General features: G+C 72.0%; 54 protein-coding genes and 2 pseudogenes (1 of these 56 running past the window's edge). 31 read left to right on the top strand and 25 right to left on the bottom strand.

Translation table 11 applies throughout. The features are described from left to right. The 3 genes and pseudogenes from AC3CH1_RS21735 to AC3CH1_RS21745 all read right to left on the bottom strand — a co-directional run. Window positions 1-505 (bottom strand): annotated as a pseudogene (locus AC3CH1_RS21735) (ABC transporter permease); the annotation flags it as partial. Continuing rightward, entirely contained in the window at window positions 502-1,473 is a 972-nt protein-coding gene (locus AC3CH1_RS21740) for an ATP-binding cassette domain-containing protein (RefSeq protein WP_488464464.1), read from the bottom strand. The gene AC3CH1_RS21740 and the pseudogene AC3CH1_RS21735, both read right to left, overlap by 4 nt. A 103-nt stretch (window positions 1,474-1,576) precedes the next feature. After that, window positions 1,577-2,242, bottom strand: a complete 666-nt coding sequence (locus tag AC3CH1_RS21745) for a DUF4097 family beta strand repeat-containing protein (RefSeq protein WP_488464465.1) — start codon at window positions 2,240-2,242, stop codon at window positions 1,577-1,579. A gap of 223 nt (window positions 2,243-2,465) precedes the next feature. Between AC3CH1_RS21745 and AC3CH1_RS21750 the strand changes: the two genes are divergently transcribed. Then, window positions 2,466-3,275, top strand: a complete 810-nt coding sequence (locus tag AC3CH1_RS21750; RefSeq protein ID WP_488464466.1) for a helix-turn-helix domain-containing protein — start codon at window positions 2,466-2,468, stop codon at window positions 3,273-3,275. 69 nt (window positions 3,276-3,344) lie between these two features. On the opposite strand, the gene AC3CH1_RS21755 is transcribed toward AC3CH1_RS21750, so the two are convergent. Then, on the bottom strand, window positions 3,345-3,857 hold the full coding sequence (locus AC3CH1_RS21755; RefSeq protein ID WP_488464467.1) for an SsgA family sporulation/cell division regulator: 513 nt from the start codon (window positions 3,855-3,857) through the stop codon (window positions 3,345-3,347). 658 nt (window positions 3,858-4,515) lie between these two features. Between AC3CH1_RS21755 and AC3CH1_RS21760 the strand changes: the two genes are divergently transcribed. The 6 genes and pseudogenes from AC3CH1_RS21760 to hemC all read left to right on the top strand — a co-directional run bounded on the left by AC3CH1_RS21760 (window position 4,516) and on the right by hemC (window position 9,388). Further along, window positions 4,516-5,682, top strand: a complete 1,167-nt coding sequence (locus AC3CH1_RS21760; RefSeq protein ID WP_488466696.1) for a serine hydrolase domain-containing protein — start codon at window positions 4,516-4,518, stop codon at window positions 5,680-5,682. Further along, entirely contained in the window at window positions 5,679-6,485 is an 807-nt protein-coding gene (locus AC3CH1_RS21765; protein ID WP_488464468.1) for an SDR family NAD(P)-dependent oxidoreductase, read from the top strand. The genes AC3CH1_RS21760 and AC3CH1_RS21765 overlap by 4 nt, the downstream gene beginning before the upstream one ends. Window positions 6,486-6,546: 61 nt before the next feature. Beyond that, window positions 6,547-7,089, top strand: a complete 543-nt coding sequence (locus tag AC3CH1_RS21770) for a GNAT family N-acetyltransferase (RefSeq protein WP_488464469.1) — start codon at window positions 6,547-6,549, stop codon at window positions 7,087-7,089. Window positions 7,090-7,139: 50 nt separating this feature from the next. Further along, window positions 7,140-7,793 (top strand): annotated as a pseudogene (locus AC3CH1_RS21775) (hypothetical protein); the annotation flags it as partial. Between the two features lie 68 nt (window positions 7,794-7,861). After that, window positions 7,862-8,437, top strand: a complete 576-nt coding sequence (locus tag AC3CH1_RS21780; RefSeq protein ID WP_488464470.1) for an O-methyltransferase — start codon at window positions 7,862-7,864, stop codon at window positions 8,435-8,437. Window positions 8,438-8,455: 18 nt separating this feature from the next. Next, window positions 8,456-9,388, top strand: a complete 933-nt coding sequence (hemC, locus tag AC3CH1_RS21785; protein WP_488464471.1) for a hydroxymethylbilane synthase — start codon at window positions 8,456-8,458, stop codon at window positions 9,386-9,388. A 12-nt stretch (window positions 9,389-9,400) separates the two neighbouring features. Here hemC and AC3CH1_RS21790 read toward each other — a convergent pair whose 3' ends face one another. Then, entirely contained in the window at window positions 9,401-9,886 is a 486-nt protein-coding gene (locus tag AC3CH1_RS21790; protein ID WP_488464472.1) for a GNAT family N-acetyltransferase, read from the bottom strand. Between the two features lie 417 nt (window positions 9,887-10,303). Between AC3CH1_RS21790 and AC3CH1_RS21795 the strand changes: the two genes are divergently transcribed. Next, window positions 10,304-10,966, top strand: coding sequence for a DUF1345 domain-containing protein (locus AC3CH1_RS21795; RefSeq protein WP_488464473.1), 663 nt, complete (start codon window positions 10,304-10,306; stop codon window positions 10,964-10,966). Between the two features lie 111 nt (window positions 10,967-11,077). Here AC3CH1_RS21795 and AC3CH1_RS21800 read toward each other — a convergent pair whose 3' ends face one another. Further along, window positions 11,078-12,163 carry a hypothetical protein gene (locus tag AC3CH1_RS21800; RefSeq protein ID WP_488464474.1) on the bottom strand — a complete coding sequence of 362 codons (1,086 nt, stop codon included), beginning with the start codon at window positions 12,161-12,163 and terminating at the stop codon, window positions 11,078-11,080. 329 nt (window positions 12,164-12,492) lie between these two features. Next, entirely contained in the window at window positions 12,493-12,936 is a 444-nt protein-coding gene (locus tag AC3CH1_RS21805) for an ATP-binding protein (RefSeq protein WP_488464475.1), read from the bottom strand. Window positions 12,937-13,100: 164 nt separating this feature from the next. Here AC3CH1_RS21805 and AC3CH1_RS21810 point away from each other — a divergent pair, with 164 nt between their 5' ends. The 5 genes from AC3CH1_RS21810 to AC3CH1_RS21830 all read left to right on the top strand — a co-directional run bounded on the left by AC3CH1_RS21810 (window position 13,101) and on the right by AC3CH1_RS21830 (window position 17,392). Beyond that, window positions 13,101-13,979: a helix-turn-helix domain-containing protein gene (locus tag AC3CH1_RS21810; RefSeq protein ID WP_488464476.1), complete on the top strand. Its 879-nt coding sequence runs from the start codon at window positions 13,101-13,103 to the stop codon at window positions 13,977-13,979. Beyond that, the gene (locus tag AC3CH1_RS21815) at window positions 13,976-14,185 is read left to right on the top strand and encodes a DUF397 domain-containing protein (RefSeq protein ID WP_488464477.1); all 210 of its coding nucleotides are present in this window, start codon (window positions 13,976-13,978) and stop codon (window positions 14,183-14,185) included. The genes AC3CH1_RS21810 and AC3CH1_RS21815 overlap by 4 nt, the downstream gene beginning before the upstream one ends. A gap of 7 nt (window positions 14,186-14,192) precedes the next feature. Beyond that, window positions 14,193-14,411 (top strand): DUF397 domain-containing protein, encoded by a 219-nt coding sequence (locus AC3CH1_RS21820; RefSeq protein WP_488464478.1) that lies wholly within the window; start codon window positions 14,193-14,195, stop codon window positions 14,409-14,411. A 66-nt stretch (window positions 14,412-14,477) separates the two neighbouring features. After that, window positions 14,478-15,371: an alpha/beta fold hydrolase gene (locus AC3CH1_RS21825; RefSeq protein WP_488464479.1), complete on the top strand. Its 894-nt coding sequence runs from the start codon at window positions 14,478-14,480 to the stop codon at window positions 15,369-15,371. Window positions 15,372-15,859: 488 nt separating this feature from the next. Beyond that, complete coding sequence (locus AC3CH1_RS21830; RefSeq protein ID WP_488464480.1) at window positions 15,860-17,392, top strand: alanine/glycine:cation symporter family protein; 1,533 nt, start codon at window positions 15,860-15,862, stop codon at window positions 17,390-17,392. Window positions 17,393-17,456: 64 nt separating this feature from the next. On the opposite strand, the gene AC3CH1_RS21835 is transcribed toward AC3CH1_RS21830, so the two are convergent. The 3 genes from AC3CH1_RS21835 to AC3CH1_RS21845 all read right to left on the bottom strand — a co-directional run bounded on the left by AC3CH1_RS21835 (window position 17,457) and on the right by AC3CH1_RS21845 (window position 19,835). Next, window positions 17,457-18,308, bottom strand: a complete 852-nt coding sequence (locus tag AC3CH1_RS21835) for an EamA family transporter (RefSeq protein ID WP_488464481.1) — start codon at window positions 18,306-18,308, stop codon at window positions 17,457-17,459. Next, the gene (locus tag AC3CH1_RS21840; RefSeq protein WP_488464482.1) at window positions 18,305-18,823 is read right to left on the bottom strand and encodes a YbaK/EbsC family protein; all 519 of its coding nucleotides are present in this window, start codon (window positions 18,821-18,823) and stop codon (window positions 18,305-18,307) included. The genes AC3CH1_RS21835 and AC3CH1_RS21840 overlap by 4 nt, the downstream gene beginning before the upstream one ends. A 130-nt stretch (window positions 18,824-18,953) precedes the next feature. Continuing rightward, on the bottom strand, window positions 18,954-19,835 hold the full coding sequence (locus AC3CH1_RS21845; protein WP_488464483.1) for an AraC family transcriptional regulator: 882 nt from the start codon (window positions 19,833-19,835) through the stop codon (window positions 18,954-18,956). A 53-nt stretch (window positions 19,836-19,888) separates the two neighbouring features. On the opposite strand from AC3CH1_RS21845, the gene AC3CH1_RS21850 reads away from it, so the two are divergent. Continuing rightward, a complete protein-coding gene (locus AC3CH1_RS21850) occupies window positions 19,889-21,094 on the top strand; it encodes an MFS transporter (protein WP_488464484.1) in 1,206 nt (401 codons plus the stop codon). Between the two features lie 185 nt (window positions 21,095-21,279). Here AC3CH1_RS21850 and AC3CH1_RS21855 read toward each other — a convergent pair whose 3' ends face one another. Then, window positions 21,280-22,917: a penicillin-binding transpeptidase domain-containing protein gene (locus tag AC3CH1_RS21855; protein ID WP_488464485.1), complete on the bottom strand. Its 1,638-nt coding sequence runs from the start codon at window positions 22,915-22,917 to the stop codon at window positions 21,280-21,282. A 241-nt stretch (window positions 22,918-23,158) separates the two neighbouring features. Here AC3CH1_RS21855 and AC3CH1_RS21860 point away from each other — a divergent pair, with 241 nt between their 5' ends. Continuing rightward, window positions 23,159-24,556: a hypothetical protein gene (locus AC3CH1_RS21860; RefSeq protein ID WP_488464486.1), complete on the top strand. Its 1,398-nt coding sequence runs from the start codon at window positions 23,159-23,161 to the stop codon at window positions 24,554-24,556. 137 nt (window positions 24,557-24,693) lie between these two features. Here the strand turns inward: AC3CH1_RS21860 and AC3CH1_RS21865 are convergent, their stop codons facing one another. Next, entirely contained in the window at window positions 24,694-25,539 is an 846-nt protein-coding gene (locus AC3CH1_RS21865) for a hypothetical protein (protein ID WP_488464487.1), read from the bottom strand. Window positions 25,540-25,843: 304 nt separating this feature from the next. Between AC3CH1_RS21865 and AC3CH1_RS21870 the strand changes: the two genes are divergently transcribed. Both AC3CH1_RS21870 and AC3CH1_RS21875 read left to right on the top strand, forming a co-directional pair. Further along, window positions 25,844-26,248: a hypothetical protein gene (locus AC3CH1_RS21870; protein ID WP_488466697.1), complete on the top strand. Its 405-nt coding sequence runs from the start codon at window positions 25,844-25,846 to the stop codon at window positions 26,246-26,248. Window positions 26,249-26,417: 169 nt separating this feature from the next. Continuing rightward, window positions 26,418-26,573 carry a hypothetical protein gene (locus AC3CH1_RS21875; protein WP_397921004.1) on the top strand — a complete coding sequence of 52 codons (156 nt, stop codon included), beginning with the start codon at window positions 26,418-26,420 and terminating at the stop codon, window positions 26,571-26,573. 100 nt (window positions 26,574-26,673) lie between these two features. On the opposite strand, the gene AC3CH1_RS21880 is transcribed toward AC3CH1_RS21875, so the two are convergent. Next, window positions 26,674-28,443: a dolichyl-phosphate-mannose--protein mannosyltransferase gene (locus AC3CH1_RS21880; RefSeq protein WP_488464488.1), complete on the bottom strand. Its 1,770-nt coding sequence runs from the start codon at window positions 28,441-28,443 to the stop codon at window positions 26,674-26,676. A gap of 53 nt (window positions 28,444-28,496) precedes the next feature. Between AC3CH1_RS21880 and rsmI the strand changes: the two genes are divergently transcribed. After that, window positions 28,497-29,393, top strand: coding sequence for a 16S rRNA (cytidine(1402)-2'-O)-methyltransferase (gene rsmI, locus AC3CH1_RS21885; RefSeq protein ID WP_488464489.1), 897 nt, complete (start codon window positions 28,497-28,499; stop codon window positions 29,391-29,393). Window positions 29,394-29,439: 46 nt separating this feature from the next. Here rsmI and AC3CH1_RS21890 read toward each other — a convergent pair whose 3' ends face one another. From AC3CH1_RS21890 to AC3CH1_RS21910, 5 genes are read right to left on the bottom strand one after another with little or no spacing between them, the layout of a single operon-like run. Next, window positions 29,440-30,522: a serine hydrolase domain-containing protein gene (locus tag AC3CH1_RS21890; protein ID WP_488464490.1), complete on the bottom strand. Its 1,083-nt coding sequence runs from the start codon at window positions 30,520-30,522 to the stop codon at window positions 29,440-29,442. Continuing rightward, window positions 30,519-31,448: a DUF6895 family protein gene (locus AC3CH1_RS21895; protein WP_488464491.1), complete on the bottom strand. Its 930-nt coding sequence runs from the start codon at window positions 31,446-31,448 to the stop codon at window positions 30,519-30,521. The genes AC3CH1_RS21890 and AC3CH1_RS21895 overlap by 4 nt, the downstream gene beginning before the upstream one ends. Next, complete coding sequence (locus AC3CH1_RS21900) at window positions 31,445-32,521, bottom strand: DUF6895 family protein (protein WP_488464492.1); 1,077 nt, start codon at window positions 32,519-32,521, stop codon at window positions 31,445-31,447. Before AC3CH1_RS21900 ends, AC3CH1_RS21895 begins: the two co-directional genes overlap by 4 nt. Next, on the bottom strand, window positions 32,518-33,234 hold the full coding sequence (locus tag AC3CH1_RS21905; protein WP_488464493.1) for a hypothetical protein: 717 nt from the start codon (window positions 33,232-33,234) through the stop codon (window positions 32,518-32,520). The genes AC3CH1_RS21900 and AC3CH1_RS21905 overlap by 4 nt, the downstream gene beginning before the upstream one ends. Before the next feature lie 10 nt (window positions 33,235-33,244). Next, the gene (locus AC3CH1_RS21910; protein WP_488464494.1) at window positions 33,245-33,421 is read right to left on the bottom strand and encodes a hypothetical protein; all 177 of its coding nucleotides are present in this window, start codon (window positions 33,419-33,421) and stop codon (window positions 33,245-33,247) included. A gap of 451 nt (window positions 33,422-33,872) precedes the next feature. Between AC3CH1_RS21910 and AC3CH1_RS21915 the strand changes: the two genes are divergently transcribed. From AC3CH1_RS21915 to AC3CH1_RS21935, 5 genes are all read left to right on the top strand, one after another. Then, on the top strand, window positions 33,873-34,247 hold the full coding sequence (locus AC3CH1_RS21915) for a hypothetical protein (RefSeq protein ID WP_488464495.1): 375 nt from the start codon (window positions 33,873-33,875) through the stop codon (window positions 34,245-34,247). A gap of 202 nt (window positions 34,248-34,449) precedes the next feature. Continuing rightward, window positions 34,450-35,325 carry a TatD family hydrolase gene (locus AC3CH1_RS21920; RefSeq protein WP_488464496.1) on the top strand — a complete coding sequence of 292 codons (876 nt, stop codon included), beginning with the start codon at window positions 34,450-34,452 and terminating at the stop codon, window positions 35,323-35,325. Between the two features lie 135 nt (window positions 35,326-35,460). Then, window positions 35,461-36,333, top strand: coding sequence for a 16S rRNA (adenine(1518)-N(6)/adenine(1519)-N(6))-dimethyltransferase RsmA (gene rsmA, locus AC3CH1_RS21925; RefSeq protein WP_488464497.1), 873 nt, complete (start codon window positions 35,461-35,463; stop codon window positions 36,331-36,333). After that, on the top strand, window positions 36,330-37,259 hold the full coding sequence (locus AC3CH1_RS21930) for a 4-(cytidine 5'-diphospho)-2-C-methyl-D-erythritol kinase (RefSeq protein WP_488464498.1): 930 nt from the start codon (window positions 36,330-36,332) through the stop codon (window positions 37,257-37,259). Before rsmA ends, AC3CH1_RS21930 begins: the two co-directional genes overlap by 4 nt. An 82-nt stretch (window positions 37,260-37,341) precedes the next feature. After that, window positions 37,342-38,712 (top strand): acyltransferase family protein, encoded by a 1,371-nt coding sequence (locus tag AC3CH1_RS21935; RefSeq protein WP_488464499.1) that lies wholly within the window; start codon window positions 37,342-37,344, stop codon window positions 38,710-38,712. A 9-nt stretch (window positions 38,713-38,721) separates the two neighbouring features. Here AC3CH1_RS21935 and AC3CH1_RS21940 read toward each other — a convergent pair whose 3' ends face one another. The 5 genes from AC3CH1_RS21940 to AC3CH1_RS21960 form a co-directional block, all read right to left on the bottom strand. Beyond that, window positions 38,722-38,928, bottom strand: coding sequence for a Txe/YoeB family addiction module toxin (locus tag AC3CH1_RS21940; protein ID WP_488466698.1), 207 nt, complete (start codon window positions 38,926-38,928; stop codon window positions 38,722-38,724). Next, the gene (locus tag AC3CH1_RS21945; RefSeq protein ID WP_488464500.1) at window positions 38,838-39,083 is read right to left on the bottom strand and encodes a type II toxin-antitoxin system Phd/YefM family antitoxin; all 246 of its coding nucleotides are present in this window, start codon (window positions 39,081-39,083) and stop codon (window positions 38,838-38,840) included. Before AC3CH1_RS21945 ends, AC3CH1_RS21940 begins: the two co-directional genes overlap by 91 nt. Window positions 39,084-39,193: 110 nt before the next feature. Beyond that, window positions 39,194-40,279 (bottom strand): hypothetical protein, encoded by a 1,086-nt coding sequence (locus AC3CH1_RS21950; protein WP_488464501.1) that lies wholly within the window; start codon window positions 40,277-40,279, stop codon window positions 39,194-39,196. Then, entirely contained in the window at window positions 40,276-41,388 is a 1,113-nt protein-coding gene (locus AC3CH1_RS21955) for a hypothetical protein (RefSeq protein ID WP_488464502.1), read from the bottom strand. The genes AC3CH1_RS21950 and AC3CH1_RS21955 overlap by 4 nt, the downstream gene beginning before the upstream one ends. Before the next feature lie 94 nt (window positions 41,389-41,482). Further along, window positions 41,483-42,190, bottom strand: a complete 708-nt coding sequence (locus AC3CH1_RS21960; RefSeq protein WP_488464503.1) for a lipoprotein — start codon at window positions 42,188-42,190, stop codon at window positions 41,483-41,485. A 148-nt stretch (window positions 42,191-42,338) separates the two neighbouring features. Between AC3CH1_RS21960 and AC3CH1_RS21965 the strand changes: the two genes are divergently transcribed. From AC3CH1_RS21965 to AC3CH1_RS21985, 5 genes are all read left to right on the top strand, one after another. Then, a complete protein-coding gene (locus AC3CH1_RS21965; RefSeq protein WP_488464504.1) occupies window positions 42,339-44,156 on the top strand; it encodes an ABC-F family ATP-binding cassette domain-containing protein in 1,818 nt (605 codons plus the stop codon). 67 nt (window positions 44,157-44,223) lie between these two features. Continuing rightward, window positions 44,224-45,996: an outer membrane protein assembly factor BamB family protein gene (locus AC3CH1_RS21970; RefSeq protein ID WP_488464505.1), complete on the top strand. Its 1,773-nt coding sequence runs from the start codon at window positions 44,224-44,226 to the stop codon at window positions 45,994-45,996. A 236-nt stretch (window positions 45,997-46,232) separates the two neighbouring features. After that, window positions 46,233-48,191, top strand: a complete 1,959-nt coding sequence (locus AC3CH1_RS21975) for an outer membrane protein assembly factor BamB family protein (RefSeq protein ID WP_488464506.1) — start codon at window positions 46,233-46,235, stop codon at window positions 48,189-48,191. Window positions 48,192-48,276: 85 nt separating this feature from the next. Continuing rightward, window positions 48,277-50,052 (top strand): outer membrane protein assembly factor BamB family protein, encoded by a 1,776-nt coding sequence (locus AC3CH1_RS21980; protein ID WP_488464507.1) that lies wholly within the window; start codon window positions 48,277-48,279, stop codon window positions 50,050-50,052. Window positions 50,053-50,324: 272 nt separating this feature from the next. Beyond that, window positions 50,325-51,035 carry a helix-turn-helix transcriptional regulator gene (locus AC3CH1_RS21985; protein ID WP_488464508.1) on the top strand — a complete coding sequence of 237 codons (711 nt, stop codon included), beginning with the start codon at window positions 50,325-50,327 and terminating at the stop codon, window positions 51,033-51,035. Between the two features lie 34 nt (window positions 51,036-51,069). Here the strand turns inward: AC3CH1_RS21985 and AC3CH1_RS21990 are convergent, their stop codons facing one another. Beyond that, on the bottom strand, window positions 51,070-51,384 hold the full coding sequence (locus tag AC3CH1_RS21990) for a hypothetical protein (RefSeq protein WP_488464509.1): 315 nt from the start codon (window positions 51,382-51,384) through the stop codon (window positions 51,070-51,072). A gap of 15 nt (window positions 51,385-51,399) precedes the next feature. Continuing rightward, window positions 51,400-53,070 carry a sodium:solute symporter family protein gene (locus AC3CH1_RS21995; RefSeq protein WP_488464510.1) on the bottom strand — a complete coding sequence of 557 codons (1,671 nt, stop codon included), beginning with the start codon at window positions 53,068-53,070 and terminating at the stop codon, window positions 51,400-51,402. Between the two features lie 266 nt (window positions 53,071-53,336). On the opposite strand from AC3CH1_RS21995, the gene galT reads away from it, so the two are divergent. The 3 genes in view from galT to galK are tightly spaced (each overlapping or abutting the next) and all read left to right on the top strand, a layout consistent with a single transcriptional unit that may run on beyond the window. Continuing rightward, window positions 53,337-54,380, top strand: a complete 1,044-nt coding sequence (gene galT / locus AC3CH1_RS22000; RefSeq protein WP_488464511.1) for a galactose-1-phosphate uridylyltransferase — start codon at window positions 53,337-53,339, stop codon at window positions 54,378-54,380. Then, the gene (gene galE / locus AC3CH1_RS22005; protein ID WP_488464512.1) at window positions 54,377-55,375 is read left to right on the top strand and encodes a UDP-glucose 4-epimerase GalE; all 999 of its coding nucleotides are present in this window, start codon (window positions 54,377-54,379) and stop codon (window positions 55,373-55,375) included. The genes galT and galE overlap by 4 nt, the downstream gene beginning before the upstream one ends. Further along, window positions 55,372-55,376: the 5' end (the start) of a galactokinase gene (gene galK, locus AC3CH1_RS22010; protein ID WP_488464513.1), read on the top strand. Its footprint extends 1,234 nt past the window's final position; the window shows 5 of its 1,239 coding nt (coding positions 1-5); it begins with the start codon at window positions 55,372-55,374; its stop codon lies off the right edge, out of view. The genes galE and galK overlap by 4 nt, the downstream gene beginning before the upstream one ends.

Below are 55,376 nucleotides of genomic sequence, written 5' to 3' on the forward strand. Positions count from 1 at the left end.
ATGCCGACCGCGATCCAGGTGAGGGCCACGGCGAAGAGCGTGACCAGTCCGAAGGCGGCCAGCCACTCCAGGGCGGTGGCGTCGACGGAGCGGAAGCCGATGGCCACGGCCACGGCTCCGACAAGGACCAGGCTGGCGAGGATCTGGAGCACGCTGCCGACGACGTGCCCGATGATCACGGAGCCGCGGTGGATCGCCATGGTGCGGAAGCGGGCGATGATGCCCTCGGACATGTCCGTGGAGACGGACACCGCGGCCCCGATCACGGTGGAGCCGATGGTCAGCATCAGGATGCCCGGGACGATGTAGGCGATGTAGTCGGAGGGCCGTCTTCGCCGCCGATGCCCGCGCTCATCACGTCGCCGAAGATGTAGACGAAAAGCAGCAGGAGCATGACAGGTGTGAGGAGCAGGTTCAGGGTGAGCGAGGGATAGCGCCGGGCGTGCAGGAGGTTGCGGCGCAGCATGGTGTTGGTGTCGCGGACGGCGAGGGCGAGGGTGCTCATCGGAGGTTCTCCTTCGGCTGGTCGGCCTGTGCGGGCACGGTGGTGGAGACGGTGAGGGCGAAGAACACGTCGTCGAGGTCGGGGGTGTGGACGGTGAGTTCGTCGGCTTCGATGCCGGCCGAGTCCAGCCAGTCGAGGATGGAGCGCAGTTCGCGCTGGGTGCCGTCGCTGGGGATGGAGAGCGAGAGGGTCTCGTCGTGGGGGGCGGCCTGGGTGAGTGTGGCGGCGGCGGACCGGTAGGTGTGGGGGTCGGTGAAGCGGAGCTTGACGTGGCCGCCGGGGACGATGCGCTTGAGTTGTTCGGCGGTGCCCTCGGCGGCGATCTTGCCGTTGTTCAGAACGGCGATGCGGTCGGCGAGTTCGTCGGCTTCTTCGAGGTACTGGGTGGTGAGGAAGACGGTGACGCCGTCGGCGACCAGGCCGCGGATGATGCCCCACATGGTGTGGCGGGAGCGTGGGTCCAGGCCGGTGGTCGGTTCGTCGAGGAAGATGATGCGCGGGGAGCCGACCAGGGTCATGGCGATGTCGAGGCGTCGTTTCATGCCGCCGGAGTAGGTGGAGGCGGGCTTCTTCGCGGCTTCCGTCAGGTCGAAGCGGTCCAGGAGTTCGGCGGCGACGCGTCGCCCTTCGTGCTTGGGCAGGTGGTGGAGGTCGGCCATGAGGAGCATGTTCTCCTCGCCGGTGATCAGTCCGTCGACGGCGGAGAACTGGCCGGTGACGCCGATCGCGGCGCGGATGGCCTGGGCGTCGGTGGCGAGGTCGTGCCCGCCGACGCGGATCTCGCCGGAGTCTGCGCCGGGAGAGATGAGAGTGGAGAGAATCTTGACCGCGGTGGTCTTGCCGGCACCGTTGGGGCCGAGCAGAGCGAAGACCGTACCGGCCGGAACGGCCAGATCGATACCGTCCAGAACGGCCTTGCCGCCGTAGGACTTGCGCAGTCCGCTCGCCGCGATGGCCGGATGAGTCATGGTCGTTGCTCCTCGATGAGTGCGTTCAGGGCTGCGTTCAGGGGGCGTTCAGGGGGCGTTCGGGGGGCGTTCGGATGGTGCGTTCGGGGCGCGAAGAGTGCGGTCAGAGACTGCGGGCGGTGATGTCGCCGTGCGAGGTGGTGGCGCGGATGTCGAGCTCGGCGGTGCCGTCGTTCTTGAGGGCGTTGCTGACGCGGCCGTGGTCGGTGCCGGCGTCCAGGGAGGCCGAGACGCCGGCGGCGGCGGTGACCGAGATGTCGCCGGACCGGGTGCGGAGCACGACCCCGCCGCGCATGGCTTCGGCGATCCGGATGTCGCCACGAGTGGTGCTGATCTCCGAGGGGCCGCCCAGCCGGCCGACCTCGACGTCGCCCTCGATCGCGGTGAGGCGGAGGCTCGCCGCCTCGTCGATCTTGATCCGGCGGTAGGCGCCGTCGAAGGCGACATCGCCGAGGCGTCCGACACCGCGGAGTTCGGCGGCGCCCGAGCGCGCCTCGACGTGGGAGCCGGCGGGCAGTTGGACGGTCACCTCGACGGAACCCGAGTCGCCGAGGATCCGGTTCCCGGACGCCGGGACCGCGATGCGCAGGACGCCGTCGCCGTAGGCGACCTCGATCCGGTCGGCGGCCTTCACGTCCCGGCTCCTGGAGGCGTCGGCGGGCCGGACCTCGACGGTGGCGTCGCCTCGTTCGGCGGCGATGAACTGGACGCGTCCCGCGGGGATGTCGAGGACGGCGGTGACCGGGGCGGTGGTGTCGAACTTCTGCATCGTGCTCTCCTTGCGCTCGTCGTTTCCGATGAGGGAAAAGCTACGTTGCCTTTACGATTCTCTCAACAGGTTCGTTGCAAGGGATTCTTGTATTCGCAGGTCAAGGCCGTTTATTCGTTGCAATGTTCTTCGGGCTTAACGCAACGTCAGCAACCGGTGCGTTGCAATAGATTGGGGGTGAAAGCTATAGTGGGGACTTCGTGGACCACGAAGGAGAGCTGCGATGCCGGGAGGCAGACTCACTCAGCACGAACGTCAGCAGATCGCGCTGGGGCTGGCCGACAGCCTCGCCTACGCGGAGATCGCCAGACGCCTGGACCGTCCGACCTCGACCATCACGCGTGAGGTGATGCGCAACGGCGGCCCCACCGCCTATCGCGCCGATCTGGCTCACCGTGCCACCGAACACCGTGCGCACCGGCGGAAGCAGGCCGCCCCCCGGGAGCCGCAGGCGTCGGCGCAGCCCTACGGGCGCGATGCCGAGGCCGTGCGGGAGTACGAGGAGCAGTTCACCACCGTCATCATGGGTTCGGGCATGCCGCTGATGATGTCCAGGGTGCTGGCCTGCCTCACCCTCACCGACTCGGGCAGCCTCACCGCGCCCGAACTCGCCCAGCGCCTCCAGGTCAGCCCGGCGTCCATCTCCAAGGCGATCGCGTTCCTCGACAGCCAGGGCATGGTCCGCCGTGAGCGCGATGAGCGCCGCCGTGAGCGCTACATCGTCGACGACGACATCTGGTACCAGTCGATGATGGTCAGCGCCCGGGCCACCGCCCAGCTGGTCGACACGGCGCGGCAGGGTGTGGGCGTCCTCGGGCCCGGCACTCCGGCCGCCATCCGCATGGAGAACGTCGCCCGCTTCCTCGACTTCGTCTCCGAGGGCATAGCGCGCGCCGCCGAGCAGGCCCGCGACATTCTCCATGCGGCACCGGCCTCGGACCCGGATGCGGCGCGGGTGCCGGGTGCGGCACCGGGCGGGACGTCGGACGGGGTATCGGGCGGCCCCGCCGGGCCGGATTCAGGTCGCGGTTGAGCGGCCCTCCTGGCGCTCCTCCTGGCTGCCCACCCGGCGGCCCTGCCGGCCGGGCTGCCGGCGGGGCTTTCAGCTGCGGGCGGGCTGCGTGCCCCGCTCCGTCCGTGTACCCCGTTCCGCCTGCGCGCCGCGTTCTGCCTGCTCGCCGCGTTCCGCCTGCGCGCCCCGTTCCGGCTGTGTGCCTCGCTCGGGGCGGGCGGTGCGGGACGGGGGCTGCGGCTGGGATTGCCTGTCGGCGTCCGGCGCGGTGGCCGTTGTCTGTGCGTGGGTGCGGGCGAGGAAGCGGATCAGCGTCCGGATCTCGAACTGGAACACCTCGACCCCGTCGGTCGAGTGCAGCTCCACGATCAGCTGCGTACGGCCGCACGGCCAGACGCGGACGTCGCCGCGCTCGATCGGGGTCCGCAGGCCGCGCTCCAGAAGGTCGCGGCCGAACGACCAGTCGGTGCCGTCGGGCAGTCCTATGTGGACGGCGCGCCGCTCGTCGGCGGGGTCGTAGCGCAGGTTGACGGGGACCGGACGGGTCAGGGGGCCATCGGTGATGAGCCGGGCGCGCGCATGCACTTCGATCACAGGGGACATGGGCCGGCTCCTCCTATATGTATCGTTCTGCCCTCTAATGTCCCATATTTTACGGAAGTGGCGCGATGAGTTCGATCTGCTTGCCGGGCTTCCACCCCGGCGCACAGTTCGCAGGAGGGCACTGCTCTTGATGAGTCCATGACCCCGCCCGCAGGACCTGGTCAGCACGGGTGTGGAGAGCGTGCCGACCCCCAGGAGGCGGGGCCTCCCCTGCGTGTACCCGATGGTTTCAGCGATGCACCTGCCGACGTCACCGCGCTGACGGTCACCCATGACCTGCCGTACGCCCCTTGAGCTCTGGTTCCGTCGACGTAAACAGGTCGTGACAGCACGGTGGTGACGGCGACCCGCCCCCCGAACACCCTGCCGGGACGTGCACCATGGGGGGATGAGCGGGAGCGCGGGAGTGAGCACGACGGCGGGCGCGGAAGCGGAAGCGGAATCGGGATCGGGATCAGGCACGGGAGCGGAACCGGGCACAGGGGCTGAACCACGCACGGGGGCTGGACCCCGCACGGGATCGGGATCAGACACGGGAACCGAACCACACACGGGAGCGGACGTGACCGGGACCGAAGCCGGGTCCGAAGTCGGGACCGAAGTCGGGACCGAAGTCGGGACCGAAGTCGGGACCGAAACCGTGGCCCGAGCCGTCACCGTGGACGTACGGGGCACGGTCGCGCCTGGGTTCGAACCGGTTGCGGAAGCGTTCGTCCGCAACTTCGAGCAGCGCGGGGAGCGTGGCGCGGCCGTCGCCGTCTACCGCCACGGGCGCAAGGTCGTCGACCTGTGGGCCGGTACGCGCGACGTCGACGGCCGCGAACCGTGGGCCGTGGACACCGTCCAGATCGTCCGCTCGGCGGGCAAGGGCATCGCCGCCGCCGTCCCCCTCCTGCTCCACCAGCGCGGGCAGGTCGACCTGGACGCCCCGGTCTCCACCTACTGGCCGGAGTTCAAGGCGAACGGCAAAGAACGCGTCCTCGTCCGCGACCTCCTCGCCCACCGGGCCGGGGTCCCCGCCCTGGACACCGCCCTCACCCCCGCCGAGGCCGCCGACGGGGTCTCCGGGCCCGCCGCCGTCGCCGCCCAGCGCCCGCAGTGGGAGCCCGGCACCGACCACGGCTACCACGCCCAGACCTACAGCTGGTTGATCGGCGAACTGGTCCGCCGCGCCACCGGCCGCACCATCGGCCGCTGGATCGCCGAGGAGATCGCCCGCCCGCTCGGCCTCGACTTCTGGTTCGGGCTCCCGGCCGACGAGGCCCACCGCATCGGCCGCATCGGCCCGGTGGAGCCCCCGGCCGCCGCCGCGGCGTCGGGCGCTCTGCGCGTACGGGCCAAACGCTCCGTCGTCGAGGCCTACCGGGACCCGGACTCGCTCACCCGCCGGGCGTTCGGCGCGATCGACCCGTTCCCCGACGAGAACGACCCCGCCTACCGCGCGGCCGAACTCCCCGCGTCGGGCGGCATCGCGACCGCCCGGGGCCTGGCCCGCTGCTACGCCGCGATGATCGGCCCCGTCGACGGCCACCGCCGCCTGTTCGCCCCCGCCACGCTCACCCTGGCCCGTACGGAGGAGTCGGCGGGCCCGGACCGGGTGCTGGTCGTCAACAGCCGCTTCGGACTGGGCTACATGCTGCACGGCCCGGCGGCGCCGCTGCTGGGCCCCGGATCGTTCGGGCACCCGGGCCGGGGCGGCTCGCTGGGCTTCGCGGACCCGGAGTCGGGCATCGCGCTGGGCTATGTCACCAACGGCCTCCAGAAGGGAGTCACCGCGGACCCCCGTGCCCAGGCCTTGGTCAGGGCAGTACGGTCGGCGCTATGACACCCGCACCCGCCCAGACACCGGCCGCCCGCTTCGCCGGATACAGCGTCCTGATCACCGCCGCCGGCCAGGGCATCGGCGCGGCAACGGCCCGCCGCCTGGCGGCGGAAGGGGCCTCCGTCCTCGTCACCGACCTCGACGCGAAGCGCGCCGCCCACACGGCGGCGGCGATACGCGAGGCGGGCGGCACCGCCGAATCCCTCGTCTGCGACGTGGCCGACCGGGCGGCGGTCGAGGCGGCCGTGGCCCACGCGGTCGCCGCCTTCGGCAGGCTCGACGTCCTGGTCAACAACGCCTACGCGGCGGGCCAGGACACCCCGCTCTTCGAGGACGAGACGGACGAGGTCTGGGAACGCGACCTGGACATCACCCTCTCCGGCCCGTTCCGCTGCGCCCGCGCCGCGCTGCCGCACCTGGTCGCCTCGGGCCGGGGCGCGATCGTCACCATCGGCTCGGTCAACGGCGAACAGGACTTCGGCGGCCACGCGTACAGCGCCGCCAAGGCGGGTCTGACCAGCCTCACCCGTACGCTGGCGGGCCACGCCGGACCACGCGGCGTACGCGTCAACCTGGTCGCCCCCGGCACGATCCGCACCGATGCCTGGGCGGGCCGCGACGCCGAACTGGACCGGGCCGCCGCCCTCTACCCGCTGGGCCGCGTCGGCACCCCCGAGGACATCGCGTCCGCCGTCGCCTTCCTCGCCTCCAGCGACGCGGCCTGGATCACCGGGACGACGCTGCGTGTGGACGGCGGGATCCTCGCGGTGAACACGGGCTTCCGGCAGGCGATGGCGCAGCCGTAAGGAGGCAGCCGCAGCCGTGAACCCGTGGTCGAGCGTCGCCCGGGGAACCTACCCTGCGCGGATGATCGACCACGGACACACCGACAACAGGGGCCGCCCCGTCACCCTCCACGAGGTGGACGCGGACAACTGGCGGGCGGTCGCCGACAGCGCGCCCCGCGACGACCAGCGCGACTGGGTCCCGGCACTGGCCGCCCGCTATCTGGTGCTGAGCAGCCGCGAGGAGACCTGGACCTCGCTCGCCGTCCGCGCGGGCGACGAGGTGGCCGGACACCTCATGTGGGCCCGGGACGAGGACGGTTCGCACTGGATCGGCGGCATGCTGATCGACGCCGCCCACCAGGGCGCGGGCATCGGCCGGGCCGCCGTACGGACCCTGGCGTCCTGGCTCTCCACCCGCGAGGACGGCACGGGGGTGCGCCTCTCCCACGCCCCGGAGAACCAGGCCGCCGCACACCTGTACACCTCGCTCGGCTTCCGCCCGACGGGGGTGGAGGAGGACGGGGAGGTGGTGGCGGGAGCCGCGTGGCGAGGGGGGCGGGGAGGCTCCGGCTTCCGGCCGCTCCCCGGGAGAGTGCTCGCGTATTGCACGCGCTCCCTGTAGTGATTCCGCGCGCTCTATTTGCCGACAGGGTGTCGGTATCTACTGGGTGCATGACCACACTCACCGAACGACTGTCACCGGCCGCCGGCCCTGACGGCGTCAATCCCTCGCGTGCCCGGTCCGCCGTGCGCACCTTCTACGCCCGCCCCGCGCTCACCTCCGCAGACTTGAGTGCCCCGCTCCTCGCGCTCCCTGACGGGCACCCAGGAGCCGGAAGGCTCCCTGGGGCGGTGCAGCTTTCGGACGTACGGCGCACTGTGGCCCGCTGGAAGGGGCTCGGCATCGGGGGCGTCAAGGCATTCGCCCTTGGCCACGACCGGGACAAGGCCGGGTCAACAGCCATGTCCGCAGACAACCTCATGGTTCAGGTGGTTTCCGCGATCAGAGAAGCCACACCGGGCCTGGCCGTGACCACAGAAGTGTGCGGCTGCTCCTGGACCAGCAGTGGCGAGTGTGTGTTGCGCACCCCCACCGGAGGTATCGACCTTGACGCGACCTACCGGCTGATGGGTGAGATGGCAGTTCAGCACGCCGAGGCGGGAGCCGATGTCGTATCGCCCACCGCGATGCTCGACGGCTCGGTGCAAGCTGTCCGTGTCTCCTTGGACGACAGTGGGTTCCGTGACGTCGGCGTGAACCCCAACCTGGCGATTCACACGATGCTGTACGGGCCGTTCAAAGCCTTGATGGCCACAGACCCGGCCGCCGGTCACCGCGGACCACGTGCTGACGTTCGCCGCCGAGCAGGTGGCCACACACCTGGAGCGGAACCGTGGATGACCGCCCGTACTTCCGCCCGACTGCCCTCGACGCGATTTTCGCGGATGCGAACCGTCTCGGATTCGCCATGTCGTGCGAGGACCGGGCCGGGTCTCTCCTCGCCACGCTCGCCGCGTCCAAGCCCGGTGGGCACCTGGTCGAACTGGGAACGGGGGTCGGCGCCGGGGCGTCCTGGCTGCTCCACGGCATGCGCCCCGATGCCCGTCTGACCTCTGTCGAGATGGACCCCGAGCACCAGGCTGTTGCCGTCGACCACCTGGGCCAGGACGCCCGCGTCTCCTTCGTGACGGCAAACGCCGAGACTTGGCTCGACAGCTACGCCGGGCCGCCTCTCGCCCTCTCCTACGTCGACTGCCGCCCCGGAAAGTTCCATCGCCTGGACGACCTCATCGGACTACTGGAGCCTGGCGGCTTGTACGTCGTCGACGACCTGTTGCCGCAGCCCACCTGGCCTGGCGACCACCAGGCACGGGTCGACGAGTTCCTCGCACGCCTGCCCGAGCGGTCCAACATGCTTGGACCCACCGCAACATGGGCATCAGGTCTTCTCGTCGGAACTCGTATCTGACGGTCTATCGTGAGTCCCATGTCCGCCGATCTGATTCGCATCGTGTCCCGTGACTCACCCATGGCACTCGCCCAGGTGGAGCGCGTCCGCGCCGAACTGGCCGCCCTCCACCCCGACTCCCGGACAGAGGTCGTTCCGGTCAGGACGACGGGCGACAAGTGGATGGGTGACCTCAGTGCGGTTGAGGGCAAGGGCGCGTTCACCAAGGAGGTGGACGCGGCTCTCCTCGCCGGGGAGGCCGACCTCGCCGTGCACTGCGTCAAGGACATCCCGGCGGACCGGCCGCTGCCCGCCGGCACGGTTTTCGCCGCGTTCCTCCGGCGCGACGACATCCGTGACGCGCTGATCCACCCCGGCGGCCTGTACCTCGACGAGCTTCCCGCCGGGACGCGTATCGGTACGTCGTCCGTTCGCCGCGCCGCCCAGCTCGCCGCATCGCACCCGCACCTCCGCTGTGTACCGATGCGCGGCAACGCCAACCGGCGGCTGGACAAGCTTGCCGCAGGTGACGCCGATGCGCTGCTCCTTGCGGCCTCCGGGCTGGAGCGCATCGGCCGCCCCGACGTCATCACCGAGATCCTGTCGCCCGAGGTGATGTGCCCGCCGATCGGTGCGGGGGTCCTCGCCCTACAGTGCCGTGAGGGCGACAGCGACCTCATCGACGCCGCGAGCGGGCTCGGGGACCCGGCGGCACACCGCGAGACGACCGCCGAGCGGATGTTCCTGCATGTGCTGCAGGGGCACTGCAACAGCCCCATCGCCGGGTACGCCCAAGTGGAGCGGAACGGCGACCTGTCGCTCCGGGCCAAGGTCTTCACCCCCGATGGCAAGACCGTCCTCAACGCCCACGAATGGGCCGGAGCGCTGGACCCGGCAACCCTGGGAACGTCCGTCGCGGTCAGCCTGTTGCGCCAGGGGGCGAGGGAACTGATCGACGGCATCGCCCATTGACCGCCTGCCCACCTACTCTTCAGCGCTCAGGGCCATCAGCATCGTGGGGTCGGCCACGGGGACGAACCCGACCTTGGCGTACAGCTCGTGGGCGTCGAGCGTGGCGAGGAGAATCCGCTTGAGGTCGTACGGTGCGAGGTGGTCGCGCACGGCGGTCGCCAGCCGTACGCCCAGGCCACGGCCGCGATGGGCCGGGTCCACGTAGACGTCGCAGAGCCAGGCGAAGGTCGCCCGGTCCGTGACGACCCGGGCGTAGGCGACCTGGGCCCCGTCGGGGCCGTAGACACCGAAGTTGAGCGAGCCGCGCATGGACCGCTCGACGAGGTCACGGCTGCGGCCGAGTGCCCAGAAGGCGTCGGTGGAGAGCCAGTGGTGCACCAGGCCGATGTCGATGCGGTCCGGGTCGGTGTCGACCTCGTACCGGTCGGCGCCCTGGATGCCGTTCTCGTTCCTGTTCCCGTTTCCGTTCTCGTCTTCGCTACGCGTCATGGAGGTCATGGGCAGGGATCGTAGTCTCGGCCCGCAGCCCTCGGGCACCGGTGGCACGTGCACTGGAGGGGATGGCCGGACCGTACGACGAGGCGGTCCGGCTGATGGCCCGCCTGGAAGCGGCGCTGTCCCAACGCGGCGAGCGACACGCCTGAACACCTCGGGGGCAATCAACCGGCGCGGCCGTCCGCTGCGCGCCAACGCGGCAGAGGCGCGTAGCGCCACGACCTCAAGGCCCGCCCGCCCCCGCCCGTCGTGGGCCCCTCATCCTGAGGCGTGATGCGACACGTCAGCGGCCGTCCGTGGGCCGTTCGGGGGACCGTACGCAGCAGCTCGTGGACGCCGCGAGAGCCCACGGTCCCCGTGGGAGCCGACTCGTCTAGCGTCGCCGGCATCCGCACCGCGCATGCCCGGAGGAGCCCGTCCGTGAATTCCTGGCTGCCCGAACGACGCCGCTCGCTCGTGTGCCTGCTCATCGCGGTGAGCGCGGCCCTGGTGCTGCCCCTCGACAGTGTCGTGCGGATCTCGGCCTACGACGTCGGCGTGCTGGTGCTCTTCGCCTACCTGGTCCCGTACCTGGCCCTCACCCTGACCGCCTTCCTGAGCGCATCGCCGGAGCAGATCCGTACCTGGGCGGACCGCGAAGCCCGAGGCACGTTCCTCCAGCGGTACGTCCTGGGCACCGCGCCCGGACCCGGGGCGTCCATCCTCATCGCGGCAGCCGCGTTGGCCGTGGCTGTCGTGTGGCTGCCCGGCCACCTCAGCACCACCTTCGCCGAGGGGCCGCGCGCCCTGATGGCGCTGTCGCTCGTCGTCATCGCCTGGACCTGTGTCGTCGTCGCGTTCGCCGTCGCCTTCCAGGCCGACAATCTGGTGGAGAACGAAGCGGCGCTCGACTTCCCCGGAGCGGGGGCGGCGGCCTGGGCCGACTACGTCTACTTCGCCGTGGCCGTCATGACGACCTTCGGCACCACCGACGTCAACGTGACCTCCCGCGCCATGCGGCGGACCATCTCGGCGAACGCGGTCATCGCCTTCGTCTTCAACACGGTCACCGTCGCCAGCCTGGTCTCCGCGCTCCAGGACTAGGTTCCAGCCGCCCGACGCCGATCAGCCGACTGTGTCGGATGGTCCGACGACTGCCTCGACCGTGGACCGTGACACCCCTCGCGCTGCCATCAGCACCGTGGAGCGAGGCCCTCACGCGGCGGTGCGCATGTCTTCGCTTCGGTCTGCTTGGTGCGCCTGGTGCGCGCGGTGTGTGCGGTCTTCCCGGCAGTCGCGGCAGTGGCCGGGGGTGGGGGAGCGGAAGGCCCGGTCGCAGTCGTCGCAGGTCTGGAAGGGGGTGACGGTGATGCGAGGGCGGGCGAGTGCGGCGAGGTCGTGGGCGCCCGGGGGCGGTGGTGGGAGCAGTTCGGTGAGCCGGTATTTGAGGAGTTTGGCGGGGTGCTTGAGGGGGTGGGGCGGGTCGTCGGTGAGGGCGTGGCGCATCGCGTCGGGGCGGGCCCCGCGTTCGAGCCAGGCCGCGACGCCGGGGACCAGGCGTCGGACGTCGTTCTCGGAGAGCGTGAACTGGGGCGCGTGGCGGTGCAGGTCGCTGAGGAACGCGGTGGCCGCGCGGTCGAGGTCCGGGGTGGGCTCGCCGGGGCAGGGGAGGGGGCGGGGCGGCGGCTTGGGCGCGGTCGGGGGCGGGACCAGCGGTACGAAGAGCGGGGCTGCCGGGGGCGTCACGAAGGAGGGCGGCGGCGGTGCGGGCGGAGCCGCGAACGTCTCGGGTGCGGGCGGCTCGGGCTGGTCGGGTGGCGTGGGCTGGTCGGGCCTCTCCGCCGGTGCGGGGGCCGGTGCCGGTGTTGGTGGCTGGGCGTGGTCCGGTGCCTGGGTGGGAGGCGGTGCGGCTGCCGGGCGACGGGGGCACACGAGAGCGGTCGGCTGGTTGCAGAACACCGTACGGGTGATGATCCGGCCGTTGGGCAGCCGTTCCCGGACCCGTTGCAGGTAGCCGAGGGCTTCCAGTTCGCGCAGGCCGGCCGCGATGCGTTTCTCGCCTTCCCGGCATCGGGCGGCTAGCGCCTTGATGCCGACTTCCACGCCTTGGGGCAGCGACTGGATGCGTACGGCGATGCCGACTGCGGTGCAGCTGAGGTCGGGGTGCTGGGCGAGGTGGTTGCCGACGATCGTGAAGCGGTCGGTGTGCGGGATGACGATGTGGATCACGCCGGAGGCGGGCAGCGGTCCGGGAACCTCTGCCAGGGCGCGCGTGAGCGCAGTATTCTGCTGGGTATCCATCGGGAAGGGGCTACTTCCTTGGTGGTCAGGCCCTCGGTTGGGATTGCACTCCCGGTCGGGGGCCGACGTATGTCCGGTGGGATGTTGCTGGCGTGAGCATATGCCGGACAACCCGCCCGAAAGCGAGCTGAGTTGGCAAACCTCACCCGTGTGGGTGACGAGCCCCTGGGATGCGTCAGGTGGTCGCCGGGGTGGGTTGGGTGGGGTTCTTTCCCTTGTTGCTTTAGGTAGTTGATGTCGCGCTTCACCGGGTCGCGGTCGAGAACGATCCGGTCGGGGGTCGACCGGGACGCACCGGGTCGCGGCAGCGCACGACCCGGCGGGAGCCGTCACCGTACGAGGTCGATCTCCGCCCATACGGTCTTACGGGGAACGGGCCCGGGGGTGATGCCCCAGTGGTCGGCCAACGCCTCCACGATGAGCAGGCCCCGCCCTGTCTCCGAGTCGTCGTCCTCGGGCGGCTTCACCGCTCCCGGCCCGGGCGGAATGCTGTCGCCGCGCGTGTCGGTGACCTCGATCCGCAGCGTGCCTCCGCTGACGGTGAGGCCGAGTTGGAAGTCCCGGCCCTTCACGCGCCCGTGCACCGTGGCGTTGGCCGCCAGCTCCGCGACGATGTGCGCCGCCGTCTCCGCCTCCGACGCGAGTCCCCACGCCCCGAGATGGGCTGCCGTGAGCAGTCGGGCCAGTCGGGCACCTCGGCGGGTGGGGGAGAACAGCACGGTGAACGCACGGTCGACGGGGAGGTGTTGCGTGTGGGTGGTTTCTCGATTCATGTCACTCAGCGTGGCCGCCTCTGCGTACGGTGCCCAGTGACCGAGCCCTTGCGTACGGTGAGTGTCCGGGGCTTGTCCGGTGTTGTCCCGGCTGTCCCCCGTGACGTGCGGGGCAGGGGCGCGGTTGGGAAAAGGACGACAGGCGCGTTGGAAACGGGGCTCGCATGAGTGTGGTCGGTGACGGTACGGAGCATGGCGACGGCGGGGTGGACGAGCCCGGCTGGGATGTCGATCCGGATGACGAGCCGGGTGCGGCGGTGGTCGCGGCGGTGGGCCGCCAGATCAAGGCCTGGCGCGAGGCGGCGGGCCTGCGGGCGTGCGAGCTGGGCTCCGCCATGGGGTACGGCGAGGACCTCGTCTACAAGGTGGAGGGCGGCCGACGCATCCCCCGCCCGGAGTTCATGGATGCGGTGGACCTCGCGGTGGGGGCGGGCGGGAAGCTCGCGGCGATGAAGTCCGACCTGGCGGAGGTGCGGTACCCGAAGAAGATCCGGGACTTGGCGAAGCTGGAAGCCAAGGCCGTCGAACTCGCCTCGTACGGCAGCCACAACCTCCACGGTCTTTTGCAGACGGAGGAGTACGCCAGGGCGCTGCTCGGTACGCGACGCCCTGTTCTGCCATCGGACGAGCTGGAACGCGCTCTAGCCGGGCGCATCGCCAGGCACTCCATCTTCGATCGGGCACCCGCTCCCGAACTCAGTTTCATCCAGGAAGAGGCCTCGCTGCGTCGTCCGATCGGCGGCTTGGCGGTCTGGCGGCGGCAACTGGAAAGGCTCCTCGTTCTTGGAGAGTTGCCCTTCGTAGATATCCAGGTGATGCCGACCTGCCGGTGGGACCACCCAGGAACGGGTGGGCGGATCCAAGTGCTGAAGTTTGCTGACGGCTCGGCTGTGGGGCGGGCGGATGACGAGTTCGCGGGCAGGCCTATCTCGCATCCCAAGCAACTCCGTATCCTTGAGCTGCGGTACGGCGTCATCGGGGCCCGGGCTCTTACGCCGGAGGAGTCCAGGGCCTTCATCGAGCAAGTGCTGGGAGAGACATGATCAGCGACACCTCTGCCGAGGGCGCGTCCGAGCTGCGCTGGTTCAAGAGCAGCTACAGCGACAGCAGCAACCCCAACGACTGCGTCGAGGTCGCCGCCGCCCCGGGCGCTGTCCACGTACGCGACTCCAAGAACGTGCGGGGTCCCCGTTTCGCCGTCGCCCCCGCCGCGTGGGCGGGCTTCGTCGCGTACGCCGCAGGGCGCTGACCTCTCCATGAGCGACGCGAATCAGGATCCCGCTGCGGTGACAGCGTCCGACCTGCGGTGGTCCAGGAGCAGTTACAGCGACAGCAGCAACAGCAACGAGTGTGTCGAGGTGGCGGCGGCCCTGGACGCTGTCCACGTACGCGACTCAAAGAATGTGCAGGTCCCCCGTCTGGCTGTCGCCCCCGCCGCGTGGGCAGGCTTCGTCGCGTACGCCGCAGCGCACTGACCTCACCGCCCCGATCGCGAGGTGCGCGCCCTCCGGTACCGATATCGCCCTTGACCAGGACGGCCCATGACTTCCGTGTACCGGAGCGAACAGGCGCGAGCGGAAGTGCGGCGCTGGTGTGTGAACCGGATCGATGGCTCGGGCCTGGCCCATGCCCGCCGTGAGGTGGTGACCTCGGCGGGGGTCACCGGAGTCGTGACCGCGGGGCCGGAGCCGCGCGGCGGGGAGCCGAGTGTCGTCCTGCTGCCGGGGACGAACATGAACGCCGCTCTCTGTCTGCCGGTGGCGGAGGCGATCGCCCGGGAGCGGCGGGTGGTCGTCCTCGACCTGCCCGGCCAGCCGGGGCTCAGCGCGGACCGACGGCCTCGTGCCAAGCGCTCGTCCTGGTACGGGAAGTGGCTGACCGAGGTTCTTGCGCGGGCGGTGCCGGGGCCGGTCGTCGTCGTGGGACATTCCCTGGGCGGCGCGGTCGCCCTCGCCTGCGACGCCCCGCAGATCGTCGGCCGGGTGCTGCTCTCCAGCGCCGGCATAGTCCGGCTGAGGGTGCCCGCCCCTCTCCTGGCCGCCACCGTCCCCTGGCTCCTGCGGCCCACGGTCGCCCGTTCGACAGCGCTGGTGCGTCACATGGCGGCTCCGGCGCAAGGGCGAGGGGAGGGGCATGTGGCCGACGAGCTGGGGGAGTGGATGGATCTGGTCGGGCGCTGCTGCCGTACCAGTCTCGCTCCGCCGCCCCTTCCGTCCGGTCTGCTCGAACTGCGGCGCTCTGTGCCCACGTTGGTAGTCACGGGGCGATTCGACCCCTTCCTTCCCCCGCGTCATCTGGGGCCGGCCGCCCGGCGTCGGCTCGGGGCGGAGTTCAGGGTGATCGAGGGGGCGGGGCACCTTCTGTTGGACGAGTCGCCGGAGGCGGTCCTCGTCGCGGTGCGGGAGCTCTGCGCGGCCGTCGCGACGGGAGGATGAGCCGCGCCGGTCTGTCTGCGCGCCGGTCTGTCTACGCGGTGCCCGGCGGGGTAAGCGAGGCGGGAAGATCCCTCTGACCGGAGGTACCCCCCCTCAGGTCAGAGACATCCCTCAGTCCGGAGGCGCGCCCTCCGACCTGCCGATAGGTGTCCGATAAACGTATCTGCGATCCCGCATAACGGTGATGTCACCCGCCTAGCATTTTCACGCGCACACGGCGCAAATGTGACCTGCATCACTAAAGATCGGGTAAACGGCGTGGTACAAATGCCCAACTTCGTAGGCGGAACCCTCGCCGAAGCGGAGCGCCGGGACCGCCCCGGTGGCAGGCCAGAGCGACCGTCGCCGTCGTCCACTCCATGGGACAAGCCGGATCGCCGACCGGACGACGACGTTCGCTCATCCCTCCAGAAACGTCCCCCCATCGCACACCGAACGGCGAAGACACCCCACCTGTCCGCCGTTCCCGCGTCATCGAGGTAGCCAACGTGTCACTCGAATCCATAACCGAGAACGTCGACGAAGCCGTCAGCGGGTTCTTCGAACCGATAGCCAAGTGGCTCGGCGAGATCGTCTTCTACGCCGTTCCCGTCGGCGGGACGGACCTCCCGCTCATCGTCGCCTGGCTCGTGGTGGCGGGCCTCGTCTTCACCGGCTGGTTCGGATTCGTCCAGGTACGCAAATTCCGTCTCGCCATCGACGTGGTGCGCGGCAAGTACGACGACAAGGACTCGGCGGGCGAGGTCAACCACTTCCAGGCCCTGACCGCCGCCGTCTCCGGCACGGTCGGCCTCGGCAATATCGCCGGTGTGGCCGTCGCCGTCTCCATCGGCGGGGCCGGGGCCACGTTCTGGATGATCCTCTGCGGTCTCCTCGGCATGGCCACCAAGTTCGTCGAGGTCACCCTCGGCGTGAAGTACCGCGAGGTCCACGCCGACGGCACCGTCTCCGGCGGACCGATGCACTACCTGCCCAAGGGGCTCGCCGAACGCTTCGGGAAGAACGGGAAGACCTTCGGCAAGGTCCTCGCCGTCCTCGCCTCGATCATGATCCTGTTCTTCGGGCTCTTCGGCGGCAACCTCTTCCAGGTCAACCAGTCCTACGCCCAGCTCGTCTCCGTCACCGGTGGCGAGAACGGCGCGATGGGCTCCTCCGCCGGCGCCCTCTTCTTCGGCATCCTCGTCGCCGCCCTCGTCGGCATCGTGCTCCTCGGCGGCATCCGCTCCATCGCCTCGGTCACCAGCCGGCTCATCCCCGCGATGGCCGGGATCTACATCGCCGCCTGCCTCGTCGTCATCCTCGTCAACGTCACCGCCGTGCCCGCCGCGATCGGCACGATCATCGAGGGCGCCTTCAACCCCGAAGGCGTCGCGGGCGGTGTGCTCGGCGCACTGATCATCGGCTTCCAGCGCGCCGCGTTCTCCAACGAGGCCGGCCTCGGCTCCGCGCCGATCGCCCACTCCGCGGTCAAGACCAGGCACCCGGCCACCGAGGGCCTGGTAGCCCTGCTGGAGCCGTTCATCGACACGGTCGTCATCTGCACCATGACCGCGCTGACCATCGTCATCGCCAACCCGGCGAGCTGGGGCGAGGCGCGCGACGGTGAGTCGATCGGCGGCGTGACGATCACCTCGGACGCCTTCGAGACCGTGCTGCCCTGGTTCCCGTACGTCCTGACCGTCGCCGTGCTGCTCTTCGCGATCTCCACGGTGCTCACCTGGGGCTACTACGGCCTCAAGGCCTGGACCTACCTCTTCGGCCGCAGCCGCACCAGCGAGACCGTCTTCAAGTCCCTCTACACCCTGCTCGCCGTCTCCGGGTCCCTGCTCACCCTGCAAACCCTCATCGACCTGGCCGACGCGGTGCTCTTCTCCCTGGCCGTCGTCAACATCATCGGCCTCTACCTCCTCGCGCCCGTCGTCAAGCGCGAGCTGAACACCTTCCTCGAATACGTCCGTACCCGGAAGACCGGCGGAACGGACGAGGACAGCAACGACGAGCCGTCCAAGGCCAGCGTCTGAGGCCAGCCCCTCACGATCGGTGATCGATGCCCCTCGCCCCTGCCGGTACGCAGGGCGGGGGGCATCAACTCGTGTGCAGCATCAGGCCGATGCCCACCACCATCAGCCCCGCCGCCGCGATCCTCGGGGCCCCGAAACGCTCCTTGAAGAACAGCGTGCCGATCGCCGCGCCCACGATGATCGACGACTCGCGCAGCGCCGCGATCGGGGCGAGCGGGGCCTTCGTCTGGGCCCAGAGGACCAGCCCGTACGCGGCCACCGAGAGGGCCGCGCCGAGCAGGCCGCGTACGGCGAACGGCCTGAGCTGCGTCAGCAGTTCGGCGCGGCGGCGGTAGTACGCGTACGCCGGGATCGCCAGGCCCTCCAGGACCATCAGCCAGGCGACGTAACCCAGCGGGGTGCCCGAGGCGCGCACGCCGACGCCGTCGACCGTGGTGTACCCGGCGATGGCCAGGCCGGTGCCGAGGGCCGCCACGATCGCCGGCCAGTGCGGGCGCTTGCCGGAGCCCCGGATGCCCCACAGCGCCAGCCCGACCAGCCCGGCCGAGGCCACCGCGACGCCCGCCGTGGCCCAGCCGTCCGGACGCTCGCCGACGAACACCGCCGCCAGGACCGTCACCACCAGCGGGGCGGTGCCCCGGGCGATCGGGTACATCTGGCCGAAGTCGCCGAGTGTGAACGAGCGCATCAGCAGCATCATGTACAGCACGTGCAGGGCGGCCGACGCCACCAGGTACGGCCAGGCCTCCGCCGCCGGGAACGGGGCGAAGAGGGCCATTGCCACGCCGATCAGCAGACCGCCGCCGGAGATCAGCGTGAACGAGAGCAGCTGATCCTTGATCGCGTGCGCGATGGCGTTCCAACTCGCGTGCGTGACGGCGGCTATGAGGACCGCGAGAGCGACCAGAGGGGTCACTTGGCGGGCTCGCGCACATCCGCGAGCGTCGCGCCCGCGTGGGCGACCAGCGTTTTCGGGTCGAGCGGGAACACCGTGTGCGGGGTGCCCGCCGCCGCCCACACCACCGCGTGGTCCAGGAGGCGCCGGTCGGCCAGGACACGGGTCCTGGTGGCGTGGCCGAAGGGCGGTACGCCGCCGATCGCGTACCCGGTCGTCTCCCGGACCAGGTCCGCGTCCGCCCGCTTGACCTTCTGCGCGCCCAGTTCACGCCGCACCAGCTCGACGTCCACCCGCGAGGAGCCGTCCATCAGGACCAGCACCGGGGCACCGTCCGCCGTGAAGACCAGGGACTTGACGATCTCGCCCAGCGAGCAGCCGATCGCGGCAGCGGCCTCCGCCGCCGTACGGGTCGCGTCGGGGAAGCGGCGCACCTCGACCTGGAGGCCCAGCTCGGCCAGCGCCTCGGCGAACCGGGGGTGGGCGTGGGAGACGGGGGCGGCGGGAGTGGTTTCGAGGGGTTCGGGAGTGCTCATGGCTGCACGCTAGCGGTCGGTGCAGTATGCATGCGAGGGGTTCCGGACGCATGCGAGGGGTTCCGGGTGGTGGGCGCGAGGCGGTCGCGCCCTGCCGCGTACGCCGTTCCCCTCGGACGGGCGGACGCCCTCACTCCGCCCGGTGGGAGCCCGGGGTGTGGCCGAACGTGCGGCGGAACACCTCGATGAAGGCGCTGGTGGACGACCAGCCGCACTGGTGCGCCACCGCGGTCACCGGCGTCCGCTCGGTCAGGAGGATCAGGGCGTGGTGGAGACGGAGCTGCGTGCGCCACTGCGGGAAGGTCATGCCGAGGTCGCTGCGGAACAGCCGGGACAGGGTCCGGTCGCTCGCCCCGACCCGGCGGCCGAGTTCGGCGAGCGTACGGCTGTCGCCCGGGTCGGCCCGGAGGATGTCGCACAGGGCGCGCAGCAGCGGGGCGGCGGGCGTCGGCAGGTGCAACGGCTGCTGGGCGGAGGCCCGCAGCTGGTCGAGGAGCACGGCGCGCAGGCGGGCCCGCTCGGGGCGGTCGTCGCTCTCGGCGCGGGTGTAGGCGATGAGCAGCTCGCGCAGCAGCGGGCTGACGGCCAGCACGGTCGGTGTGTCCAGGCCGAGCGGATTCTCGGTGACGGGCAGCCCCACCAGGTGCAGATCGAGTTCGCCGTAGGCCCGGTGCGCGTGCACGGTGCCGGCGGGCACCCAGATCGCGCGCGTGGCCGGGGCGACCCAGGAGCCCGCGCTCGTCGTGACGGTCAGCACCCCGCGGCCCGCGTAGACGATCTGGTGGTCGTCGTGCCGGTGGGCGTCGATCGAGCCGCCGGGAGCCAGCCGCCGGGTACGGGTCGGAGCCACCGGATCGTGCCGGACGGCGGCCTGGGGGGTGGCGGCCTGGGGGGTGGAATCCGGTGGGGTGGCGGCCCGGGGGGTGGTGGCCTGCCGGGCGGAAGGTCGGCGGATGGAAGCACGGCCGCCGATGGAAGCCTGACCGGGGGAAGCCTGGCGGATGTTCGTCATCATGTGGCAGTTTATCGAAAGCGCGACAGCGGCCCGGGCCGGAACATGGCGGGATGCGAAGGAACACGCCGATCGTCCTGCTGTCCGTGGGCCATGCCTGTGTCGACGTCTACCAGGGCTCCGTCGCGGCCCTGGTGCCGTTCTTCATCGCCGAGCGCTCCTACTCCCTCGCGGTCGCCTCGGGCATCGTGCTGGCCGCCTCGCTGCTGTCCTCCGTGGCGCAGCCGCTGTTCGGCGTACTCACCGACCGCTGGGCCATGCCGTGGCTCCTGCCGGTCAGCACGCTGCTCGGTGGTGTCGGCATCGCGCTCAGCGGGGTGAGCGGCTCGTATCCGCTCACCCTGGTGTTCGTCGCGCTGTCGGGTGTCGGGGTGGCCGCCTACCACCCCGAATCCGCCCGGGTCGCCCGGATCGCCGGCCGGGGCAGCCACCGGGCGATGGGCTGGTTCTCCACGGGCGGCACGGTCGGCTTCGCGCTCGCGCCGCTCATGGTCGCCGGTGTGATGAGCGTCGGAGGGCTGCGCTGGACGCCCCTGCTCGTGCTGCCGGCCCTCGTCGGCGCCGCGCTGTGCCTGCCGGTCGTGCGCGTCCTTCAGCAGCGGCAAGCAGCAGGGCCCCCGGCGACGACTCTGCCGGCCGGGAGCGACGACGTCGCCTCCTTCGTGCGGCTGTCCCTGGCCGTGGTCTTCCGGTCGATCGCGTTCATCGGCCTGAGCACCTTCATCTCGCTGTACGTCCGCCAGCGCCTGGGCGGCGGCATCGCCGTGGGGACCGCGGCCCTGTTCGTGCTCTACCTCGGCAGCACGGTCGGCGCGGTGCTCGGCGGGTCCCTGGCCGCCCGGTGGGACCGGGTGGCGGTCGCGCGCTGGTCGTACCTGGTCACGGTCGCGGCCGTCGCGGGCGTGGTGTGGGTGCCCGGCCCGGCCGTCTTCCTGTTCCTTGCGCTGACCTCGGCCGGCCTGTACGTTCCCTTCTCGCTCCAAGTCACGCTCGGCCAGGACTACCTGCCCTCCCGGGTCGGCACCGCCAGCGGTATCACCCTCGGCCTGACCGTCAGCATCGGCGGCCTGGCCAGTCCCGCCGTCGGGGCGCTCGCCGACGCGACGTCCCTGCAGACCGCCCTGGCGCCGCTCGTGGCGATGCCCCTGCTGAGCTGGCTGCTCTTCCGCACCCTGCCCGAACCGGGTGTGCCGGGGGCCGAATCGCCAGGGGCCGCCGCCGCCGCGCGCTCCGGCAGCGGGGCGGCGAAACCGGGATGACCCGGGGCGGGGGTGCTCCTACGCTCACCCCACGGGCACGGCCACGGCCACGGGCACGGGCATGGGCATGGGCATGGGCACGGGCACGGGCACGGGCACGGGCATGGGCACGGGCCGCCGCCCCGGTGCTGGACCTGGCGGGGCGGGGGGACCGGCCGGGTGGCGCAAGGCCTTCGGCCGCGGCCTCAGCGGCCTGCCTTCAGCACCTCCGCCACGACCGGGCCCGCCGCGTCGCCGCCGTGTCCGCCGGTCTGGACGACCGCCGCCGCGGCGAGGTCGTCGCTGAAGCCGGTGAACCAGCTGTTGGAGGTGGCCTGTCCGTCGACCTCCGCCGAACCGGTCTTGGCTCCCTTGTCGCCCCCCACCGAGGCCATCGCCTCCGCGCCGGTGCCCCAGGCGGCCGTGGCGCGCATCATCGTCTTGAGCTGCTGGGTGACGGAGGAGGACAGCGAGCGCGAGGCCTCGGCCAACTGCCGGTTGTCCAGGGACTGCGGCACGATGACCGGCTGGTTGAAGGCGCCGGTCATGGCGGTGGCGGTGATGGACGCCATGTTGAGGGCGTTCATCTGGACCGTGCCCTGGCCGATGTACTGGGCGGCGGCCACGCCACCGGTCTCCTCCGGCACACTGCCGTCGGTCGTGACGACGCCCGTCTTCCAGTCCAGGCCGATCCCGAAGACCTCCCGGGCCTCCTTGGCGAGTGCGGCGTCGTCCTTCGTGTCGTCGATCAGCTTGATGAAGGCGGTGTTGCACGACTTGGCGAAGCTCTGCGTGAACGTGCTGCCGTCCGGCAGCGCGAAGTGCTCCAGGTTGTGGAACGAACGCCCCTGGTACAGCACGTCCTTGGGGCACTCCGCCGCCCCGTTGGCCGTGACCAGGCCCTTCTCCAGCAGCATCGCCGCCGTCATGATCTTCAGCGTGGAGCCGGGCGCCTGCTTCCCCTGCATCGCCGCGTTGAACCCGGTCGCCGGGTTGTTGGCCACCGCGCGGATCGCCCCGGTGGACGGTTTCACCGCGACCACGGACGCCTCCGGGAACTTCTTCACCGCCCGCTCGGCCGCCGCCTGCGCGTCCGCGTCGATCGTCGTCTGCACCTTGCCGGGCTTGCCCTTGGCCAGCGTCAACAGGTTGACGTCGGGCTGGGTCTCGTCGGCGGGCTCGATCCACGTCTCGATGCCGGGCGAACCGCCCGCGCTCTCCCCGTACTTCTCGCGCAGCGTGTCCAGGATCGGCCCGAGCGAGGGGTACTTCTCCTTGGTCAGTACCGTGCCGTTGTGGTCGACGGCCTCGATCGTCGGTGTCGAGGCCTCGCCCGTCCTCAGCGTCGCGCCCTCCGTCAGCTGCGGGTGCACGACCGTCGGGGCCCAGTCGATCAGCGCCTTGCCCGTCGTCAGGCCGCGCACCACGGTCAGCTCCGAGGCGTACGCAAGGGGCTTGGACTTCCCGTCGTACGAGACGGTCGCCTTCACCGTGTAGGGCACCTTCGTGCCGACGGCCGGGCCCGGGGTGATCTTCACCTTGCCGATGCGGGCGTCCTCGCCGTACGAGGCGAGCACCGGCTCCGAGCCCGCCTCGTTGTTGGTGAGGAGCGACGCGGCCGTCGCGTCGCCGGACGCCCACGCGTCGAGGAAGCCCTTGGACGTCTCCGCTATCTCCTCCGCGCTCGGCGGTCCCGTCTTCACCTTCGACGACTCGGACGCGCTCCGCGTACCGCCGTCACCGCCGTCGGTGTCCCCGAGCATGCTGTACGCCCCGTAACCGATCCCTCCGGCCACCAGGACGAACGCTCCGCCGATCACGGCGACCTTCGCTCCACTGCGCATCTCGCAGTCCCCCTCCCCAGGAGAGCCCCCTGAACACGTTCAAGGGGCAACCGTGAGGAACCCTAAAGGCTTGCGGCGGGCGATGCGGGCGTTGTTACCGGACCGGAATGCTCGGCCGGAAAGCGCTCTCCGCTTTTGTGTGGCGGTGGCCCGTGGTGGGAAGACTGGCCGGGAATGCACGGGGGAGTGAGCGTCGGGGGGCGTGCGGCATGGGCATGTGCGGGCGTGTGGCGGTGGACCGGTGACGGCGTATCACATCAAGCGTCTGCCACCCGAGATCCTGCCCGACGGAGCCTCCGTCACCTGGTCCGTGACCGGAGGCGGCACGGTCTCCCGGCTGTCCGGCGGCGTCGCCGTCTGGCCCGCCGCCGAGGCCGAACGGTGGCGGAGAGCGGGCGTCCCGGCCGCGCTCGCCCCGATCACGGGCGGCTGGATCCTCGCCGCCCTGGTGGTGGCGGCGTACGTCCTCCTCTTCGGGATCTCGTCCGGCTCGGCGGCCTGGGGCGGCGGGACCGGGGGCGGGACGGACTGGTCGAGGTACCCGGGCGTGGTCCTGCTGACCGCCCTGCCGTTCTGGTACCGGTACGTTCCGGTCGCGGCCGTTCCGGCCGCGCTGTACGTCGCCGTGGCGGCGGGGCTGTCCCTGGCCCGGCCCGGAGACGCCGACCCGTCGGCGGCCGTCGGCCACCTGGTCGTCCTCGCCGTCTGCGCGGTGGCGCTCGCGGGGAGCTGCCTCCGGCTGCGGGCCCGCCGACGGCAGCGGGCCCTGGCCGTCGAAGCGGCCGGAAAGCGTCGCTTCCCGCTGCCCGACCGCGTCCCGGAATCGGACGACCATCGCGGTCACCCGCAGGTGTACCTCGGGCTGGCGCTCTGCCTCGTCGCCGGGGGGATCCTGACCGACGGCCTGGTCCAGGACCTGACCTCGGGCGGCGTCGGCTACGACGCCGTCGGGCATCAGCGCGTCGGCCTGGTGCTCCTCGTCGCCGGCACGACCTTCGGCGGCTGGGGTTGGCTCGCCCACCGGGCGGCGCGGCGGCTTTTCGGGAAGGAGCAGCCGGCCCTGATCGTGGGCGTGCGCGCCGGAGCGGACGGGCGCCACTGGATCTGCGCGGACGCCCGCACCCGCACCGCGCCGCCCCTGATCGCGTACATCCCGCGCACGAGCGACACCCGCGAACGGACGCGGCTCCTGGGCAGCGGCTCGGCGTACGGGGTGGGGAACGGGCACCACGACGTCGACCCGAAGCACGAGCCGTTCGAAGCGGTCCTGTACGGCACGCTCGCGGAGGGCGACGAGGTCGTCCTCGCCTACGCCTGCGCCGAATACCACCGCCACCAGGAGATGGGGCGGATGTACGCGACGGTGACCACGGCCCCGCTCCGGCCGGACCGCCGCCACCGGCTGGGCCCCTGGGAACCGGCGGACGGCGCCGCCCGGCAGCAGGAGCGGCTGCGCGAGGGCCGGGAGCGGGCGGAGCGCCAACGGAGGGCGCAGCGCGAGGCGGAGGAGCGCCGCAGGAACCCACCGCCCCGCCCGTCGCGCGGGTCGACCGGGAGCGGCTCCGGCAACCGGCACGACGGGGGCGGCTGCGGGTCCAGCTGCGGGTCGAGCTGCGGAGGCGGTTGCGGGGGCGACTGAGCCCCGGTTGAGCCCCGACCGAGCCCCGGGGCGGCACCCCGTCATGCCGACCGCTGCTCTACCGCCCTGGCCTCACCCTGCCGCCCTGCCGTCGCACCGCCCTGGCCTCGCCCTGCCGCCCCGCCGCTCTGCCCGCCCTACTGCGCCCAGTCGAAGACGTCCGACTCCAGGTCGATCTGCGCGTTGCCGCCGCCGAGGTTGAGACCGCCGATGCCGTCCTCCAGCTCGAAGACGTACGGGGTGAGCCCCTCGGGCATCCCCTGGCAGGGCATGATCGTTCCGCCCAGGTGCGAGGTTCCCTCGATGGACGACCAGAACTCCTGGAGCTCCTCGTCCTCGGAGGACCAGGCGGCCACATAGCCGCCCGCGCCGTCCTCCGAGGGGGCGATGCCGGTGTTGGCGTCGCCGGTGCGCTCGCCGAGCCAGACCGTGGTCTCCGGCGCGCTGTCGTCCCAGGCGTTCTGGCCGCGGCTGTAGTGGTCGCCGAGGCCGGCCGGGCGGATATCGGCCGGAGGATCGATGCGGGGCGCGGCGAACTCCTCTGCGGTCAGCCACAGGAGCGCGTGCGCGCCGCCGATGAGGTCTTCCACGTCCCGCTGCTGGGGGTGGCGTGCCGCGGCAGTCGCGGCCACCGCGGCGAGGAAAGGATCGGCGGCCTGCTCGGCGGTGGGCGCGGTGCCCTCCAGCAGCTCGGCGACGCCTTCGACGTCGTCGGCGACATGGTCGTCGGCCTGGAAGAGGGAGAGGGCCACCAGCTCCTCGCCCTTGCGCCGGTAGTCCTCCGGCAGTTCGAGGGTGATGACGTGGATCATCGGCAGTCCGGTGACGGGGCTCCGCGGCCACGCGGCCGTCCCGATGCCGGGCGCACGACCGCCGCACCATCCGGCGACGCGGGCACCGGGCAGATCGGTCTCGGTGAGCTTGCCGGGGCGGATCGTCAGCTTGTCCGCGGATTCCCCGAACCCCAGTTCGTACGCCTTCACTGTGTGCCTTCCGTTCGACTGCGACGGCGCTCAACGTACGCGAGGGGTCTGACACCTCGGTCGTGGTTGCCGACAACAGGCAGCCGGGGCCGGTCCGGATGTGCCGACTTCACCCCGTGAAACGCCCTCGGTCACCCGTTTACCCTGCTCGGACACGAGGAAGCGGACGTCGGCTCGACGCCGACGGGCAAGGGGGGCGAGCCAGGTGGGCGGCGAAGCGAACGGGGGCGCGTCCGGAGTGCGCGCCCCGGCGAGGACAGGTGCGGCCGGCGGCGGAGCGAACGGGCTGGGGCCCCGGGCGTCCATGCTGATGTCGTTGGCTCTCGGGCTGCTGCTGGGGGCGCTGTCGGCGTTGGTGATGTTCCCGGCGGCGGAGCACCTGCGCTCCCTCCAGGGCGGTGAGCGGGCCCAGGCGACCCTGCACACCAGCGGCGCGTGCATGGCGGGCCAGTGCGAGGTCGAGTTCGAGGTCGGCGGGCAGACCGTGGTGGCGGACCTCCCGGTGGGCAGCGGAGGCGGCAGGTGGTCCGTCGGCGCACCCATGACCGTCCGGTACCAGGCGGACGACCCGCAGGTGGTCGCCCGCGAGGACGACGTCGAGGGGGGCGGCGCGGCCCTGCTGGCGTGGATGTCGGGCGGGTTCGCCGCGTTCTTCCTGGTGCTTTCGGGGGCGGCCGCGATCTATCTGGCGCGACAGCGACGCATGTGAGAGCGATGATGTAAGAGCGATGTGTGAACGCCGAATTGCCGGGCACCAGGACCTTCGCAACGAGGTTCTGGCGACATTCGGAACCGGGCGGTACCGGTGAGGTGCACTGAGGCCGTTGTGAAGCGCAGGCGCAAACGCGTCTGAACAGACTTGACGATGGGAAACGAAAATGATCATCCTTGGGCTTATTCTGCTGATCATCGGCCTGCTTGTCGGTGTGGGGCTCCTGACCACCATCGGCGGCATTCTCATTCTGGTCGGCGCCATCCTGTGGATCCTGGGTGCGACCGGCCGCGCGGTGGGCGGGCGAAAGCACTTCTTCTAATCATCAGGTCCAGAAGAGAAACGCGGGCGGGCCGCGACGATGATTCGTCGCGGCCCGCCCGCGTTTCGGCTTCGTGCCTGCCCCGGCCACGCCGAGGCGTCTACACCCACGTGTCCAGCCACATCCGGTCCCGCCACAGGTCCTCCGGGACCGACGTCCCGGTGAACAGCGGCCAGAAGTAGATGAAGTTCCAGACGATCAGGAGCACCAGCACGCCCACGGTGATCGCCCCCAGCGTGCGGCGGCGTTCGCCGGTGGGGTCCTGGGTGGTGAGGCCCAGTTCGGCCCGGGCGCCCGTGCCCGCCGCCGGGCCCGCGATCGCGCCCAGCATCATCGTCACGGCCAGACAGAGGAACGGGACGAAGACCACCGCGTAGAAGAGGAAGATCGTCCGCTCCTGGTAGAAGAACCAGGGCAGCCAGCCCGCCACCACACCGCAGGCGATCGCGCCGGCCCGCCAGTCGCGGCGGAAGAACCAGCGCCAGAGCACGTACGCGAGGGCGAAGCAGGCCAGCCACCACAGCAGCGGAGTCCCGATGGCGAGGACCTCGCTGGCGCACTTGCCGGTCGCCGACTCCTTGCAGCCCGCCTGCTCCTCGTAGTAGTACGACACGGGCCGGCCCAGCACGAGCCAGCTCCACGGGTTGGACTCGTACGTGTGGCCCGAGGTCAGGCCGACGTGGAAGTCGTACACCTGGTTCTCGTAGTGCCACAGACTGCGCAGCCAGTCCGGGAACAGCCAGCTCCAGGAGGAGTCCTTGCCCTCGGTGGCCGCCCAGTTCCGGTAGTAGCCCTTGTCCGTGACGATCCAGCCGGTCCAGGACACGACGTACGTGACGATCGCGACCGGCACCGTGGAGAAGAACGCGGGGATCAGGTCGCGGCGCAGCACCGCCTGGTACGGGTGCACGGCCCCTGCCGTGCGGCGTGCCCCGACGTCCCACAGGACCGTCATCAGGCCGAACGCCGCCAGGACGTAGAGGCCGTTCCACTTCGTGGCGAAGGCCAGGCCCAGCATCACGCCCGCCGCCAGCCGCCACGGCCGCCACCCCAGGCGCAGGGTCTCCGCGATCCGGGCGTCCGGGCGCAGCACCCCCTCCTCGTCGACCGGCAGCGCGTCGGCCAGTCGGCGGCGGGCATGGTCCCGGTCGGCCACCAGGCAGCCGAACGCGGCCAGCACGAAGAACATGACGATCAGGTCGAGCAGCGCGGTCCGGCTCATCACGAAGTGCAGCCCGTCCACCGCGAGCAGCAGCCCCGCCAGACAGCCCAGGAACGTGGAGCGGAACAGTCGCCGGCCGATCCGGCAGAGGAGGAGCACGGAGATCGTGCCCAGCACCGCGACCATGAAGCGCCAGCCGAACGGCGTGAAGCCGAACAGCTGCTCGCCCAGCCCGATGATCCACTTGCCGACCGGCGGATGCACCACGTAGCCCGGGTCGGTCGGGATCGGGACGGACGAGGGGTCCTTCAGGATCAGCTTGTCGACGTCCTTGGGCCAGGACCCCTCGTACCCCTGGTTGACCAGCGCCCACGCGTCCTTCGCGTAATACGTCTCGTCGAATATCACCGCGTGCGGCTGGTCCAGCCGCCAGAAGCGCAACAGTCCGGCGACCAGCGTCACCAGCAGCGGGCCGCCCCAGCCGGACCACCGCACCAGCCGGTCCGCCACGTGCGGCGGGATCGCGAGCACCGACCACACCTGCCGCCCGGGCCGGGTGTACGGCGGGTCCAGCCGGTCGCGGAGGGAGGTCTCCGGGCGGGGAACATGGCCGAAGCGGCGCAGCCGCCGTTGCCAGGAGGTCGGCTGTTCGCCGAGCGGGTCCCCGGCGTCTTGGCCCCGCTGGGTCTCGGGTGCGGTACTCGTCACCGCGCCATCGTAGGGAACGCATCTGTACGAAGGGCGCTGCCCGTGCTGCGAGGATGGCTGATGTGACTGGAACGACTGGAACGCTCGTGCTCGCAGGGACCCCCATCGGTGACGTGTCGGACGCCCCGCCACGCCTCGCCGCCGAACTGGAGCGGGCCGACGTCGTCGCCGCCGAGGACACCCGGCGGCTGCGCCGGCTCACCCAGGCGCTCGGTATCCACACCTCGGGGCGTGTCGTCTCCTACTTCGAGGGGAACGAGTCGGCCCGCACGCCGGAACTCGTCGAAGCCCTGACCGGCGGCGCGCGTGTCCTGCTCGTCACGGACGCGGGCATGCCGTCCGTCTCCGACCCCGGCTACCGGCTCGTCGCCGCCGCCGTGGAGAAGGACATCCGCGTCACCGCCGTCCCGGGGCCCAGCGCCGTACTCACCGCGCTCGCGCTCTCCGGGCTGCCCGTGGACCGGTTCTGCTTCGAGGGGTTTCTGCCCCGCAAGGCGGGTGAACGGCTCTCCAAGCTCCGCGAGGTCGGGGACGAGCGGCGCACCATGGTCTTCTTCGAGGCCCCGCACCGGCTCGACGACACCCTCGCCGCGATGGCGGAGGTCTTCGGCGACGGTCGGCGCGCCGCCGTGTGCCGGGAGCTGACCAAGACGTACGAGGAGGTCAAGCGCGGTCCGCTCGGCGAGCTGGCCGTGTGGGCCGCCGACGGCGTACGCGGGGAGATCACCGTCGTCGTGGAGGGCGCCACCGACTCCGGCGACGAGGGGCTGGACGCCGAGGAGCTGGTGCGGCGCGTGCGCGTGCGCGAGGAGGCGGGGGAGCGGCGCAAGGAGGCGATCGCCGCCGTCGCCGCCGCCGCGGGGCTCCCCAAGCGGGACGTCTTCGACGCGGTGGTGGCCGCCAAGAACGCGGAGAAGGGCGCGGAGAGGGGCGCGGAGAGGAAGCCGTAGCGCCTATGGCGTCTCGGTCAGCGTCCCGGTCAGTACGCCGCAGCGCCTACGGCGTCTCCGTCAGCAGGCCGTACGCCGTCGCGACGAACGTGTCCGCCCGGTGCACCCGCCGCGTCGCCGTCGCCGCCACCGCGAGACCCGTGCCCGGGCGGAAGCCCAGGAACGCCTGCTGGCCGAGGGTCGCTCCCGCGTGGAAGAGGACCGGGCCGTACGGGGACGGGTGGTGGAACCACGTGAGCGTGTGGGTGTGCGCGTGCCGCAGGCCCCGCCGCAGCAGGGGGCGGGACACGTCGGCGAGCGCGGCGCCCAGCGTCGGGTCCACGGGGGCTGGCGGCCCGCCCGGACGGTCCTCCAGGTGCGCCTCCACGTGCGCCTCCAGGAACGTCAGCAGGTCCAGCGGGGTCGCCCGGACCGCGCCCGCCGCCGTGAAGCCCCCGGTGTCCAGCGCGGGCACCGGCGTCCCGTCGCGGCGGTGGCCGACCGCCTCCGTGCCCTCCGGCCCCGGGCGCACCCGGGTCGCCGCCAGGCGCAGCGGGGCCAGCACCTGCTGGTGCAGCAGGACCTCCCACGGGGTGCCGGTGGCCGCCGCCAGGGTGTGGCCGAGGACCGAGACGGCGAAGTTCGAGTAGTGCCAGCGGGTCCCGGGCCGGTGGCGGGGGCGGGCCCGCAGGAAGGCCCGGACCACCCGGTCGGCCGGGTAGCCGCCGTACGGGTCGGTGGACCAGCGGGGCACCGCCTGCGGGTAGAAGTCGGCGGGCAGGCCCGGCAGCCCCGAGGTGTGGGTGAGCAGATGGCGCAGGGTGATCCGGCGCACCGCCGGGTGCACCGGGAGGCCCGGGGCCAGCAGGTCCGCCGCCCGGTCCGCGTACCGCACGCGGCCCTGCGCCACCAGCCGGGCCAGCAGCAGGCCCGCGTACGGCTTCGACGCCGAGCCCAGCTCGTAGCCCAGCAGCTCACGGGGGAGTGGGCCGGGCTCCCCGCTCCCCCCGGTGTGGACGGTGCGCACCCCGTTCCGGCTGACCGCGAGCACCAGGTCGGGCGCGTCGATCGCACCGGCGGCCTCGGCCAGGAGGCGCGCGCAGGCCGGGGAGCCGGGGGCGTCCACGCGGACCGCCGTCGTGTCCGTCATGCCGGGGCCGGGGCGGCGGAGAGGTCGGACAGGGCCCGGGACATCGCGAGCGCCGAGGCGAACGCGGCGACCAGCGTCGGGTGGTAGACGAGGTCGAACACCGACTCCTCGTCGCCCTCCGGCATCCCGCCGACCACCGGCATCGCCCCGTCCGGCTGCTGGGCCTGCGCGAACCCCTGCCAGGCCGCCGGGTCCAGCGTCGGTCCGGGGAGGCACGCGTCGACGACCAGCAGCTCGCCCAGCAGGTCCCAGCGCTTCAGGTCGAGCCAGTCGTCCAGCCAGACCGGCAGCCACAGCGCCAGGTACTCCGCGATGTCGGCGGGCAGCCCGGCCGGCTTCTCGCCCCAGTCGGTGAGGTGGAAGACCGTGTGCGTGATGTCGTAGCCGATGTGCCCCTCGACCGTCCACGGCTCGGGCCGCCGCGCCAGCCAGGTGTGGGCCAGCGCCGCCGTCTCCGGGATGCTCGGCTCCACCCCGAAGCGCCGCTCGATCGCGCTCAGGCCTAGCCGTCGCACCGGCAGCACCTCCAGCGCCGACCAGCTGGTCAGCCGGTGGTTGAGCCGGATCACGGACTCCAGATCCGGCTGCCGGTAGCCCAGCTCCCGGAACGGTACGTAGACCTCCAGCGGCACCGGCGACAGCGGTTCGCGCCGCTGGCCCTCCAGCAGCCGCGCACCGGAGTCGAGCAGTTCGTGCCAGGCGTGGTCCAGGAGCTTGTGGGCCAGGGCGGACTGCTGTGAGCCGGCCACGCCCTCCCGGAAGATGACCTTGCCGATCAGCGCCAGCTCGCCCAGCGGTTTGAAGCGGTCCAGCATTCCCGCCTCCGGGGACGGATCGGCCTCCAGCCGGAACCCCTCCCGGTGTTCGTACAGCCAGCCCAGGGCCTTCGCCCCGACGTCGTGGATCTGCTGGATGCCGCTGCTCATGCGGTCCGCCTTTCCCGGCCGGGCGCGGACCCGTCCGTCTGTCCCGGTGACCGCAGCGACCTCAGGGACAGGGCCGCGGCGAAGGCCGTCACGAGCGTGGAGTGGTAGCAGTCGATGAAGGGGTACGGGTCCGGGGCCGCCGTGTCCCGCACCGGTGGGCCGGTCTCCGGGACGCAGCCGGTGGCGTGCTGTACGTCGGCGAGCACCGGCCACACCGCGTCCAGCAGCTCGACGGGCGCGGCAGCCGGCAACGACGCCGCCACCGCCAGCAGTTCGCCCGTCAGGTCCCACTGGCCGCTCTCCAGGCAGCCGTCGGCCCACGCGGGCAGCCAGGTCCGCAGGTAGCCGTCGATCCCGTCGGGGACCCGGTCGGGCATCCGGCCCCAGTCCGTGAGGTGGAAGACGGTGTGGGTCAGCGCGTAGCCGGAGGGGCCCTCGAACATCCACGGCTCCGACAGACCGCCCAGCCAGGTCCGGGACAGGACCGCGCCCGCGTCGGTGTGGGTCACCACGCCGACCCGCCGCTCGGAGTTGACCAGGCCCAGCTGCCGGTTGGCGTGCTGCTCGGTGTGGGCCCAGGCGCGGGTCGCGGTGAGCGGGCGGGCCAGGGCCTCGAAGCCCTCGTGGCGCAGCCCGTACCCGGCGAAGGCGGCGTAGATCTCGTACGGGTACGCGGCGAACGGCTCGGCGCGCAGCAGCTCCAGGAGCAGCTCGCCCGCCGTGACCTGCTCCCAGGCGTACGCGACGAGCTCCCCGGCCAGCTCGTGCTCCGGGGTGCCGGGGGCGGTGGTGCGGCGGATCGTGGAGCCGAGCTGGGCCAGTTCGCCCAGCGGCTTCAGCGTGGCGTTCACCTGGGTGTGGGGTTCCAGGACGTCGTCGGGGAGCGTGAAGTCCGCCCGGTGCGCGTCGGTCCAGGCGAGGGCGCCGGCCAGGACGGCCGGGAGGACCGCGAGCGCGGCGCCGGGGGCCGGGTGCTCCCGGTGGGCCCCGGCCCCGGGCCCCGGCCCAGGGCGCCCCCGGGGGCCCTCGGCCGGGCGGTCCTGGGAGGGGCCCTCGGTCGCGGTCGTCGTCACCGTGCCCTCGCTTCGGCCATCAGGCGGGCGGCCCGCGCGTGAAGGGCGACCCGGGGGTCGTGGCCGCCCATCAGCTCCACGAAGTCCAGGCCGCGTTCCAGGCCCAGCGTCGCCGGTTCGCCGCCGATCGCCGCGAGCCAGCGGCCCGCGCCCGCCGCCTGGAGCCAGTCGCGCCGCCGGACCGCGCGGACGAAGCCGCGCGACAGGTCGACGGCCCGGTCCGTCGCGGCCCGCCGCACGGCCGAGGGGGCGGCCGGGACGGCCAGCGGTGCGAGGACCGAGAGCTGGTGCGTGAACGCCTGCCAGGGCGCCCCCTCCAGCCAGGCGGCATCGGGCTCCGCGTACGTCGCGGGAGCGGCCGCACCCTGGGGGCCCGGGGGAGGCGGCGCCATCCGCTGGAGCGTGGAGATCATGTGCCAGTGGCTCCAGGCCGTCGCGGCCGGAGCGTCGGGCTTCGGCGGGAAATCCCGCACCGCCCGGTCGAGCACGGCGACGTCACCCGGATGCGGATGACGTCCGTAGAGAACACTGGGCAGCAGCAGGTCCGCACCGATGACCCGTGCCGCCGCGATTCCGGTCCGATTCTCCTCGTCGATTCCCGCCGCGCCGCACACCGTGGCGAGGTGGTCCCCGCTCCGAAGAGCGAGGACCACCTCTGTTGCCAGGTCATGCACGGCGCCCGCGAGGGGCGACGAGGCATGTGTCTGGTCCATGTGCCGTCGACTAGCTCTTCTTCGGGCGCGGGGTCGGGGGCGAGAGCAGCAGCGCGCCGCCGCCCGCGAGAAGCGCGAGATAGGCGCATTCACGGGAGTCGCGGTACAGGCCCTCGACCTCGCCCGGGTTGAGGGCGGCGTCGAGGTCGAGCTCGATGTCGGTGGCAGTGGTGTCCGTGGTGAACATGGGTTGTTCCCCGTCCTGTGGGAAATGGGGTGGACGTAATGAGTGAAAAGGAGGAATGAGGGTTCCGCAAATCGGCGTCCGACCTCCGGGAAATAGCGATTTCAATTGAATGGTGAATTCATGGGGCGCGGGGAGGGGAAAAGCCCGTGGATTAAGGGAAGGGAGGTGGGCGGGCGGGGGTGGTGCGCCGGGCGCATTCAGGACCGGTGCACGGCGCGCTCGGGGCGCTCGATGGTCCGGCGGTCTCGCACCGCCCTCCCTTGGTCCAGTCCACTGCCATGCGTCGGCAAAGGGCCTCCAAAGGAGGCCAAGAACGCACCAACATTGGCTCCGAGCTGGTGCGTCCGTACGGGCGCAGGTGTCCACTGGAGGGGACGGGCCACCTGCTCGAAAACCCTCGGGCGGGCCGCCCGTCCCCGGAGCGCGTGACCCGCGGCCAAGAGGAGCAGGCATGAGCGAGATCGCAGCCACCACTGTCCATGAGGCGTATGCCTTCGCCTGCATGAAGTGCGGGTACGGCTGGGAGCAGTCCTACGAGATAGAGCACCATGTCGACGTCCACGGTCACGCCTTCGTCGTCTACACGGCGGACGGCGAGCGCGTGCCGTCCCCGCTCTCCACGCCCACCTGCACGAACTGCGGCGGACACGTGGTGCGCATCATGCGGGCGGGGCGGGTCGCCGGCGTCCAGGAGCTGCTGCGCAAGCAGCGGATGCCGCGTGCGGCGTCCGAGGCCGTCGCGAAGGACCGGACGGTGTCGACCGCCGCCACTCCGGCCCGCCACTGGCGCCTGTCCGACCTGCTCCACCCCTTCCACCGCCGGTGAGCCACCCCTTTCCCCGGCGGTGACACTGGCTGTCACCCCCGGGGAAAGGGGTCGGCCACCGCAGGTGGCACAGACCGACCACTGCGGGTGACGTGATCCTCCGGCGCGGATGGGGTGGGGCCTTCCCGTCGCGGATGACGTACCCGGGTGGCTTCCGCAGCCGACGGTCGTACGAGGGTGGGGCCCTCGTACGATCGTCGGCATGAGCCGTACCGAAGCCCCGCCGCTGCCCGAGCCCCTGCGGGTTCCGGTCGCCGACTCCCACACCCACCTGGACATGCAGGACGCCACTGTGGAGGAGGCCCTCGCCCGGGCCGCCGCGGTGAACGTGACGGCCGTCGTGCAGGTCGGCTGCGACGTGACCGGCTCCCGCTGGGCCGCCGACACCGCGGCCGCGCACCCCGCCGTCCACGCCTCGGTCGCCCTGCACCCCAACGAGGCCCCGCGCATCGTCCACGGGTACGTCGAGGGCACCGCCGGCACGGCACGGCAGGGCGCGAGGGAGCCCGGCGGCAGGGCGGCGCTGGACGAGGCGCTGGCGGAGATCGACGCGCTGGCCGCCCTCGACCACGTACGCGGCGTCGGCGAGACGGGCCTGGACTTCTTCCGCACCGGACCCGAGGGCGTCACCGCCCAGGAGGAGTCGTTCCGGGCCCACATCGAGATCGCCAAGCGGCACGGCAAGGCCCTGGTCATCCACGACCGCGACGCGCACGAGGACGTCCTGCGGGTCCTGCGCGACGCGGGCGCGCCCGAGCGGACCGTGTTCCACTGCTACTCCGGCGACGCCGACATGGCCCGGATCTGCGCGCGGGCCGGGTACTTCATGTCCTTCGCGGGCAACGTGACCTTCAAGAACGCCCAGCCGCTGCGGGACGCCCTGGCCGTCGCCCCGACCGAGCTGGTCCTCGTCGAGACGGACGCCCCTTTCCTCACGCCCGCCCCCTACCGCGGGCGGCCCAACGCGCCCTACCTCATCCCGGTCACGCTCCGCGCCATGGCCGAGGTGAAGGGACTGGACGAGGACGTGCTGGCCGCCGCGATCTACGACAACACCGCGCGCGCGTTCGATTTCTGACCGCGGGCGGGCCCGCTTCCGGCCCTCGGGCGGGCCCGGCTTCGGCCCCTGGGGCGGGCCCGGCTTCCGACCGCCGGGCCGGGGCCCGCGGGCACGCCTGGCGGCCGGGTCGCGCCGCGGCCGTAGGCTTACCGGGTGAGCAGCACAGAGCCCGACGCCCTCCTGGGCCCCGCAGACATCCGCGACCTGGCCGCGAAGCTGGGCGTACGCCCCACCAAGCAGCGCGGTCAGAACTTCGTCATCGACGCCAACACCGTCCGCCGCATCGTGCGCACGGCCGAGGTCCGCCCGGACGACACCGTCGTCGAGGTCGGTCCCGGGCTCGGCTCGCTGACCCTGGCGCTGCTGGAGGCGGCGGACCGCGTCGTCGCGGTCGAGATCGACGACGTGCTCGCCGCCGCGCTGCCCACCACGGTCCGGGCCCGGATGCCGGAGCGCGCCGAGCGCTTCGCCCTGGTCCACTCCGACGCGATGCTGGTCACCGAGCTGCCGGGCCCGGCCCCGACCGCGCTCGTGGCGAACCTCCCGTACAACGTGGCCGTGCCCGTCCTGCTGACCATGCTGGAGCGCTTCCCCAGCATCGAGCGGACCCTCGTCATGGTCCAGGCCGAGGTCGCCGACCGGCTGGCCGCCCGCCCCGGCAACAAGGTCTACGGCGTGCCGTCGGTGAAGGCCAACTGGTACGCCGAGGTCAAGCGCGCCGGGTCCATCGGCCGCACCGTCTTCTGGCCCGCCCCGAACGTCGACTCCGGGCTCGTCTCCCTGGTCCGGCGCACCGAGCCCATCGCCACCACCGCGAGCCGCGCCGACGTCTTCGCCGTCGTGGACGCCGCCTTCGCCCAGCGCCGCAAGACGCTGCGCGCCGCGCTCTCCGGCTGGGCGGGCTCCGCGCCCGCCGCCGAGGCGGCGCTCGTCGCCGCCGGGATCTCCCCGCAGGCGCGCGGCGAGGCGCTGACGGTCGAGGAGTTCGCGGCGATCGCGGAGAACAAGCCGGAGGCGTCCGCATGAGTCGCGCCCGAACCGCAGACGCCCCCGTGGGCGAGGGCGTCACCGTCCGCGTCCCCGCCAAGGTCAACGTCCAGCTCGCCGTGGGCGCCGCCCGCCCCGACGGCTTCCACGACCTGGCCAACGTGTTCCTCGCCGTCGACCTGTACGACGAGGTCACCGCGGTCCCCGCCGACGGGCTGCGGATCACCTGCTCGGGCCCGGACGCCGCCCAGGTCCCGCTGGACACCACCAACCTCGCCGCCCGCGCCGCCCTCGCGCTGGCCGAGCGGTACGGCATCACACCCGCCGTCCACCTGCACATCGCCAAGGACATCCCGGTCGCGGGCGGCATGGCGGGCGGCAGCGCCGACGGGGCCGCGGCCCTCGTCGCCTGCGACGCCCTGTGGGGGACCGGCGCGAGCCGCGACGAGCTGCTGGCCATCTGCGCGGAGCTGGGCAGCGATGTGCCGTTCAGCCTGGTCGGCGGCGCCGCGCTCGGCACCGGACGCGGCGAGAAGCTGACCCCGATCGAGGTCGGCGGAACCTTCCACTGGGTCTTCGCGGTGGCGGACGGCGGCCTCTCCACGCCCGCCGTGTACCGGGAGTTCGACCGCCTCACGGCCGGCACCGAGGTCCCGGAGCCGACCGCGTCCCCCGCCCTCCTCGCCGCCCTGCGCTCCGGCGACTCCGGCGCACTCGCGAAGGCCCTGGGCAACGACCTCCAGCCCGCCGCGCTCTCCCTGCGCCCCTCCCTCGCCGAGACCCTGACCGCGGGCACCGAGGCGGGGGCCCTGGCCGCCCTGGTCTCCGGGTCCGGGCCGACGACGGCGTTCCTGGTGGAGGACGAGTCGGCGGCCGAGAAGGTGGCGGCCGCACTGGTGACGTCCGGGACCTGCCGCGACACGCGTATGGCGGCCTCGCCCGCGCGGGGCGCGCACGTCGTCTGAGCTCCCAGCCTTCTCGTACTCACCCGGGATCTGAGTACGGCCGCGCTGCCGCGCCCCGTCCGGCCCGCGCGACCGTACTCCCATGGGATCAAGCGTTCGTGAACTGGCCGGGGCGACGCCCGCCACCCGGGACCGCTACGTCGACCTCCTGCGGGTCGCCTCGCTCGGCGCGGTCGTGCTCGGTCACTGGCTGATGGCCGCCGTCACCCCGGACGGGGTGGGCAACCTGCTCGCCGTCGTCCCCGAGCTCCAGCCGCTGACCTGGCTGCTCCAGGTCATGCCGGTGTTCTTCTTCGTCGGCGGCTTCTCCCACGCGCTGTCCTACCGCTCCCTGCTCCGCAAGCGCACCGAGGGCTCCCAGCACTCCCAGGGCTCCGGGGGCTCCGGGGGCTCCGGGGGTTCCGAGGACTCCGTCTACTCCGCGTTCCTGCGCGCCCGGCTCCAGCGGTTGCTGCGCCCGACCATGGTCTTCGTCCTGGTGTGGGGTGCGGCGGCGCTCCTGGTCCAACTCCTCGGCGGGGGCGGCGGACTGACCGGCGTCACCCTGCGCATGGTGACCCAGCCGCTGTGGTTCATCGGGATCTACCTGGCGATGGTCGCGTTCACCCCGCCGCTGCTGAAGCTGCACGAGCGGTACGGCTGGGGGGCCTTCGCCGGACTGGCCGGGGCGGCGCTCGCGGTGGACGTGCTGCGCTTCGCGGCCGGAGTCCCGTACGTCGAGTTCCTGAACTTCGCGTTCGTCTGGCTGGCCGTCCACCAGCTCGGCTTCCTGCGCGCTGACGGCCGCGTCCGCCGCCCCGCGCTCCTCGCCGGGGCGGGCCTGGTCACCGCCGGCGCGCTGGTGGCGTTCGGGCCGTACCCGCTGTCCATGGTCGGGATGCCCGGCGAGAAGGTCAGCAACATGGCCCCGCCCACCCTCGCCCTGCTCTGCCACGGCCTCTGGCTCGTCGGCGCGGTCGAACTCCTCCGCGCCCCGGCAGCCCGCCTGCTGGAGCGCCCCCGGGTCTGGCGCACGGTGGTGGCGGCCAACGGGGTGGCGATGACCGCGTTCCTCTGGCACCTCACCGCGATGTTCGGGGTGTACGGGGCGCTGCTCGTCCTCGACGTCGGGCTGCCCGAGCCGGCGTCGGCCGCCTGGTGGGCCCAGGTCCCGCTGCGGCTCGCCCTCGCGGCGGCCCTCACCGCCGGGCTCGTCGCCGCCTTCCGCGCCTTCGAACGCCCGGCCTCCGGGACACCCGGAGCCACCGGGGCCTCGGGAGCCGGCCCCGTCGCCGCCCTCGGCGCGACGCTCTGCCTGCTCGGCGTACTGGGCCTGTCGATGGTCGGCTTCGGCGGCCTGCTGGACGGCCGTACCGCCCTGCTGATCGCGATCCCCGTCAGCGCCCCGGCCGCCGTCGCGATGACCCTGGGCGGCTGGCTGCTGGTGGAGCGGGCGGGGCGGGCCGCCCGGTAGGGGCGGGCCTCACCGGCCGTAGTGGTAGCGGCAGGCGGCGATACGGACCTCGACACCGGCGACCGTGTAGATCAGCCTGTGCTCGTCGGTGACGCGCCGGGACCAGTAGCCCTGGAAGTCGTGCTTCAGGGGTTCGGCGTGCCTGCCCCGCCGCTCTCCAGGCGGTCGATCGAGGCCAGCAGGCGGCGAACGTTCTCCGGACTCCGGAGCTGGTATGCGGTCTCCTTGAGGGACTCGTACTCGTCGAGTGCCACGATCACCACGGGCTCCTGGCCGACCCGCGTGACCACAACCTCCTCCCGGTCGTCCACGACCGCGCTCAAGGTCTCGGCGTACTTCGCGCGGGACTCGGTGAAGGTCATCGTGCGCATGATCGCCTCCTGGCTTCCTTGCCGGTGTACACCATCCCGTAGGACACGGGAATCGGAGCTCTCCGGGAGGGGGCGGCGGGGGAAGGCGAGCTACCACGACCCTCCCCGTCCTACACCGGCCGTGGCGTCTCGCAGTCATGGAGCTCCGCCGAGCGCTCGGCGAAGCGCTGGAGGGCCGCCCGCAGCCCCCGGTGGTCCACGACCGGCGCCGCGAGCTTCCGGTCGTCGTCCTTGTCGCGGAGGGTGACCACCTCGAACAGGGCGGTCCCGCCCGCGCCGGGACATCGGGCGGCCAGCGCGTAGGTGCCGGTCGGCGCGTCCGGGCCCCTGCGGGCGGCGGCGTCGCTGTCCAGCCATGCGTCCAGCCGGAAGCGGGCATCCCGGGCGGACGGCCCGTAATGCGCGGTGAACCCGTACAGGAACGCACCGCGCAGACCGCCCAGGACGCAGTTCTCCAAGGGCGCCGGAGCCGCCGTGATCTCCTGCACCGTGCGCACGCCCCACCGGGCGGCCGTCTTCCCGTCCAGCAGGCCCGCGCAGCTCCCCGTGGCCGCGGCGACGGGTTTGTAGTCCCTGCGGTTCGTCGTGACGCCGACCTGCTTCACCCGCCCGCCGACCGGAGCCGCACAGGCGGTCCGCCGGGCGTACGCCGAGGCCGTCTCCGTGAGGACGGCGACGAGCCGCTCCCGGGCCACCGGGTCGTCGAAACCGCCCCGGCCGAGGTCGGCCTCCGCCGTCATCAGCTGCCCGTAACCGGACTTCTTGCCGCAGCTCAGCATCAGGACGGCCCCCGCCTCGTCCGTGTCCTCGCTGTCCGGGTCGAACCGGAAGGAACCGGTCCAGCCATGGCCGAGGGGGGCGTCGAACCCGTCGGAGTCCTCCAGGGTCGTCATGCGTTCCGTCCTCCCGGCCCACAGCACCAGGCCGGCGTCCGTGTCGTCGTCGGACGCGCTGACCGTGCAGTGCCGCCGGTCGCCCCAGCGGGCCGACGAGGTCAGGGACACACCGTCGAACAGCTCCCGTACCGCACCGGCCGCCAGATCGCCGTCGCAGGCCGTATCCAGGGCCCGGTCGTCGCGCCAGGAGTCGTAGCCGCCGGAGACCCAGAAGAGTCCTCCCGCCAGCACCGCCGCGGTCGCGGTCCAGGCCGCCGTGCGGCGCACCGATCGCCTGCGCCAGAAACGGACGTCGCTCACTTCCACACCTTTCCGAGGAGCTTCGCCGCACGGCAGCCGGACGAGGTCAGATACGCGTCGAGGATCCGGTCGGCCCGGTCGCCCGCGAGAGCGGCCGCGGCCGTTGTCACCGTCACCCGGCTCAGCGTCCGGGCCCCCGAGCACGAGGACGCGGCCCAGACGGCCAGCGTGTACGACTGCTCACCGTTCCCCGGCTCCGGGGCACGGGACAGTGCGGCCAGCTCGGCCCCGTACGCCGTGCGCGCCTCGGGCAGCAGCGGCCCCCGCCAGCTCACCGAACTCACCTCGGCGAAGTGGTCCAGCCGATTCGCCGGCTTCGCACGCGGCACCCTGAGGGAGCAGGCGTCCGCGTCGTCGGCCGTGACGCCGTCAGGTTCCCGGTCGTCAGGCCCCCAGGTCCTGCCGTCGAGCATCCCGGGCCGGAACCAACGGCAGGCCTGCGGGACCTCGTCGGAGTTCTCGGAGTCCTCCGCCTCGCGCATCGGCGGCGGCCGTACGTCCGAGGGCTCCACCGCCGTACCTCCGCAGCGGCCCCGGTCACGTACGTGGTTGGCGACCGCGGCCACCGCGTCGCCCAGCTCCTTCGCCGCCCCCGCCGCCTCCGACCCGTCGGCGTCCAGCGAGGCGTGGACGCGGAAGCGCGTCACCGGCCGGGGGTAGCCGGGCAGACCCGCCGGGCAGGCGGCGGTGACCTGGGTGGTGGCGCGGAGGTACGCGGTGGCCCAGCGGGGCTCCTTCGCGGTGCTCGCGGAGATGATGTCCCCGGGCCGTACGCCGGACAGCGGAACGTCCAGCACCGGCACCGCCGCGAGATCCAGCGTCCCGTCCTCGCCCCACTCCAGCGAGCACCGCAGCAGGGCGCGCGGTCCGCGCCCGGACGGCCCGGTCAGGTCCAGGTCGTCGCGCAGCTCCCAGGTCTCGTCCCCGGGCAGCAGACCGCGCACCGTCCCGCGCGGCAGGACACCACCGCAGGCGGTTTCCAGGACCTCGGCGTTATGGGCGTCGCGCCGCTCGGACCGGACGAGGAGGAAGCCGGCCACCAGAACCGCGGCGAGCACCACGGCGGTCGCCTTCGGCAGCACCCGGTGACCGATGAATCGTTCCCACACCGTTGCCGCCACGTCGCCCCCCGGCTCTTGATCAGTGGGCGCACGGTATCGCACCCCCTCGGTCCTGCGGCGGGCACGGACACGGAGCGGGCGGTCAGCCGAGCTTCAGGGTCCTCTTCGCCAGTTCGAACGCCGGAAGCATCGCCGTGTGCTCCTCGGAGTCCATCCCGCCCAGATGCACCACGACCGGGCCGTCGGGCGTCGCGACGGCGAAGGCGCGCTCCTTCTTCGGCTCGTCCAGCAGTTCGCTGTGGGTGGTGTATCCGACCTCGGCGCCCGCGAGCGCACCGGCCGTCACCTGCGTGTAGACGGCATCGCTCGCGGTCTCGCCCGCGTTCGGGGAGTCCGCCACGAACGCCTTCAGAACCGCGCGCGGGTCGTCCTCGGACGGCTCGCCCTGCCACACCCGGATGAAGCCGATGCTGCCCGCCGGCTTGGCGTCGATCTCGCAGACCACCTTCACCGTGCCCTGCTCGGCGAGTTCGGCCAGTGCCTCGGCCAGCTCGGGGTCCGGATTCATCGTGACCCCCCGCGGCTTCCAGTCCGCGGCGGTGTCGAAGGTCACCGGCAGATCGCACGCCGAACCCGCGCCTCCGACCTGCCCGCCCTTCTCCGCCACCTCCGTGGCGCCGGTCCCGGTCTTCTCCGCCCCGGCCTCGGCCGCAGCCTTCGCGGGTGCGCTGCTCGCCGCCGGTCCGCCCGAGCTCCCGTCGCCCGCCCCGGTCGACGACGAACAGCCGACCAGCGCCACCGCCAGGGCCGCCGGTATCAGGCCCCGTACCGTTCCACGCGCCATCGTCATGAAGTCCCCACCCCGCATTGTCTTCCGCACCGCCCCGACCCGGGGCTGCTCCCCATGATCGATCGCGGCACGTTATCGCGCTCCGCGCGGCGACTACTCTGGTACGTCGAGCGGTCCTCACCGCAGGGACCCCCGGGACAGGAGTGAAATGGCCGTCAATCTGGTCAATGTCGAGCAGGTCAGCAAGGTGTACGGCACCCGTGCCCTGCTCGACGGTGTATCCCTCGGGGTCTCCGAGGGCGACCGGATCGGTGTCGTGGGCCGCAACGGCGACGGCAAGACCACCCTCATCCGGATGCTCGCCAAGCTGGAGGACGCGGACACCGGCCGCGTCACCCACAACGGCGGGCTGCGACTCGGCGTCCTCACCCAGCACGACTCCCTGGACCCGAAGAAGACCATCCGCCAGGAGGTCATCGGCGATCTCGCCGACCACGAGTGGGCGGGCAGCGCCAAGATCCGCGACGTGCTCACCGGGCTCTTCGGCGGCCTCGCCCTCCCCGGCTTCGAGCACGGGCTCGACACGGTCATCGCCCCGCTCTCCGGCGGCGAGCGCCGCCGGATCGCGCTGGCCAAGCTCCTCATCGACGAGCAGGACCTGATCGTCCTCGACGAGCCCACCAACCACCTCGACGTCGAGGGCATCTCCTGGCTGGCCGGCCATCTGCGGACCCGGCGCTCCGCCCTCGTCTGCGTCACCCACGACCGGTGGTTCCTCGACCAGGTCTGCACCCGCATGTGGGACGTCCAGCGCGGCACCGTCCACGAGTACGAGGGCGGCTACAGCGACTACGTCTTCGCCCGCGCCGAGCGGGAGCGCATCGCCGCCACCGAGGAGTCCAAGCGGCAGAACCTCATGCGCAAGGAGCTGGCCTGGCTGCGCCGCGGTGCCCCCGCCCGTACCTCCAAGCCGCGCTACCGCATCGAGGCCGCCAACGAACTCATCGCCGACGTGCCGCCGCCGCGCGACACCAGCGCGCTGATGAAGTTCGCCAACGCCCGCCTCGGCAAGACCGTCTTCGACCTGGAGGACGTGACCGTCCAGGCCGGCCCCAAGACCCTCCTCACCCACCTCACCTGGCAGCTCGGCCCGGGCGACCGCATCGGCCTGGTCGGCGTCAACGGCGCGGGCAAGACCTCGCTGCTGCGCGCGCTCGCCGAGGCCGCCCGCACCCAGGGCGACGAGCAGCCCGCCGCCGGGAAGGTCGTCGTCGGCAAGACCGTCAAGCTCGCCTACCTCTCCCAGGAGGTCACCGAGCTCAACCCGAACCTCCGGGTCCTGGAGGCCGTCCAGCAGGTGCGCGACCGGGTCGACCTCGGCAACGGCCGCGAGCTGACCGCCGGTCAGCTCTGCGAGCAGTTCGGCTTCACCAAGGAGAAGCAGTGGACGCCCGTCGGCGACCTCTCCGGCGGTGAGCGCCGCCGGCTCCAGATCCTGCGGCTGCTGATGGACGAGCCCAACGTCCTCTTCCTCGACGAGCCCACCAACGACCTCGACATCGAGACCCTGACGCAGCTGGAGGACCTCCTCGACAGCTGGCCCGGATCGATGATCGTGATCTCCCACGACCGGTTCTTCATCGAGCGGACCACCGACCGGGTCATGGCGCTCCTCGGCGACCGCGCCCTGCGCATGCTGCCGCGCGGGATCGACGAGTACCTGGAGCGCCGGCAGCGGATGGAGGAGGAGTCCACCCCCTCCGCCGCCGCGCCCCGTACGTCCCCCACGGCCGCCGCGGCCCCGGCCGTCTCGGCGCAGGAGGCCCGCGCCGCGAAGAAGGAGCTCCAGAAGGTCGAGCGGCAGCTCGACAAGCTCTCCACCCGGGAGACCGCGCTGCACAAGCAGATCGCCGACAACGCCACCGACTTCGAGAAGGTCGCGGGCCTCGACGCCGAACTGCGTGAACTCGTCACCGAGCGGGACGAGTTGGAGATGCGCTGGCTGGAACTGGCCGAGGACGCCTGACAGGCGGTGACGCGGCAGGTGGTAGAACGGGACGGCAGGGACCGTACGTTCGAGGGGGACCACACCGATGTCGCAGCCGCCGCGGGGCGGGCCGGGGGAGCAGGAGGGCTTCGGCGCTCCGTACGAACCGCAGCCCGGCGCGTACGGGAACCCCGTGCCGCCCCAGCACCAGCCGCAGCCCCGGCCCGGCCCGTACGGGCAGCCGCCCACGACGCCGTACGGCTACCCGCAGCCGCAGCCGCAGCCGCAGCCGCAGCCGCAGTCGCAGCCCGGTCCGTACGGCCCGTCGCCCGCCGTGTCGTACGGCCACCAGGGGCCCCGGCCCTCGCCCTCGGGCGGGCGTTCGCGGGGCCGGGTCGCGGGTCTCGTCGCCGCCGTGCTCGCCGGGGTCCTCGTCATCGGGACCGGCGTCTGGTTCGCGGTGGGCGGCGATGATGGCGCCGACGACGAGAAGCCCGTAGCGAAGGAGAGCACCGCCCCGAAGCAGCCGGGCGCCGCGCCGGGTCCGAAGGCTACGCCCGCCCCGGGGGCCGCGGAGATCAACAAGGGCCGCGAGAAGGGCGAGGCGAAGGTCCGCTGGGTCCAGCGGAACGGCGTGGACCTGCCGGGGGGCGGCGCCTCCGCCCTCGGCCCCTGGGTCGTCGGCGATGTCGTGGCCAAGGCCATGTACCGCACGGCGTCCGGCTATTCCCTCGACGACGGCGCGCGGAAGTGGAGCCTGCGGCTGCCCTCCGACGTCTGCGCGGCACCGACCCGGCCGACCGCGGACGGGAAGATCGTCATCGGGCTCCTGACCGACACCTCCACGGAGGATTCGGTCTGCGACAAGCTCCAGATGATCGATCTGGCCACCGGCGAGGCGGGCTGGTCCGCCACCTTCGAACGCGCGCCGACGCAGGACGGGCTCGCCAACATCGTCATGGCGATCAGCGGCGACGTCCTGACGATCGGGCGCGTCGGCCGCACCGATGCCTACCGGGTCAGTGACGGCAAGCACCTGTGGGACAAGCTGCCCGGCCCCTGCCAGTCGTACGGTCTCGCCGGCGGAGCCGTCCTGCTCGCCGCCGTCAGTTGCCGCGACCAGCCGGCCGGCGAGTCCGAGTCCGGGTCCGGGTCCGGGTCCGGGTCCGACGATGTCGTCGAGGAACTGCGGCGCATCGACCCGTCCACCGGCCGGACCCTGTGGACGTACGAGGCCGAGAAGGACTGGCTGATCGACGAAGTCCACTCCGTCGACCCACCGGTGATCTCGCTCCGCAAGGGCGGGGCGGTGGAGGGCGAGTGGGCCATCACGGTCCTGAACGCCGACGGAACCTTCCGCTCCCGGCCCGCCGCCGGTGACGACGTCCCCGAGGCCCGGTGCACCGGCATGCGGCGGAACGTGGGCGCGAACCTCGACACCTGCGTCGGAGTGACCGCCGACGCCGACACGCTCTACGCCGCCACGAAGCACCGGTTCGCGGACGGGGTGCTGACCAACGACGTCGTCGCCTTCGACATGAGCACCGGCAGGAAGAAGTGGAAGGTCCCCGCACCCGCCGGCCAGACCCTGATGCCGCTGCGCGTCGAAGGCGGCAAGGCGCTGGTCTACCTCGGCCCGCCCGGCGCGAAGAGCGGAATCGAGGGCGTCGGCGGCGGCATCGTGGCGCTCGGGCCGGACGGCGGCGCACCGCGGCAGGTCCTGCGCCACCCGGCGTCGGCCGCGGTGACCGAGCGCACCTTCACCGATCCGCTCGTCCTCTACACCGGCGGCCGCTCGCTGCTCATGCTCACGCATGTCTCCGCGGCCACCGACGAGGAGGAGACGGAGCTGCCGACGATGATGGCCTTCGGTGACTGACCATCACCTCCCGCCGGGCGTAACGGAGGCATCACGAGGCGGTTCTCCCTTGGGAACAGGGGTTGGCCCGAACCGGTGCCCCGTGGCGGACGGGTGGTAGAAAGAAGCCCCGCCCGACTGTCGTAACACCGCGGAAGCCATGCCCGATTCGCTCCTTTCCGAGGGGAATTGACCCCCTCGGGAATGCGGGGGAGACCGATTCGCGCACCGGTCCGCACGAAGGGGGACGTGCTGATATGAGCCAGCCGCCCAGCCAGCAACCGCCGCAGGGAGGCTTCGGGGCTCCGCAGGAGCCGCCGAACGGAGCTCCTCAGCAGCCCCAGGACCAGCCGAACCCGGCGAAGCCGCCGCAGACGCCGCCGGGTCAGCCGCCCCAGGGGCCGCCCCCCGCGCAGCCGCCCGGTCCCCCGGCCGGCCCGCCGCAGACGCCCCCGCCGGGCGCCCCGGCGTACGGCTATCCGCAGCAGCAGCCCCCGGCCTGGCCCGGCTACGGCTACCCGCAGCAGCCGGGCCAGGCCCCCGGACCGTACGGCCAGCAGCCCGGCCAGGCTCCCGGGCCGTACGGCCAGCAGGCCTCCGGACCGTACGGCCAGCAGCCCGGTCCCTACACCCAGCAGGCCCCGGGCCCCTACGGTCAGCAGGCCCCGGGCCCGTACGGCCAGCAGCCCCAGCCCGGCTACGGCTACCCGACGCAGCAGCACCCCGGCGTGCCCGCCCCCGGCGGGCAGGGCTCCGGCTCCGGCGGGTTCCTCAAGAACAAGACGGGCATCGTGGTCGCGGCGGCGCTCGCCGTGGTCCTGGTCGCCGGGGCGGGCACCTGGTTCCTCGTGAGCGACGGCGGGGACGACCCCAAGAAGCCCGTCGCCGGCACGAGCAACGACCCCAAGCCCCCCAGCGAGTCGCCGACGGTCGACGAGGGCGACGGCACCGGTGACGGCCGCGAGGGCAACGACGACCTCAACGCCGGGCGCAAGCCGGGCGAGGCCAAGGTCGCCTGGCTCCAGAAGAACGACGTGGACCTGCCGCGCAACGGCGCGTCCGTCGAAGGCCCCTGGTTCACCGGCGACCTCGTCGCCAAGGCCGTGTACCGCGGCGTCTCCGGCTACTCCGTCGCCGACGGCAAGCAGAAGTGGACCCTGGCGCTCCCCGCCGACGTGTGCGCCGCGCCCAACACCTCGACCGCCGACGGCAAGCTCGTCATCGGCGTGAAGGACGGCACCACCGACCGGGCCAAGTGCTCCATCCTCCAGATGATCGACCTCAACACCGGCAAGGGCGGCTGGAAGAAGACGATCAAGAAGAACGGCACCTGGGACTTCCTGTCGGACATCGGTCTGGCGATCAGCGGAGACACCGTCACGGTCGGGCGCACCGGCAATTCCAACGCCTACCGCGTCAGCGACGGCAAGGAGCTGTTCGGCAACCCCGACGGCAACTGCAAGCCCTTCGCCTTCGCCGGCGGCGCGAAGCTGATCGCAGCCGCCAGCTGCCGCACCGACGACGCCAAGAACCCGCAGCACCAGGTCCAGGAGCTGGACCCGGTCACCGGCAAGGCCAAGTGGACGTACCAGCCCGCGCGCGGCTGGCAGGTCAGCAAGGTCTACTCGGTCAGCCCGCTCGTCGTCAGGTTCGACAACGAGGCGAAGAAGCAGTACGGCATCGCGGCGCTCACCGAGAGCGGCAAGCTCCGCTCGCAGCTCGCCCCCGCGCAGGGCGACAAGCTCACCGTCGACTGCGGGGGCAGCTTCGCGATCTTCGGCGAGAAGCTCGAAGGGTGCAGCGGCGTCGCCGCCGACGCCAACACCTTCTACATCGCTACCGAGGACGACAGCAGCGGGACCTCCCGGACCAACAAGGTCATCGCGTTCGACCTGAACACCGGCAAGCCCAAGTGGGAGGCGCCCGCCCCGGCCGAGCGCGTTCTGAAGCCGCTGGGCATGGAGGGCGGCGACGTGCTGCTCTACATGCGGCCGAAGTACGACACCGCCGGCGCACTCGTGACCCTGCCGCCGACCGGGGGCACTCCCAAGACGCTGCTCCAGCACCCGGCGTCGGCCGGCCGGATCGAGAACGGCTTCTTCTCGTCCAAGGTCCTCTACCAGGACGGCCGCTCCTACATCTTCAGCAAGCGTGTGAGCGCGAGCAACGACAAGGAAGAGCTGGAGCAGTCGACGATGCTGGTGTTCACCAAGTGACGGTCCGCCACGGCATCCGACCGCGGTCGGCCCCTCCCGGCCCCACGCGCCCCCACACCCACTCGTCTCCCGAGGTACGCACGCCATGACCCAGCCGCCCCAGCCACCGCAGCAGCCGCCGAACACGCCCCCGCCCTCCGGTCCGCCTTCCGGTCCGCCCTCCGGTGGGTTCGGCGCGCCGCAGGACCCGCCGCCGGGAGGCTACGGCACCCCGCCGTCGGCCGGCGGCTACCCCACCCCGCCCGCGCCGCAGCCCAACGGGTACGGCTACCCGCAGGCCCCGCAGCAGGGTTACGGCTACCCGCAGGGGCCCGCCGGACAGCCCGGGACGCCCCAGCAGGGTTACGGCTACCCGACCCAGCCGATGCAGCCGCAGTACGGGGCCCCGCAGCCGTCCGGCGCCGGCGGCAAGAAGTTCTCCACCCAGATGCAGATCATCGTCGCCGCGGCCGTCGCCGTGGTGCTGATCATCGGCGGCGGGATCATCTACGCCTCCACCGGCGGCGACCAGGGCGGCACGGACGAGGCCTCCTCGTCCGGCGCCACCGGCGGCGAGGCCAAGGGCGGCGAGGGCGGCCTGGCCGGCGGTGAGGAGAAGGCGCCCGCCAACACCAAGTCCAAGGTCGCCTTCCAGTTCCCGGAGCCGGTGGTCACCGACATCACCACGGTCGCGGGCTCCTGGGTCACCGACAAGGCGTACGTCAAGTCCGGCATCGCCGAGGTCACGGGCTACGACCGCGACAAGGGCACCAAGCTCTGGTCCTTCCCGCTCGCGGGCGAGGTCTGCACCGTCTCCCGGCACATGAGCAAGGACTACAAGGCGGCCATCGTCTTCCAGGAGACGAAGGCGACCAAGGAGAACAAGTACCCGTCGTGCAACCAGGTCGGCGTGATCGACCTGAGCGCCGGCAAGCTCCTGTGGAGCAAGAGCGTCACCTCCGCCACCGGCGGTGACAGGCCCATCCGCTTCGACGAGGTCACGCTCAGCGGGACCACCGTCGCCGCGGGCGGAACCTCCGGCGGCGCGGCCTTCAAGCTGGCCGACGGCGCCTCGCTCTGGAAGCCGAAGGTCGGCGCGGACGGCTGCTACGACCGCGGCTACGCGGGAGGCGAAGCCCTCGCCGTGGTCCGCAGGTGCGGCACGTCCGACAGCCCGCAGCTCACCGTGCAGGCGCTGAACCCGGCGACCGGCGCGCCGCTGTCCTCGTTCCAGATGCCCGCGGGCGTCGAGTACGCGAGCATCGTCTCCACCAAGCCGCTGGTGGTCGCGGCCGACGTCGGCGACACCGCCGGCGACGGCAGCAGCATCTCCGACTTCTTCTCGATCGACGCGGCCACCGGCAAGCTGATCGTCCGCATTCCCGCCGACGCGGACATGTACGCGGCGGAGTGCGGCTCCACCGATGTCGAGCAGTGCAAGCACATGGCCGTCGGCAACAACCGGCTCTACCTGCCGACCGAGAGGCACGACGGAACCAGCGAGTACGGCGACACGAACGAGATCGTCGCCTTCGACCTGACCACCGGAAAGCTCCTCGGCGGCCGGGCGGACGCGGGCGACCGCCACACGCTGACGCCGCTCCGGATGGACGGCACCAGCATCATCGCCTACAAGGAGGGCCCGTACGACAAGGGCGGCCAGGTCGTCTCCATCGACGGCGAGACCTTCAAGCAGACCCTGCTGATGGAGAACCCGAGCGACGAGACCGTCCGCGAGGCGGAGAAGCGGTTCTCCATCGACACGGGCGAACTCCTCTACAGCGAGGGCCGGTTCTACATGGCGAGCGGCTCGGTCCACAAGCCCAGCACCGTCAACCCGGACGAGAAGCGCTACCTCGTCGTCGCCTACCGCACCGACTGATCACCGCGCTCTCCCCGGGGAGCGTCCCGCAGTGCCAGGCCCCGCCGGTCGATCACCTCACCGGCGGGGCCGATCGCTTTCCGCCCGTGAAGTGATCCCGAACTGCCGGTCAACGAGCCATGAACGCAGGTCGACCGGGACCGAAGGGCGGAGAATTCGGCATTCCGGGGGGCTTCTCCCACGTAAGGGCCGCGCGGTGTCGAACAAGCGTGTAGCTTGCCGGGGCAGGAGTCCGGGGGCCGGGCGTCCAGGGGCTTTGGGGGGTGAGGACCGTGGGTGTGCGGCTCATGGTGGTCGACGATCACCGGCTGCTCGCCGAGGCACTCGCCTCGGCGCTGAAACTGCGCGGGCACCGGGTGCTCGCGGCGGCGGCGCCGACGTCCGGGGCAGCGGAGCTGGTCGTCGGCAGGGCCCCGGAGGTCTGTCTGTTCGGTACGGCCTCGCCCGCCGCCCCCGGGGTCTTCGACCCGATCACGCGCATCGGCCGGGAGCGCCCGCAGGTGGCGGTGGTGGTCCTCGGACCGGTGCCCAGCCCGCGCGGGATCGCCGCGGCGTTCGCCGCCGGGGCCGCGGGGTACGTCCGGCACGACGAGCGCATCGAGGGCGTCGAGCGGGCCATGCTCAAGGCGCGGGCGGGGGAGAGCGCCATCGCCCCGCAGCTGCTGCGGGGCGCCTTCGCCGAACTGCTCAACCCGACGGCCCAGCCCGACGACGAGGGGCGGCGGCTGCTGCGGATGCTGACGCCGCGCGAGGCGGAGGTGCTGGTGCGGGTCGCCGAGGGCGAGGGCACCCGGCTGATCGCGGCCGGCATGGACATCGCCCCCAGCACCGCACGCACCCACGTCCAGCGGGTCCTGATGAAGCTCGGCGTCGGCTCCCGCCTGGAGGCGGCCGCGCTCGCGGCCCGTACGGGACTGCTGGAGAGGGCCGCGGACGACGGCCCCACGCCGCAGGGGCCGTACGTCCCCGGACAGCGCGGGTGACGTACGGCCCCTGCGGGCACGGCGGACGGGCGGGTCAGCCCGCGTCGGACTCCGGCTTCGGGCCGGGGTCCAGGTCGCTCTCCGGGGCCGCCGGGGCCTCGGCCGGGCGCAGCTTCATCCAGACCAGGAAGAACAGGCCGAGCGCCAGCATGGCGAGGCCCGTCCACAGGTTGATGTGGACGCCCTCGGCCTTCTTCAGGTCGGCGTCGGACGGGCTGACGCCGGCGATGGTGACGATCACCCCGTAGACCACGAACAGGCCGCCGATGATCCGCCGGATGTCGAAGAGACGGGCGGCGGTGGCGGACTTGCGCTCCAGCTCGGAGACTTCCTTGTGCAGGTCGGACATGGTGAGTTCCTCCGATCAGAACGAGTAGGGGATGTAGCAGGCGGCGGCGAGGACGACCGCGCCCCAGCCGAGCAGTGCGGGCTTGCGGTACCAGGCGCTGTCGGCCTCGTCGAGCGCCTCGTCGGGGTCCGGCGATTCGGTCCCGTACACCAGACCGGCCAGCTCCGCTTCGGGCTTCGGCGCGGTGAAGAGGGTGACGACGACCATGACGACGGCTCCGGCGACGAATCCGACGATCGCGGAGACGAAGTTGGCGCCCTGGTCGGACGGGATGTCGATGATCCCGCCCTTGTAGATCCAGAAGTAGTTGACCATCGCGGCCCCGGTGCCCGCGACCAGGCCCCAGACACCGGACTTCATCGAGGCCCGCTTCCAGAACATGCCGATGATGAAGACGACGAACATCGGGACGTTGAAGAACGAGAACAGCGTCTGGAGGTAGCTCATGATGTTCGAGAAGCTGGCGGCGATGAACGCCGTGCCGATCGAGGCCAGCACACCGATCGCCGTGATCAGCCGCCCGAAGCGCAGGTAGTAGGCGTCCGGCTTGTCCTTCACCACGTACCGCTGCCAGATGTCGGTGGTGAACACCGTGTTGAACGAGGACACGTTGGCCGCCATGCCCGCCATGAACGCGGCGAGCAGACCGGTCACCGCGATGCCGAGCACGCCGTTGGGCAGCAGCTCCTGCATCAGCAGGGGTATCGCGTCGTTGTAGGTGAGGTCGGAGTCCGGGGTGCCGATCTTGGGCACGATCACGGCGGCGACCAGGCCCGGGATCATCACCGCGAAGACGATGAAGATCTTCGGGAAGGCGGCGATCAGCGGGGTGCGCTTGGCGGCGGAGAGGTTCTTGGCGGAGAGGGCGCGCTGCACCTCGGCGAAGTTCGTCGTCCAGTAGCCGAAGGACAGCACGAAGCCGAGGCCCAGGATGATCGTCAGCCAGTTGGCGCCCAGCGGGTTGGCGTCACCGATGCCGGTGCCGCCCCAGGCGGTCATGAAGTCCCCGCCGTGCTGCTTGGTCAGCGAGTCGCTCATCGCGTCCCACCCGCCGACCCGCTTCAGACCGAGGACGGTGAGGGGGATCAGCGCGGCGAGGATGACGAAGAACTGGAGCACCTCGTTGTAGATCGCCGAGGAGAGTCCGCCGATCGTGATGTAGACCAGCACGAACAGGCCCGCGACGACGATCGCGACCCACTGCGGCCAGCCGAGGAGCGCCTCCACGACGATCGACAGGGCGTAGAGGTTGACGCCCGCGATGAGGATCGCGGCGAAGGCGAAGAGCACGGAGCTGAGCAGGTGCGCGGACCTGTCGAACCGCTGGAGCAGGAACTCCGGCACGGAGCGCACCTTGGAACGGTAGTAGAACGGCATCATCACCAGGCCGAGGAAGACCATGGCCGGGATCGCGCCGATCCAGTACCAGTGCACCACCGCGACGCCGTACTGCGCGCCGGTGGCCGCCATGCCGAGGATCTCGGTGGCGCCGAGGTTCGCCGCGACGAAGGCGAGCCCGGTCACCCAGGCGGGCAGCGACCGTCCGGAGAGGAAGAAGTCGAGGCTCGTCCTGACACTGGCACGGGCCGCGAAGCCGATGCCGAGCACGACGACGAAGTAGATCGCCAGGATGGCGTAGTCGAGCCCGTTCGTGGGGAGCCGGAGCCCTTCGGCAAGTGTGTGCATGGGGGGTACTCGCTTCGTTGCGCGAACTGAACCCGTCGGAACTTACGCCTCTGTGTTCGAGAAATGAACAGCCTCGTTGGGGTTCTTTGTTCGATCGTGATCGAGCGCGGGTGAATGTCCGGGTATGCCATCCGGTGTCGCCCGGTGTCGCCCGCTGCCGTCCGGGTGTCGACCGGGAGCGGGGAATGTTCGCGGCCATTGACGCGCGTGTTTGCTTGTGATTTGTTATGTGCGATTATGTTGGGAGGATCTGGTGGAGGACCCTGGTGAAGAAGACGGTTACGACCCTCGCCGACGGCCGTGAGCTGATCTATTACGACCACGCCGACGACACCGTCCGCGACGCCGTCGACCACCGCCCGCTGGACCCCGTCTCGACCTCGTCCGAGATCCGCCGCGACCCGCTGCTCGGTGACGCGGTCGCCGTCGCCTCGCACCGCCAGGCCCGCACCTACCTCCCGCCGGCCGACGCCTGCCCGCTCTGCCCCTCGCGCGACGGACGGGTCGGCGAGATCCCCGACAGCGACTACGACGTCGCCGTCTTCGAGAACCGCTTCCCCTCCCTCGCCGGCGACTCCGGCCGCTGCGAGGTCGTCTGCTTCACCGCCGACCACGACGCGTCCTTCGCCGACCTCACCGAGGAACAGGCCGCCCTCGTCCTCGCCGCGTGGACCGACCGCACCGCCGAACTCGCCGCACTCGACCAGGTCACCCAGGTCTTCTGCTTCGAGAACCGGGGCGCGGAGATCGGCGTCACCCTCGGCCACCCGCACGGCCAGATCTACGGCTACCCCTTCGTCACCCCGCGCACCGAGCTGATGCTCCGCTCCGCCGCCCGCCACCGCGAGGAGACCGGCCGCAACCTCTTCGACGACGTGGTCGCCCGCGAGGAGAAGGACGGCTCGCGCGTCGTCCTCGCCACCGACCACTGGACCGCCTTCGTCCCGTACGCGGCCCACTGGCCCTACGAGGTCCACCTGTACCCCCGCCGCCGCGTCCCCGACCTGCGGGAGCTGGACGAGCGGGCGCGGACGGAGTTCCCCCAGGTCTATCTGGAACTCCTGAGGCGCTTCGACCGGATCTTCGGCCCCGGTGAGCCGCCGACCCCGTACATCTCCGCCTGGCACCAGGCGCCGTTCGGGGTCCCCGGACGGGACGACGTCGCCCTGCACCTGGAGCTTTTCACCATTCGCCGGACCTCCGGCAAGCTGAAGTTCCTCGCGGGGTCCGAGTCCGGCATGAGCGTGTTCATCAACGACGTGCCGCCGGAGGCCGCGGCCGAGCGACTGCGAGAGGTAGCGAGCAAGTGAGCGATTCCCCGAAGGCCGGCAAGCTCCCGAAGAAGTACCTGGTCACCGGCGGCGCCGGCTACGTCGGGAGCGTCGTCGCCCAGCATCTGCTGGAGGCCGGGCACACGGTGACCGTCCTGGACGACCTCTCCACCGGCTTCCGCGCGGGCGTCCCGGCCGGAGCCGCGTTCATCGAGGGCCGCGTCCAGGACGCCGCCCGCCACCTCGACCCCTCCTACGACGGCGTCCTGCACTTCGCCGCCTTCTCCCAGGTCGGCGAATCCGTCGTCGACCCGGAGAAGTACTGGGTCAACAACGTCGGCGGCACCACCTCCCTGCTCGCCGCGATGCGCGAGCACGGCGTGCGCACCCTCGTCTTCTCCTCCACCGCCGCCACCTACGGCGAACCGGTCTCCAGCCCCATCACCGAGACCGACCCCACCGCCCCCACCAGCCCCTACGGCGCGTCCAAACTCGCCGTCGACCACATGATCAGCGGCGAGGCCACCGCCCACGGCCTGGCCGCCGTCTCACTGCGCTACTTCAACGTGGCCGGGGCCTACGGCAGCTGCGGCGAACGCCACGCGCCCGAGTCCCACCTCATCCCGCTGGTCCTCCAAGTGGCCCTGGGGCAGCGCGAGTCGATCTCCGTGTACGGCGACGACTACCCCACCCCCGACGGCACCTGCGTCCGCGACTACATCCACGTCGCCGACCTCGCCGACGCCCACCTGCTGGCCCTTCAGGCCGCCGCCCCCGGCGAGCACCTCATCTGCAACCTCGGCAACGGCAACGGCTTCTCGGTCCGCGAGGTCATCGAGACCGTCCGCAAGGTCACCGGCCACCCCGTCCCCGAGACCGCCGCCCCCCGCCGCGGCGGCGACCCGGCCGTCCTCGTCGCCTCCGCCGCCACCGCCGTCGAGCGCCTCGGCTGGCAGCCCTCCCGCGCCGACCTGGCCGGAATCATCGCCGACGCCTGGCAGTTCGCCCGCCGAGAGGACACCACCACCCCATGAC

This window comes from Streptomyces sp. MGP-P1 (assembly GCF_057766565.1).

Bases quoted from the DNA above. Each gene is read 5' to 3' on its own strand.
- AC3CH1_RS21800 (WP_488464474.1), bottom strand. From the start codon at position 12,163: ATGGATACCCAGCAGAATACTGCGCTCACGCGCGCCCTGGCAGAGGTT.
- AC3CH1_RS21750 (WP_488464466.1), top strand. From the start codon at position 2,466: ATGCCGGGAGGCAGACTCACTCAGCACGAACGTCAGCAGATCGCGCTG.
- AC3CH1_RS21840 (WP_488464482.1), bottom strand. From the start codon at position 18,823: ATGAGCACTCCCGAACCCCTCGAAACCACTCCCGCCGCCCCCGTCTCC.
- AC3CH1_RS21850 (WP_488464484.1), top strand. From the start codon at position 19,889: ATGCGAAGGAACACGCCGATCGTCCTGCTGTCCGTGGGCCATGCCTGT.
- hemC (WP_488464471.1), top strand. From the start codon at position 8,456: ATGTCCGCCGATCTGATTCGCATCGTGTCCCGTGACTCACCCATGGCA.
- AC3CH1_RS21770 (WP_488464469.1), top strand. From the start codon at position 6,547: ATGATCGACCACGGACACACCGACAACAGGGGCCGCCCCGTCACCCTC.
- AC3CH1_RS21855 (WP_488464485.1), bottom strand. From the start codon at position 22,917: ATGCGCAGTGGAGCGAAGGTCGCCGTGATCGGCGGAGCGTTCGTCCTG.
- AC3CH1_RS21935 (WP_488464499.1), top strand. From the start codon at position 37,342: ATGGGATCAAGCGTTCGTGAACTGGCCGGGGCGACGCCCGCCACCCGG.
- AC3CH1_RS21740 (WP_488464464.1), bottom strand. From the start codon at position 1,473: ATGACTCATCCGGCCATCGCGGCGAGCGGACTGCGCAAGTCCTACGGC.
- AC3CH1_RS21980 (WP_488464507.1), top strand. From the start codon at position 48,277: ATGACCCAGCCGCCCCAGCCACCGCAGCAGCCGCCGAACACGCCCCCG.
- AC3CH1_RS21995 (WP_488464510.1), bottom strand. From the start codon at position 53,070: ATGCACACACTTGCCGAAGGGCTCCGGCTCCCCACGAACGGGCTCGAC.
- AC3CH1_RS21905 (WP_488464493.1), bottom strand. From the start codon at position 33,234: ATGGACCAGACACATGCCTCGTCGCCCCTCGCGGGCGCCGTGCATGAC.
- AC3CH1_RS21745 (WP_488464465.1), bottom strand. From the start codon at position 2,242: ATGCAGAAGTTCGACACCACCGCCCCGGTCACCGCCGTCCTCGACATC.
- AC3CH1_RS21805 (WP_488464475.1), bottom strand. From the start codon at position 12,936: ATGAATCGAGAAACCACCCACACGCAACACCTCCCCGTCGACCGTGCG.
- AC3CH1_RS21820 (WP_488464478.1), top strand. From the start codon at position 14,193: ATGAGCGACGCGAATCAGGATCCCGCTGCGGTGACAGCGTCCGACCTG.
- AC3CH1_RS21810 (WP_488464476.1), top strand. From the start codon at position 13,101: ATGAGTGTGGTCGGTGACGGTACGGAGCATGGCGACGGCGGGGTGGAC.
- AC3CH1_RS21870 (WP_488466697.1), top strand. From the start codon at position 25,844: ATGCTGATGTCGTTGGCTCTCGGGCTGCTGCTGGGGGCGCTGTCGGCG.
- AC3CH1_RS21755 (WP_488464467.1), bottom strand. From the start codon at position 3,857: ATGTCCCCTGTGATCGAAGTGCATGCGCGCGCCCGGCTCATCACCGAT.
- AC3CH1_RS21945 (WP_488464500.1), bottom strand. From the start codon at position 39,083: ATGCGCACGATGACCTTCACCGAGTCCCGCGCGAAGTACGCCGAGACC.
- AC3CH1_RS21765 (WP_488464468.1), top strand. From the start codon at position 5,679: ATGACACCCGCACCCGCCCAGACACCGGCCGCCCGCTTCGCCGGATAC.
- AC3CH1_RS21920 (WP_488464496.1), top strand. From the start codon at position 34,450: ATGAGCCGTACCGAAGCCCCGCCGCTGCCCGAGCCCCTGCGGGTTCCG.
- AC3CH1_RS21845 (WP_488464483.1), bottom strand. From the start codon at position 19,835: ATGACGAACATCCGCCAGGCTTCCCCCGGTCAGGCTTCCATCGGCGGC.
- AC3CH1_RS21910 (WP_488464494.1), bottom strand. From the start codon at position 33,421: ATGTTCACCACGGACACCACTGCCACCGACATCGAGCTCGACCTCGAC.
- AC3CH1_RS21815 (WP_488464477.1), top strand. From the start codon at position 13,976: ATGATCAGCGACACCTCTGCCGAGGGCGCGTCCGAGCTGCGCTGGTTC.
- AC3CH1_RS21825 (WP_488464479.1), top strand. From the start codon at position 14,478: ATGACTTCCGTGTACCGGAGCGAACAGGCGCGAGCGGAAGTGCGGCGC.
- AC3CH1_RS21895 (WP_488464491.1), bottom strand. From the start codon at position 31,448: ATGAGCAGCGGCATCCAGCAGATCCACGACGTCGGGGCGAAGGCCCTG.
- AC3CH1_RS21970 (WP_488464505.1), top strand. From the start codon at position 44,224: ATGTCGCAGCCGCCGCGGGGCGGGCCGGGGGAGCAGGAGGGCTTCGGC.
- AC3CH1_RS21875 (WP_397921004.1), top strand. From the start codon at position 26,418: ATGATCATCCTTGGGCTTATTCTGCTGATCATCGGCCTGCTTGTCGGT.
- AC3CH1_RS21990 (WP_488464509.1), bottom strand. From the start codon at position 51,384: ATGTCCGACCTGCACAAGGAAGTCTCCGAGCTGGAGCGCAAGTCCGCC.
- AC3CH1_RS21965 (WP_488464504.1), top strand. From the start codon at position 42,339: ATGGCCGTCAATCTGGTCAATGTCGAGCAGGTCAGCAAGGTGTACGGC.
- rsmI (WP_488464489.1), top strand. From the start codon at position 28,497: ATGGCTGATGTGACTGGAACGACTGGAACGCTCGTGCTCGCAGGGACC.
- AC3CH1_RS21890 (WP_488464490.1), bottom strand. From the start codon at position 30,522: ATGACGGACACGACGGCGGTCCGCGTGGACGCCCCCGGCTCCCCGGCC.
- AC3CH1_RS21915 (WP_488464495.1), top strand. From the start codon at position 33,873: ATGAGCGAGATCGCAGCCACCACTGTCCATGAGGCGTATGCCTTCGCC.
- AC3CH1_RS21930 (WP_488464498.1), top strand. From the start codon at position 36,330: ATGAGTCGCGCCCGAACCGCAGACGCCCCCGTGGGCGAGGGCGTCACC.
- AC3CH1_RS21975 (WP_488464506.1), top strand. From the start codon at position 46,233: ATGAGCCAGCCGCCCAGCCAGCAACCGCCGCAGGGAGGCTTCGGGGCT.
- AC3CH1_RS21960 (WP_488464503.1), bottom strand. From the start codon at position 42,190: ATGACGATGGCGCGTGGAACGGTACGGGGCCTGATACCGGCGGCCCTG.
- AC3CH1_RS21790 (WP_488464472.1), bottom strand. From the start codon at position 9,886: ATGACCTCCATGACGCGTAGCGAAGACGAGAACGGAAACGGGAACAGG.